A 57,289-nucleotide genomic window follows, 5' to 3' on the forward strand; every position below is an offset into this window, starting at 1 on the left:
GATTAGAGGTGTGGCGCCACGGCGTTTCTCCTTGGGCGTGTCCGGCGTGTCGAGCTGTCGACGAGATTCCCCACCCCGCCCCACCGGGTGTCCCCACCGCGCCCCACCGTCGCCGGAAATGGGCGCTATCTGCGGGTTTGCTGGCTGTTGTCGGATCCCGGCCGAGGCGTGCCGCGCGTGTCGGGGGAACAGGGGCGAAAGTTCCCCACCCGCGTGATAGCTGCGATGACCTGCGAAGTTCGCCAAGCGGGGACCGAGATCACCGCCGCTTTCGATTGAAAGTGGGGGAAAGTGGGGTAATGTGGAGCGCGCACTACAGGAGGCCAACAGTCGAGAGGTGATCCGGTAGGAGGTGTCGGGACTTGTTTCTCGGGACCTATACCCCTCGGCTGGACGATAAAGGGCGACTCACGTTGCCTGCGAAGTTCCGTGACGAGCTGGCGGGAGGGTTGATGGTCACGAAGGGACAGGACCACAGCCTTGCCGTTTATCCGAAGGACGAGTTCACCGCGCTGGCGCGGCGAGCCGCGGCGGCGTCGCGGAGCAACCCGCAGGCCCGGGCGTTCGTCCGAAACCTGGCCGCCTCCACCGACGAACAGCGCCCGGACGCTCAGGGCCGGATCGTGCTGTCGGCCGAACACCGTCGCTACGCCGGACTGACCAAGGATTGCGTGGTCATCGGCTCGGTCGACTTTCTCGAGATTTGGGACAAGGCGGCGTGGGAGTCCTACCTCGCCGAACACGAGGAGGATTACTCGCAGGCTGGAGACGAGTCGCTGGGCGGGATCTTCTAGCCCACAGCGAGGCGAGTGCCCTGCGGCCTCTGCCCGACACGGACCCTGACGTACTTCCCCAACGCCAGGTGCCGCGCTTCGGTCAGAGACCACGGGGCATTGGTCACCGACGCTGAAAACGCAGTGCCGGCCGAGGGTTTCGACGAAATCCGGCCGAACAGTGCGGTGAAGTCCGACCGAACAGTTCAGTGAAGTCCGAATCGCGAGCGACCCATACGTGGCCGTGCGACGAATGTGAGGCAGGATCCGGGAGGCCGAAGGTGAACCGAGACAGTGACGGTCCCCGCCATGTTCCGGTTCTCCTCGATCGCGCCGACGAAATCCTCGGTCCCGCACTGGAATCGGGTGGTCCCGGCGCCGTCTACCTGGACTGCACGCTCGGTCTGGGCGGTCACGCGGAACACTTCCTGCGCACGTACCCGAACATCCGGCTGGTCGGTCTCGATCGCGATACCAACGCCCTGAAATTGGCGGGCGAGCGGCTGAGCCCCTTCCAGGACCGAATCACCCTGGTGCACACCAGATACGACGGCATCGCCGACGCGCTGGACGAGGCGGGCCTGCCCGCGCGCGGTTCGGTGCACGCGATCCTCATGGACCTGGGCGTGTCCTCCATGCAGCTGGACGAGGCCGATCGCGGCTTCGCCTATTCCATCGACGCGCCCCTGGACATGCGGATGGACCCGAGTACCGGGCCCACCGCCGCCGACGTGCTCAACACCTACTCGCACGGCGAATTGGCCAGGGTCCTCAAGGTTTACGGTGAGGAGCGCTTCGCGGGCAAGATCGCCTCCGAGGTCGTCCGCCGCCGTGCGCGCACCCCCTTCACCACCAGCGCCGCGCTGGTGGAACTGCTCTACGACACCATTCCCGCCGCCACCCGCCGCACCGGCGGCCACCCCGCCAAGCGCACGTTCCAGGCGTTGCGGGTGGAGGTCAACCGCGAACTCGAATCCCTCGAACTGGCCATGCCCGCCGCGCTGGACGCGCTGGCGCCGGGCGGCCGGATCGTCATCATGAGCTACCAGTCGCTCGAGGACCGGGTGGTGAAGGCGGCGCTGACCAAGCGGTCGGTCTCGCGTACCCCCCTGGACCTGCCCTATGAACTGCCAGGTATGGGACCGGAATTCAAGATTCTGACCCGGGGCGCGGAGAAGGCCACCGAGCAGGAGATCGAGCAGAACCCGCGTGCCACCCCGGTGCGCATGCGGGCCGCGGAACGAATCGCAGGGGAGGCAGGGCAATGAGGCGGGAGCGGAGCGTCACCACGCGGGGGCAGATTCGAATGCGGCGGCGAACCGGGCATTACTGGAGGTGGCACGCCGGCCCGGCGTGGAACGGGGCCGGGCTATGACGATCAGGACGCAGTCCGCGGGCCGGGGGGCACGGCGGGCGCAGGCGGCGGACCGGGTGAAATCGGGTGCGGCACAGCGCGCCTACGCGCGCCGCAGCAGTCGTGCCCGGACCGAGCTGCCGCAACTGCTCCGCCGGTCCGGCGGGCCCGCCCCGCGCGGCCGGATGTCCTTCGTGGCCAGCATCATCGCGCTGCTCGGCTGCGGTCTGGCGCTGACGCTGCTGTTGACCACCCGTGCCACCGAGGGCAGCTATCAGCTCGGTGACGCGCGCCGGTCGAACCAGCAGCTCTCGGACGAGCGGGCCGCGCTGCAGCGTGAGGTGGAGGCCGCCGATTCCGCGCCCGAACTGGCCGCGCGCGCCGCGCAGCTGGGCATGATCCCGGCCAAGGATCCCGCGCGCCTGCTGATCGGCCCGGACGGCGAGGTGACGGTGGTCGGCGATCCGGTTCCCGCACAGGGCAATCCGGCCGCCCCGCTGAACACCACGCCGCCCGCGGCCGTCGCGCAGCCGCCGCGCTCGGTCTCGGCCCCCGGCGCGGGTGAGCGCCTGGTGCCGGTGACCACGACCGCCAAACCGCCGACGACAGCGCCCGCTCCGGCGCAGGCCCCGCAGCTTCCGGGCGCTCAGGTCCCGTCGCTGCAGGCCGCGCCGAACGGTGCCCCTCGGTGAGCCCTTCCCGCGCCGGCCGCGACGGCCGGAGCCGCTCGGATTCCCCGCGTGCGCGTTCGGCGCCCGCCCGGAACCGAACCGGCTCCGGCCGTGCCGGTTCCGGGCCGGGCCGCCGTCCCCGCCCGCGCAACGCCTCGGGTATGGACGCCTCCACCCGGTTCCGTTTCGGGGTCGGCCGCCTGGTCATGCTCATCGCCCTGCTGGTCTCGGCGATCCAATTGCTCTGGGTGCAGAGCTTTTCCGCGCCGGAGCTCTCGGCCGAGGCCGCCAGCCAGCGCACGGTGAAGCTGCCAGATCCGGCGACCCGCGGCCCGATCACCGATCGCTACGGGCATTCGCTGGCCTTCACCATCGCCGCCAAGGCGCTCACCTTCCAGCCGGTGCGGGTGCGCAAGGATCTGGCCGACGCGCACGCCAAGGATTCGACCAAGCCCGATCCGGACGACCGGATGAAGGCGATCGCCAAGTACATTCACGAGAAGCTCGGCATCGCGGCGCCGGAGAAGGACATGCTGGCCCTGCTGCAGAGCGACGAGCCGTGGACCTATCTGGTGCGCAACGTGGATCCCCGCATCGCCGCCGACATCAGCCTGAAGTTCCCCGAGGTCGGCACCGAGCGCCAGGACATGCGCGAATACCCGGGCGGGTCGCTGGCGGCGAACGTGATCGGCGCGACCGGCTGGGACGGGCACGGCCAGATCGGCCTGGAGTCCGCCATGGACGCCATTCTCGCCGGTTCGGACGGTTCCATGACCTACGACCGCGGTTCGGACGGCGCGGTCATCCCGGGGTCCTGGCGTGATCAGCAGCCCGCGGTGAACGGCTACGGCGTGGAGCTGACCCTCGATCAGGATCTGCAGTACTACGTGCAGCAGCAGGTGCAGCAGGCCAAGGAGAACTCGGGCGCGCAGGCCGCCTCGGCGGTGGTGCTGGACGCGCACACCGGCCAGGTGCTGGCGATGGCGAACGACAACACCTTCAATCCCGCACTGGGGCCCAAGTATTGGTCCACCTCGGATCTGGGCAACCCGACCGTGCAGGAGGTGTACGAGCCCGGCTCGGTCAACAAGATCGTCACCGCGGCCGCCGCCATCGAGTACGGCCTGACCACCCCGGACGAGGTGCACCAGGTACCCGGCAGCATCTTCACCGGCGGCGTCACCGTGCACGACGCCTGGGATCACGGCGTCGCGCCGTACACCACGACCGGCATCTTCGGTAAGTCGTCGAACGTGGGCACGCTGATGCTGGCTCAGCGGGTCGGCGAGGACCGCTATTTCGACCTGCTCAAGAAGTTCGGCCTGGGTCAGCGCACCGGGGTCGGCCTGCCCGGCGAGAGCGCGGGCGTGGTGCCCGCGCGCGACCAGTGGTCCGGCTCGACCTTCGCGAACCTGCCCATCGGCCAGGGCCTTTCGATGACGACCCTGCAGATGGCGGCCATGTACCAGGCCATCGCCAACGACGGGGTGCGGATTCCGCCGCGCATCGTCAAGGCGCGGATCGCCCCGAACGGCGAGCGCATCGAAGAGGAACAGCCCGAGAGTGTCAAGGTGGTGAGCCCGGAGACCGCGGCCACGCTGCGCCGCATGTTCCAGTCGGTGGTGCAGCGCGACCCGCGCGGCGTCCAGACCGGCACCGGCGGCCCGGCGGCGATCGAGGGATATCAGGTGGCGGGCAAGACCGGCACCGCGCAGCAGATCGATCAGAAGTGCCGCTGCTACTCCACCGATCGCTACTGGATCACGTTCGCCGGTATGGCTCCGGCCGACAATCCGCGCTACGTGATCGGCATGATGCTGGACGCGCCGGTGCGCAGTTCGGACGGCAGCGGTGGCGGTTCGGTCGCGCCGCTGTTCCACAGCATCGCGTCCTGGGCACTGCAGCGCGATCGCGTGCCGCCGTCGCCACCGGTCGAGCCGCTGGTTCTGCAGGCGAGTTAGCGCGGAAAACGGTGGGCGGCACGTTCGGCGCGGTCGGTGTGCGCGGTGGTGGGTGAGCGAACTGCGCCGTGCCGGTGGCCCGGCGATCCAACACAGGTAACCTGACACGTCGATCCGGGTGAATGCGGAGGCTCGCCTTCGAGTCCCGAGGCCGGATTTCTACCCCATGACAAGAGTCCCGGAGAGGAGCTTCGTGCCCGCGCAATCGGATCCGCGTCGCGGAGATTCGATGGAGCCGCGCAGCGGAAGTTCGATTCCGCCGCAGGTACTTCGGCCGACCGCCCCACCTGCGACGTCCTTGCGGGCGGTGGCGGAACTGACGGGCGCGCGCCCGGCGGGTGCGGCCGAGGTGCCGGCGCAGGTGCAGGTCACCGGTATCGAGCAGCGATCGAACGCGGTACTGCCCGGTGATCTGTTCGCCGGTCTGGCCGGTGCGCACGCGCACGGCGCCCGCTTCGCCCGGGCGGCGGTGGAACGGGGCGCGGTGGCGATCCTCACCGATCCGGCCGGGGCCGAGCTGATCGGCGACATCGACGTGCCGGTGCTGGTGCACGACGCGCCGCGCGCGATTCTCGGCGCGCTGTCCTCGGCCGTGTACGGCGATCCGTCCCGCACTCTGCGCATCATCGGCATCACCGGTACCTCCGGCAAGACCACGACCTCGTACCTGGTGGAAGCGGGGCTGGCGGCCGCGGGGCTGCGCACCGCGCTCATCGGCACCATCGAGACCCGCATCGGCGGGGATCGGGTGCCCTCGGCGCTGACCACCCCCGAGGCGCCGCAGCTGCACGCCATGTTCGCGGTGATGGTCGAGCGCGGGGTGCAGGCGGTGGTCATGGAGGTCTCGAGCCACGCGCTGGCGCTGGGCCGGGTGGACGGGGTGGAGTTCGCGGTCGGCGCGTTCACCAACCTGTCCCAGGACCACCTGGATTTCCACGCCGACTTCGAGGACTACTTCGCCGCCAAGCGCCGGCTGTTCGTGCCGGACGGCTCGGCGGTGGTGCCCGCGGCGCGGTCGGTGGTCTGTATCGATGACGAGTGGGGTGTGCGGCTGGCGGGCGACATCGCCGTGGCCGCCGCCGCGACCGGTGATCGGGAGCTGATCACCGTGGCCACCCGTCCCGGCGTCGCCGCCGACTGGGTCGCGAGCGCGGCCCGGGCCGGCGCGGCCGGGACCCAGGAGTTCACCGCGTCCGGACCGGGCGCGAACATGGATGTGCGCCTGCGGCTTCCGGGCGCGTACAACATCGCCAACGGCCTGCTCGCGCTGGCCGTGTGCACCGCTGCGGGCGCCGATCCGGCGGCCGCGGCGGGTGCGCTGGGTGAGGTGGATGTGCCCGGGCGCATGCAGCGGGTGGATCGCGGTCAGGAGTTCCTGGCCGTGGTCGACTACGCGCACAAGCCCGCGGCCATCGAATCGGTGGTGGCGACGCTGCGCGCGTTGCTCGCCGAGCAGGGCGGTGGACGCCTCGCGGTGGTGGTCGGCGCGGGTGGTGATCGCGATGCCGGCAAGCGCCCGCTCATGGGTGCGGCCGGGGCGCGCGGCGCCGATCTGCTCATCATCACCGACGACAATCCCCGCGGTGAGGATCCGGCGGTCATTCGCGCCGCGGTCCGGGACGGAGCCGAGGCGGTTCCGGCGGCCGAACGCGGGCAGGTCCGGGAGGTCGGGGACCGGGCCGACGCGATCACGGCCGTCGTCGACTGGGCGAGTCCGGGCGATGTGGTGCTGATCGCGGGCAAGGGACATGAGACAGGGCAGGAGATTTCGGGAGTGAAGTATCCGTTCGACGACCGTGAGGTGCTCGCGGTGGCCTTGTCGCGAAAGACGAGGGATCTGACGCATTCATGATCGAGATGACTTTGCGGGAGATCGCGGACATCGTGGGCGGCACGCTGCACGATGTTCCCGACCCCGAGGCGAAGGTCACCGGAGCGGTCGAATTCGATTCGCGCGCAATTGGTTCCGGTGATCTGTTTCTGGCGTTGCCGGGTGAGCGCGCCGACGGCCACGATTTCGCGGCCAAGGCGGTGGCCCAGGGCGCGGTAGCGGTGCTGGCCGCGCGGCCGGTGGGCGCGCCTGCGGTGGTGGTCGAGCCGCGACCGCACGCAAGCCGCGCGATCGCGCTGGCGCACGACGCCGACGGCTCGGGCGCCGCGGTGCTCGAGGCACTGGGCAAGCTGGCCCGGGCGAGTGTGGACCGCCTGGTGGCGGCCGGCGGCCTGACCGTGGTCGGGGTGACCGGTTCCTCCGGCAAGACCTCCACCAAGGATCTGCTGGCGGCCGTGCTGGCCCCCCTCGGCGCCGTGGTGGCCCCGCCCGGGTCGTTCAACAACGAACTCGGGCACCCCTGGACGGCCCTGCGCGCCGACGCGAACACCCGCTTCCTGGTGCTCGAGCTGTCCGCGCGCGGCCCCGGGCACATCAGGCACCTGACCGAGATCGCCCCGCCCAACGCCGGCGTGGTGCTGAACATCGGCACCGCGCACCTGGGCGAGTTCGGCAGCCAGGAGGTGATCGCGCAGACCAAAGGTGAACTGGTGGAGGCGCTTCCGGCCTCCGGTCTGGCCGTGCTCAATCTCGACGACCACCTCGTCGCGAAGATGGCGTCGCGGACCGCGGCCCGCGTGGTCACCGTCGGCCTGAACTCGAACGCCGACATCCGCGCCACCGACGTGCGCATGGACGATCAGGCCCGGGCCCGCTTCACCCTGCACGCCGGCGGCGGATCGATCCCGATCGAGCTCGCGGTGCACGGGGAACACCAGGTCGGCAACGCGCTCTCCGCGGCCGCGGTGGCCCTGGATCAGGGCGCGGATCTGGCGACCGTGGCCGCCGCGCTCGCCGGCGCCAACGCCGCCTCGGTGCGGCGCATGGACGTGCGCACCCGCGCGGACGGCGTCACCGTCATCAACGACTCCTACAACGCCAATCCCGATTCGGTGCGGGCCGCGCTCAAGGCGCTGGTCACCATGTCCCGCGCGGGCGGCACCGACGGGCGCGGGCGCGAGATCGGCCGCCGCCGCAGCTGGGCCGTGCTCGGGGAAATGGGTGAGCTGGGCGACGATTCGGTCATCGAGCACGATCGCATCGGCCGCCTGGTGGTGCGCCTGGACGTGGACCGGCTCATCGTGATCGGCACCGGCCGCCCCTCGCACGGCATGCATCAGGGCGCGGTCATGGAAGGGTCGTGGGGCGAGGAGTCGGTGCTGGTGCCCGACCTCGATTCCGCGATAGCGATATTGGACGATGAGCTCGAGGCGGGCGATGTGGTGCTGGTGAAAGCGTCCAAGTCCGTGGGGCTCTGGACGGTGGCCGAACACCTGATGGCCGCCGCCGGTCGGGAGGCCGTGCAGTGACCCAGATTCTGTTGTCGGCGGCGATCGCCCTCGGCGTCTCCATCCTGCTGACCCCGGTGGTCATCCGCTACTTCGCCAAACAGGGCTTCGGCCAGGAGATCCGGGTCGACGGCCCGGAGAGCCACAAGGCCAAGCGCGGCACCCCCACCATGGGCGGCGTCGCGATCATCGTCGGCATGTGGGCGGGCTACCTGGGCTCGCACCTGATCTCCATGAGCTACGGCGAGCCCGGCCCCTCGGCATCGGGTCTGCTGGTGATGGGCCTGGCCACCGCGCTCGGCCTGGTCGGCTTCCTGGACGATCTGATCAAGCTGCGCAAGCAGCGCAACCTCGGTCTGACCGCGGCCGGCAAGTACATCGGCCAGCTGACCTCGGCCGTGGTGTTCGGCGTGCTGGCGCTGCAGTTCAAGGGCGCCAACGGTTTGACCCCGGCCAGCCGGCACCTGTCCTACACCCGGGACATCACCACGGTGTCGATGAGCGTGGTCGTGTTCCTGTTCTTCGTGGCCCTGGTCGTGGTCGCCTGGTCCAACGCGGTCAACCTGACCGACGGCCTGGACGGGCTGGCGGCGGGTTCGATGTCGCTGGTGCTGGGCGCGTACATGATCATCACCTTCTGGCAGTGGCGCAACGCGTGCTCCACGCACCCGGAGGCGGGCTGCTACAACGTGCGCGATCCGCTGGATCTGGCGCTGGTCTGCGCCGCCGGCGGCGCGGCCTGTATCGGCTTCCTGTGGTGGAACGCGGCGCCCGCCAAGATCTTCATGGGCGACACCGGTTCCCTCGCGCTGGGCGGCCTGCTGGCGGGCCTGTCCGTCACCACTCGCACCGAGCTGCTGATGATCGTGATCGGCGCGCTGTTCGTGGCCGAGGCGGCCTCGGTCATCCTGCAGGTGGCGGTGTTCCGCACCACGCGTAACCGATTGTTCAAGATGGCTCCGTTCCATCACCACTTCGAATTGAGCGGCTGGGCCGAAACGACGGTGATCATACGGTTCTGGTTGCTGGCCGGCATCGCGTCGGCCGTCGGCCTTGGCCTGTTCTACAGCGATTATCTTTCTGCGGTCGGGTGAACTGATGGTTGAGCATTCACAGCATTCCCAGCACAATCCCCGGGTCCTGCGGTCGCCCGGGCCCATGCTCGAATTCCTGCGCGGCCGTGACGTTCTCGTCGCCGGGTGGGGGGTGTCCGGGCGCTCGCTGGTCGAGCCGCTGCAGGACATCGGCGCCCGCCCGGTGGTGACCGACGGCGGCGGCAAGGCCCTGGCCGAAGCGGCCGAACTCGGACTGGAGACCGCCACCCCGGCGGATCTGCTCGAACCCGATGCGCTGCAACGCTTCGCGCTGGTGATCACCAGCCCGGGCTGGCGCCCCGATTCCCCGGTGCTGGTTTCCGCTGTCACCGAGGGCATTCCGGTGTGGGGTGACGTCGAGTTCGCGTGGTGGGTCGATCAGGCCCGCATCTACGGGCCGGTGCGCAAGTGGCTCGTGGTGACGGGCACCAACGGCAAGACCACCACCACCCAGATGACGCATTCGATCCTGCGTTCGGCGGGCATTCCCAGTGTGGCGTGCGGCAATATCGGCCTGCCCATCCTGGACGCGCTGCGGCGCAGCCCGGGCCCGCAGGTGCTCGCGGTGGAACTGTCCTCGTTCCAACTGCATTGGGCGCCCTCGGTCCGGCCCGAGGCCGGCGTGGTGCTGAATGTGGCCGAGGATCACCTGGATTGGCACGGCGGCCTGGACGCGTACGCCGCGGCCAAGGCGCGCGCGCTGACCGGACGCGTCGGCGTGGTCGGTCTCGACGATCAGGTCGCCGCGGCGCTGGCCCGAAAGTCCAAGGCGCGCCGCACCGTCGGCTTCCGCATCGGCGTCCCGGCCGACGGTGAACTCGGCGTGGTGGACGGCAAGCTGCTCGATCGCGCCTTCACCAAGGCCGCGATCCTGGCCGAGACCGCGGACATCAGCCCGCAGGGCCCGGCTGGCATCGCCGACGCGCTCGCCGCGGCCGCGCTCACCCGCAGCATCGACGTGGCCCCGCAGTTCGTGAAAGAGGGCCTGCAGGAACACAAGGTCGGCCCGCACCGCGCCGCCTTCGTGCGCGAGCTGTGCGGGGTGGAGTTCGTCGACGATTCCAAGGCGACCAACCCGCACGCCGCGCGCTCGTCGATCCTGGCGCACCAGTCGGTGATCTGGGTCGCGGGCGGTCAGCTCAAGGGCGCGGGCGTGGAGGATCTGGTGGAGGAGGTGCGCGAGCACCTCGTGGCCGCCGTGGTTTTCGGCGTCGACGCACCCGTGATCGCGGCCGCGCTGGCGCGACACGCGCCGGATGTCCCGGTTGTGGAGCTGAATTCGGGGGACGATGCAGGAATGGGTGACGCCTTCACCGAAATCGAGCCCGAAGCGGTGATGGCTCGTGCGGTCCGGGTGGCCGCCGGTTACGCCACCCGCGGCGACGTCGTGCTGCTGGCTCCGGCCGCGGCTTCATTGGATATGTTCGCCGACTACACCCATCGCGGACGGAGTTTCGCCGCCGCGGTGCAGGCCCTGGACGAGAAGGACATCGGGAGAACGGAATGACGGCGTCGCGGCGGGCGGGTGACAAGCCGCTGCCGCGCGCCGACAAGCCGGCCCCGGCCCGGCGGACCAGGACCGCCTGGTTCGCCGCCTGGCTGGCCCGCCCGCTGGCCTCGTTCCACCTGGTCGTCACGATCGCCCTGCTGCTGACCGTGCTCGGTCTGGTCATGGTGCTCTCGGCGTCCAGCGTGGAGTCCTATGCCGTTGGCAAATCCGCGTATTCGCTGTTCATCCAGCAGGCGGTGCTGGCGGCGTTCGGCGCGGTGCTGTTCTACATCGCGCTGCGAATTCCCATGCGGCTCATGCGCCAGCTGTCGTTCCCGGTGTTCGCGCTCTCGGTGGTGCTGCTGGTGCTGGTGCTCATCCCGGGCATCGGCACCGAGGTGCAGGGTTCGCGGCGCTGGTTCGACCTCGGCCTGGTGTCGGTGCAGCCCTCGGAGATCGCCAAGGTGACGCTGGTGGTGTGGGGTTCGCACCTGCTGGCCTCGCGCCAGACCGAAAAGGCCGGGTACAAGGACATTCTCATGCCCCTGGTGCCCGCCGGTCTGCTGGTGTGCTTCCTGGTGGTGCTCGAACCCAACCTGTCCACCACGATCGCACTGGGCATCGTGCTGTCCTCGCTGCTGTGGTTCGGCGGGCTGCCGCTGCGCATGTTCGTGACCATCGCGGTCTCGGGCGCGGTGGCGGCGGGCATCCTGGCGCTCTCGGCGGGATACCGCTCCGATCGCATGCGCGCGTTCTTCAATCCCGGCGACGATCCGCAGGGCATCGGCTACCAGGCCCGCCAGGCGCTGTATTCGCTGGCGGACGGCGGGATCTGGGGCCGCGGGCTCGGGCAGTCGCGGGCCAAGTGGAGCTATCTGCCCAACGCGCACAACGACTTCATCTTCGCGATCATCGGCGAGGAGCTCGGCTTCCTCGGATGTGCGCTGGTGCTCGGGCTTTTCGCGCTCTTCGTCTACACCGGCCTGCGCATCGCGACGCGTTCGCTGGATCCGTTCCTGCGCCTGCTCGCGGCCTCGGCGACCACCTGGATCACCGGGCAGGCGCTGATCAACGTCGGCTACGTGGTCGGCCTGCTGCCGGTGACCGGTCTGCAGCTGCCGCTGGTGTCGGCGGGCGGCTCCTCGCTCGCGATCACGCTGTTCATGTTCGGCATCATCGCCAACGCCGCCCGGCACGAGCCCGAGGCGGTGGCGGCGCTGCACGCCGGGCAGGACGGCCGGGTCAGCCGGATGCTGCGGCTGCCGATTCCCGAGATGTATTCCCCCGCACGGGCGCAGGCCGCCCGGGCCCGCAAGGCCAAGGCGAAGCCGAAGCCCGCACCCCGGTCCGGCGCCAAGCCCAAGGGCGGGATGAAGGCCGCACCGCCGCGCCGCGCCCTGCCGAACGGCGGCCGGGGCCGGGCCGCGGACCCGAGAGCCCGATCGGTGGACTCCGATTCGGCCCGCCGCACCAGCCGCTCCACCGAATCGTGGCGCGGCACCCGGGCCTGGGAGCCCAGCTATCCCATGAAACACGCGAGAGAACGGGGAGATTCGAGGTGAGTGCGCAGCGGGCGCTCTCGGTGGGTGCGGCCGCGGACGGCACCACGCGGCCGATGATCACGGCCGGCGGTGGCACAATCGTCGCGGGAGCGCGGATCGTGGTGGAGGTGGCAGGTCGTGGCTGAGGTAGCGGGCAACGGGCAGGGTGTGGACGCCGAACAGGGCGCGGGCACAGCGGGAATGACGCGGGCGAGTGACCTCCCCGAGCTGTTGCAGCGGGTGCACATGATCGGTATCGGCGGTGCGGGCATGTCCGGCATCGCCCGGATCCTGCTCTCGCGCGGCGGCCTGGTGTCGGGTTCGGACGCCAAGGAGAGCCGGGGTGTGCTGGCACTGCGAGCGCGCGGCGCGCAGGTGCGCATCGGGCACGACGCCGGTGCGCTGGATCTGCTGCCCGGCGGCCCGTCGGCGGTGGTGACCACGTTCGCCGCCATTCCCAAGACCAATCCCGAACTGGTGGAGGCGCATCGGCGCGGGGTCCCGGTGCTGCTGCGCCCGGCCGTGCTGGCCGCGCTCATGCAGGGCCACAAGACCCTGCTGGTCTCGGGCACGCACGGCAAGACCTCGACCACCTCGATGCTGGTCGTGGCGCTGCAGCACTGCGGCGCGGATCCGTCCTTCGCGGTCGGCGGCGAGTTGAACGAATCGGGCACCAACGCCCATCACGGCACCGGCGGCATCTTCGTGGCCGAGGCCGACGAGAGCGACGGCTCGCTGCTGCAGTACGCGCCGGATGTGGCGGTGGTGACCAACATCGAGTCCGACCACCTGGACTACTTCGGCACCGACGAGGCCTACACGCAGGTCTTCGACGACTTCGTCGATCGCCTGCAGCCGGGCGGCCGGCTGGTGGTGTGCCTGGACGATCCGGGGTCGCTGGGCCTGGCGCGACGGTCGCTGGTCCGGCTCGCCGAGGATCCGCGCGGCATCGAGATCATCGGTTACGGCTCGGGCGATCCGGACGACACCGCGGATCCGGCGGTGCCGGTCGGCGCGCGGCTGCTGTCCTTCGAGCCCCGCGATGTCGGCGGGGTCGCGGTCTTCCAGCTCGCCGACGAAGCCACCCCGCGCACGCTGCGCCTGTCGGTGCCGGGCCGCCACATGGCGCTCAACGCGCTGGGCGCGCTGCTGGCCGCGCGGGCCGCGGGCGCCGATCTCGCCGAGATCATCCAGGGCCTGGAGGGTTTCGGCGGGGTGCACCGGCGTTTCCAGCTCACCGGGCGCGAACACGGCGTGCGCGTATTCGACGACTACGCCCACCATCCGACCGAGGTGCGCGCGGTGCTCAGCGCCGCCGCGGAACTGGTGGCACAGGAGGCCCGCGACGGCGCGCGGTCGCGCCCGGGCCGGGTCATCGTGGTCTTCCAGCCGCATTTGTACAGTCGGACCGCGACATTCGCGACGGAGTTCGGCACCGCCCTCTCACTCGCGGACGAGGTGGTCGTGCTCGATGTGTACGGCGCGCGCGAGGAACCGCTGCCCGGGGTGAACGGTGCGCTGGTGGCGAACTCGGTGACCAAACCCGTGCACTATCAACCCGATATGTCACGTGTCGGCAAGCAGGTGGCCGGCCTGGCCCGCCCCGGTGACGTCGTGATCACCATGGGCGCGGGCGATGTGACGATGCTGGGTGGGCAGATCCTCGACGGGCTGCGTGCCCGCCCGGCGCACGGGCGGTGATCGGGCGTGCCATCGGGCGGGGGGACGGGCGGCGACACGGCTGAGGACAGGCTCGACGACGCGCGGGCCGATCCGGACGCCGCGGAAGCGGCCGCGGCCCGGCGGGCCCGGCTGCACCGCGGACGCGTCCGGCGGGCCGGCGCGCCGGGGTCGGCGCTGTCCGGGGCCTGGCGTTCGCGGCCGTTGCGCATCGGTGTCGCAGTCGGTTTCGTGCTGCTGCTCGCGCTGGGGCTGACCGCCTGGTTCACCCCGGTGCTCTCGGTGCGCACGGTGCGGGTGGACGGGCTCTCGGCGGTGTCGGAGGCCGAAGTGCTGGCGGCACTGGAGGTACCGGACGGTCGATCCATGATGCGGATCGACACCACCGTCATGGCCGAGCGGGTCGCGCGCCTGCCCAAGGTCCGATCCGCCCGTGTACAACGGGTTTTCCCGTCCAGCGTGCGGGTCACGGTGGTGGAGCGCGTCGCCGTGCTGTACTTCGACGCCCCGGACGGTACCCACCTGGTCGACGGTGACGGCGTGGAGTTCGCGATCGAGCCGCCCCCGCCCGGCACCCCGAAGCTGGTGACCGCCGGCGCGGGGGGCGCGGACCCGGTGACCCGGGCCGCGGTGGCCGTGGTGGCCGCCGTGCCGGGGGAACTGCGCCTGCAGACGGGAGAGGTTGTGGCCCGTTCGGTTTCGGATATTGCTCTGGAGTTGCGCGATGGGCGTACCGTGCTGTGGGGTGGGACGAGTGACGGACAGCGCAAGGCAGCGGTGGTCGGACCCCTGCTCACCCAGCCCGGCAAGGTGTTCGATATTTCGAGTCCCAATCTGGTCACGGTAAAGTGAGCGATACCCCTTGGGCCGCCCGGTGTTTGACGGCGGACAGGCCCGGTCGCAGCTCGCCCCCGGCGATCTCGGCACCGGAGGGCAACCGTCCACGATACGATGCGAAGTGGGTCGGACGAGGTGGATCAACCAAGATTCTGCTACTCGTTGCGGCGCGCCTGCGCACGTAATGCGGTGGCGGCGAATACCGTTTCGGCCCAGTCGGATACTTGACATAAGGCTCGAGCTATGGTTGAGGGTTTATCGTCCTGAAACTATCGGCCCGGCGTACGGCGAGCATCTGTTAGACGACAAGCTTTTTGGATCTAAGGAAGGCGAGAGCCCATGACGCCCCCGCACAACTACCTTGCGGTGATCAAGGTCGTCGGTATCGGCGGCGGCGGCGTGAATGCCGTCAACCGAATGATCGAACAGGGACTCAAGGGAGTCGAGTTCATCGCGGTCAACACCGACGCGCAGGCGCTGCTCATGAGCGACGCCGACGTCAAGCTCGATGTCGGTCGCGAGCTGACCCGCGGTCTGGGGGCCGGAGCCGATCCCGAGGTCGGCCGCAAGGCCGCCGAGGACCACAAGGACGAGATCGAAGAGGTGCTCAAGGGCGCCGACATGGTCTTCGTGACCGCGGGCGAGGGCGGCGGCACCGGCACCGGTGGCGCACCCGTCGTGGCCCAGATCGCCCGCAAGCTCGGCGCGCTCACCATCGGTGTGGTCACCCGCCCCTTCTCCTTCGAGGGCAAGCGCCGCAGCAACCAGGCCGAAGCCGGCATCCAGGCGCTGCGCGAATCCTGCGACACCCTCATCGTCATCCCCAACGACCGGCTGCTGCAGCTCGGCGACGCCGCGGTGAGCCTCATGGACGCCTTCCGCTCCGCGGACGAGGTACTGCTCAACGGTGTTCAGGGCATCACCGACCTGATCACCACCCCGGGTCTGATCAACGTCGACTTCGCGGACGTCAAGTCCGTCATGTCCGGTGCGGGCAGCGCCCTCATGGGCATCGGCTCGGCGCGCGGCGAGGGCCGCTCGGTCAAAGCCGCCGAGGCCGCGATCAATTCACCCCTGCTCGAGGCGTCCATGGACGGCGCGCACGGCGTGCTGCTCTCGATCGCCGGTGGCTCGGACCTCGGCCTGTTCGAGATCAACGAGGCGGCCTCGCTGGTGCAGGAGGCCGCGCACATCGAAGCGAACATCATCTTCGGAACGGTCATCGACGACTCACTCGGTGACGAGGTCCGGGTCACGGTGATCGCGGCGGGCTTCGACGGCAGCGGCCCGGCGCGGCGCATCGAACCCGCGGTCGGCCGCACCGGAACCACCACGTCCTCCTTCGGACGCGCCAGCGCCGGGGAGGTTGCCGCGCCCCGGGCGAGCGAATACACCGCGCGCACACCCGAACCGCCCGCGCCGCGGCCCGAACCCGTGGTGGCTCCGGTCGCCCCGGCGCCCGCCCCGATCTCCTCGCGCGGCCCCGCGCCGTCCTACGACGCGCCGCGGCCGGCGATCGATCCGACGATCAACGCCAACACCCGCGATCACATCCTGCCGTCGGACGACGACGAGGTCGACGTCCCGTCCTTCATGCGCCGGGGGCAGTGATCACCCGGCCCGGATGACCGTCCGGGCCGTCGCAAGCTTCACGCCGACATCCGCGGCCCGCACCGGACATCCGGTGCGGGCCGCCGGTTTTCCGGTGGACGCGCCCGCGCCGGGCCGATAACGCGTGGTCGAACTCCGGCCTTCTCGCTAACCTGGCGCCTGTGCGAGATGACGAGATCGAATTCCGGGGCCGCCGAGTCGAACTGGAACGCGGATCGGACACCGCGGAGTTCCGGGTCCTGGTGGACGGGCAGCCGATCCCCATGACGTACACCGAGACCGAGAGCTGGAACAGCAACACCACGCGCGGCACCCGCGCGGTACGCGAGCCCGCCCCGGCGCGGTGGGCGCGCGCGAGCGTCCCGCTGCCGGTGCCGCTGCGCCTGGACAGCTCGATTCACGACGACAGCCTGCGCGTGTCCATGCGGCTCGAGCACCACGCCGCCGAAGGACTCGGCACCGTCGTGCACAGCTCGGACACGGTGTACCTGCGATTCGGCCCGGACTGCGCGGCCGTCGAGGTGGACCTGAACCACTACACCGACACGTCGAGCTAGGGGTGGCGATGGACACCCGGTCACGAGATGGGTTGCGGGGAATTGGCCACTAGGCTCGACGACATGACTTCGGCAGCACCGCTCTTTCGGACCAGACGAGTGACGACCACCCGGACCGGCGGTGTCTCCGTCGCGCCGTACGACTCGTTCAACCTCGGCGATCACGTCGGGGACGATCCGGACGCGGTGCGGCGCAATCGAGTTCGCCTCGCCGAGAGCATCGGCCTGACGCCGGGGCAGCTCGTCTGGATGGAACAGATCCACGGCCGGAACGTGGAGATCGTGGACGGGCCGCGGGCCGAGCCCGTGCCTGCCACCGATGCGCTGGTGACCACCCGCCGCGATCTGGCCCTGGTGGTGCTGACCGCGGACTGCGTGCCCGTCCTGCTCTCGGACGACGAGGCGGGGGTCATCGCCGCCGTGCACGCCGGCCGGATCGGCGCACGCATCGGCATCGTGCCGCTCGTGCTCGAGGCCATGGTGTCCCTGGGCGCCGAGCCCGCGCGGATCGGCGCGTTCCTGGGACCGGCGGCCAGCGGCAGGCAGTACGAGGTGCCCGCGGCCATGCGCACGGACGTGGAGTCGCGCCTGCCCGGCAGCGCCACCACCACCGTGCGCGGCACCCCGGGCCTGGATCTGCGCGCGGGCATCCGGCGACAGCTGGAAGCGGCCGGCGTCGGCGGGGTAGCGGTCGACCCGCGCTGCACCATCGAGGACAAGACCCTGTTCAGCCACCGCCGCGGCGCGCCGACCGGCAGACTTGCCGGTGTGATTTGGATGTCATCGGAGGGGATCGCGGAATGATCGAAAACTCCGCCGCCGCAATCGGTTCCGACGAGGCGCAGATCACCTCCGCCGGTGATCGCGCCGCGGCCCTGGCGACCGCGCTGGCCGCGCTGACCGAGCGCATCGACGCAGCCTGCGCCGCCGCCGGGCGGGATCGGGACGCGGTGCGTCTGCTCCCGGTGACCAAGTTCCACCCGGCCTCGGATATCGAGATCCTCTATGGATTGGGCCTGCGCGAGTTCGGTGAATCGCGGGAGCAGGAGGCCGCGGCGAAGGTCGACGCCCTGCGCGCGTTGACCGGGGTGCGGTGGGAGTTCATCGGCCGGCTGCAGCGGAACAAGGCGAAATCGGTCGCACGCTGGGCGAATACGGTCTATTCGGTCGACAGTGACCGGCTGGCGAGCGCCCTGGACGCGGGTGCGGGCGCCGCCCTCGAGACGGGGGAGCGGACCGCGCCGCTGCGGGTGCTGCTCCAGGTGAGTCTGGACGAAGACCCCAAGCGGGGCGGTGTTTCCGACACGCGCATGCTGACCCTCGCCGATCAGGTCGAAAAGTCGGCATATCTGCAGCTCGCGGGCCTGATGGCGATCCCGCCGCTGGATCTGGAGCCGGATCGCGCGTTCGAGCGACTCGCCCAACTGCACAGTTCACTTTTGAGCACACATCCCGAGGCCAGAGACCTGTCCGCGGGTATGTCGGGCGACTTGGAGGCTGCGATCCGTCACGGTTCTACGTGCGTGCGTGTCGGTACCGCTTTGATGGGCGCTCGACCGATAACCTCGCCGTAGCAAAGAAACCTCATCAGTCACATATGAAACATATGCTTGGTGACAGACGAGGACTGAGCAGGACAACACCCCAGGCCAACCGGGGCCGAAGGAAGGTCGACCAGATGAGCGAGCGCAGCGAGCGGGACATGTACGCAGCCACGAGCGTGCTCGTGCTGGAGTCGAGCGCAGGCGAGGTGGAAGAATGAGCACGCTGCACAAGTTCAAGGCGTACTTCGGGATGGTCCCCCTCGAGGACTACGAAGACGACTATGTCGACGACCGCGCTCCCCGTGGCGCCGTCGACGAGCGTGCACCGCGCCGGTCCCGGCCCTACCCCGAGCGCGACTACGACCGCTACGAGCACGAGCGGTACGACGACGAGCCGGCGTATGTCGAGGCCGACCAGTACAAGCAGCCGTACAAGCCTCCGTACAAGCCCGCCTACGGTGTGTCGCGTCGTGACGAATACGCCGACGACTACTCCGACGACCGTGACCGCTACGACGCGCCGCGCCGGCCCACCCGCATCGACACCGCTCCGTCCAGCCGTACCCGGACCATGGCCGGGGGCGCGGGTGGCGCGGGGATGGTGCGCGGCACCACGCGTGGTGCGCTGGCGGTGGACCCGGAAGCCGAGCGCCGCATGGAAGAGCTGCGGATGGAGGAGCGCAGGCTGGAACAGCAGCCGCCGCGCCGTTCGCCGATCTTCGAGGACGGAGGCACCATGTCCAAGATCACGACGCTGCGCCCGCGTACCTACGCCGAGGCCGCCATCATCGGAGAGCGCTTCCGCGACGGCACCCCGGTCATCATGGATCTGGTCGAGATGAGCAACTCCGACGCCCGCCGCCTGGTGGACTTCGCCGCCGGTCTGGCGTTCGCGCTGCGTGGTTCGTTCGACAAGGTCGCGACCAAGGTGTTCCTGCTCTCGCCCGCGGACGTGGACGTCTCGGCCGAGGAGCGCCGGCGGATCGCGGAGAACGGTTTCTACAACCAGAAGTAAGCTGCCGCAACGGAAGTAACGGTTGTGGCAGCTCCGGGACGGGCGGCGACGACCAAAAGTAAACGGCTGCAACATTATGCGGTCGTGTAAACGGGGGTTTGCGAAGTAGTCGCTGCTGCCCGCCCGGAGAAAACTCGTTCCGATCCGCCGCGGACGATCACGGGTGTAGAGCGCGCGAAGATCACGCGAAGATCAAGGACGGTCTCTTATGGCCGACTTGTCGGATCCGGAGAATCCGGTCGATTCAGAGCCCAGAGATCCTAGCTGTGACATGGACGATGGCGGGTCTTATTTTGCAGGGCAGGGTTTCTGAGGCAGAGTGAACGTCGTGGCCCTGTTCCAGGTGTTGAACCTACTGCTGTTCCTCTTCTGGCTGCTGCTGATCAGCCGAGTCATCGTCGAGTTCATTCGCAGCTTCGCGCGCGACTGGCGGCCCACCGGGTTCGTCGTGATCGTGCTGGAGGTCATCTTCACGATCACGGATCCCCCGGTGAAACTTCTGAGGCGTTTGATACCTCCAGTGAATCTTGGGGGAATTCGACTCGATCTGTCGATTATGGTCCTGCTTTTCATCGTCTTCATCTTGATGTCGATCACGGGCTCGCTCGGGCAGTCGGTAGCTCAGGTGTGACAGAATGTCTTCCAGAAGAATGCTTGCCCAGATCTACCGCTAGATCTCCAACGAAGCGTGAAGGGATCGTTCCATGCCGCTGACCCCTGCCGATGTGCACAACGTCGCGTTCAGCAAACCACCGATCGGGAAGCGCGGCTACAACGAGGACGAAGTCGACGCCTTCCTCGATCTGGTCGAGCAGGAGCTCTCACGCCTCATCGAAGAAAACGCCGATCTGCGCCAGCGTGTTGCCGAGCTGGACGCGGAGCTGGCGGACGCCAAGAAGAACCGGGGCCCGGTCAACGCCGTGAAACAGGCGCCCGTGCCGGAGCCGCCCAAGGCCGCCCCCGTGGCGCCGCCGGCCCCGATGCCCGCGCCCGCCCCGATGCCGGTCAAGGCCGAGGCCCCCAGCGCGGACGCCAATCTACAGGCCGCCAAGGTCCTTTCGCTGGCCCAGGAGATGGCCGACCGTCTCACCTCCGACGCCAAGACCGAGGCCGAGCAGTTGCTCGCCAACGCTAGAGCGAACTCGGAGCGACTGGTCAGCGACGCGCGCACCCGTTCCGAGGCGATGATCGCGGACTCCCGCCAGAAGGCCGAGGCCATGCTGTCGGACGCGCAGACCCGCTCGGACAACCAGCTGCGCCAGGCCAAGGAGAAGGCCGACGCCCTGCAGGCCGACGCCGAGCGCAAGCACACCGAGATCATGGCGACCATCACCCAGCAGCGCAGCGTGCTGGAGAGCCGGATCGAGCAGCTCAAGACCTTCGAGCGCGAGTACCGGGTGCGTCTCAAGTCCTACCTCGAGTCGCAGCTGGAAGAACTGGAGAACCGTGGGTCCGCGGTGCCGGTCGACGGCGGCGAGTTCGGTGAAGGGGCTTCCGGGAACGGCGCACTCCTCAAGGGCGGCAAGTAGAGTCGTAACCACGGCCTTCGGTGCCGCGCTGACACTCCGCCGCGGGGCGGGCAGCGTGGCGCCGCCACCGTTTCGACTCGGACGCGAGGTGGTGTGAATGCTCGTGGTGACGCTCGTCCTCGCAGCCGTGGGTTTCGGCCTGCTGGTGACGGCCCTGACCACCGGTTCGGTGATCTGGGCGTGGGGGTGCATCGTGGTCTGCGTCCTGGGCGCGGTGCTGCTGCTGGTGAGCGCGCTCTCGCTCCGCGAGGACGATTCGGACTCCCAGTCCAATCCCGGCGGGCGCCATGCCAGGCACTAGCCCGGCAGGTGCGGCGAATAAACGCTGGACCCGGCCGGTTAGAATCTGAAGTAGTCATACGGCGTCGATCCGGCTATCACCGGGGAGCCTTCGGAAGAACGGCGTGACCTGCGGTCGCGCTCACTAGACCCGAACGGGTGAGCCCGTCACAGCTCGCAACGAGTGGTTCGGCCGCGTGCGGCCGGACAAGCGGGGTGGTACCGCGGTACGACGCACCAGGCGTCGCCATCGTCCCCGTGCCCACCGGGTCCCCGGACCCACTGGCACGAGGAGCTGACGCCGAGATGTCCGGCGAGAACCCGACCCAAGCCACCACCGCCTACCCGCGCGCCGATCTCGGCGTCGTGACGGGCCCGGTGTCCTTCCCCGAGCTCGAACAGCGCGTGCTCGCCTACTGGGCCGCCGACGACACCTTCCGCGCCAGCATCGAGAACCGTTCCGATGCAGCGGAATTCGTCTTCTACGACGGTCCCCCCTTCGCCAACGGGTTGCCGCATTACGGCCATCTCCTGACCGGTTATGTCAAGGATTTGATCCCACGATTCCAGACCATGCGCGGTAAGAAGGTCGAACGCCGCTTCGGCTGGGACACACACGGATTGCCCGCGGAAATCGAAGCCGAGAAGCAGCTCGGTATCACGGACAAATCACAGATCGATGCCATGGGCCTCGCGGAATTCAATGCCGCGTGCAAATCCTCGGTGCTGCGCTACACCGGCGAGTGGCGCAACTACGTCACCCGCCAGGCCCGCTGGGTCGACTTCGACAACGACTACAAGACCCTCGACCTCGACTTCATGGAGTCGGTGCTGTGGGCCTTCAAGTCCCTGTACGACAAGGGCCTGATCTACCAGGGCTTCCGGGTGCTGCCCTACAGCTGGTACGAGCAGACGCCGCTGTCGAATCAGGAGGCGCGCCTGGATGATTCGTACCGGATGCGCCAGGACCCGGCCGTCACCGTCGACATGGCGCTGCACGTGCCCGCCGAGCATCCCCTCGCGGCCCTGGACGGCGCGAACGCGCTGATCTGGACCACCACGCCGTGGACGCTGCCCTCCAACCTCGCGATCGCGGTGCACCCGGACGTCACCTACGTGCACCTGCGCGCGAAGGACGGCAAGCGCTACGTGCTTGCCGCCGAACGGGTCTTGCACTACGCGCGCGAGTTCGGCGAGGAGGCCGACGGTTTCGAGGTGCTGTCCGAGCACGCGGGCGCGGCCCTGGCCGGGCTGACCTACCGCCCGCCGTTCGACTTCTTCCTGGGGCACCCGAACGCGCACCGCGTCCTCGAGGCCGACTACGTCACCACCGACTCCGGTACCGGCATCGTGCATCTCGCGCCCGCCTTCGGTGAGGAGGACATGGACGTCGCCACCGCCAACGGCATCGAGATCGTGCAGCCGCTGGACGCCGGCGGCAAGTTCACCTCCATGGTGCCGCCGTACCAGGGCCTGATGGTGTTCGACGCCAACCCGGTCATCATCAAGGACCTCAAGGCCGCCGGAAAGCTGTTGCGGCACGAGACGATCGAGCACTCCTACCCGCACAGCTGGCGATCGGGCCAGCCGCTGATCTACATGGCGGTGCCGTCCTGGTTCGTGGCGGTCACCAAGTTCCGCGACCGGGCGCTCGAGCTCAACAAAGAGATCACCTGGGTGCCCGAGCACCTGCGCGACGGCCAGTTCGGCAAGTGGCTGGAGAACGCGCGCGACTGGAACATCAGCCGTAATCGCTTCTGGGGCGCGCCGATCCCGGTGTGGATCTCCGATGATCCGGCCTACCCGCGGGTCGACGTGTACGGCTCGCTGGACGCGCTCGAACGTGACTTCGGGGTGCGCCCGCAGGATCTGCACCGGCCCGGCATCGACGAACTGGTGCGCCCGAATCCCGATGACCCGACCGGGAAGTCGATGATGCGGCGCGTGCCCGAGGTCCTGGACTGCTGGTTCGAGTCCGGCTCCATGCCGTACGCGCAGGTGCACTACCCGTTCGAGAACAAGGAATGGTTCGAGGGCAACGGCGACGACAAGGCCGCGCACAGCCCCGGCGACTTCATCGTCGAGTACAACGGCCAGACCAAGGGCTGGTTCTACAACCTGCACGTGCTCTCGACCGCGCTGTTCGATCGCCCGGCGTTCAAATCGGTGGTGGCGCACGGCATCGTGCTGGGCGACGACGGCCTCAAGATGTCCAAGTCCAAGGGCAACTACCCGGACGTGAACGAGGTCTTCGACCGCGACGGCGCCGATGCCATGCGCTGGTTCCTGATGGCCTCCCCGATCCTGCGCGGCGGCAACCTCATCGTCACCGAGCGCGGTATCCGCGAGGGTGTCAGTCACGCGCTGCGCCCGCTGTGGAACGCCTGGACCTTCCTGGGGCTCTACGCCTCCGAGCCCGGGACCTGGCGTACCGACTCGGCCCATGTGCTCGATCGCTACATCCTGGCCAAGCTGGCCGCGACCCGCGACATCATGACCGACGCGCTCGAGGTCTTCGACATCGCCACCGCCGCCGAGGAATTGCGGTCGTTCGCCGACGCCCTCACCAATTGGTATGTGCGCCGGTCGCGTTCGCGCTTCTGGGAGGAGGACCGCGACGCGATCGACACCCTGCACACGGTGCTGGAGGTCGTGACCCGGCTGGCCGCGCCGCTGCTGCCGCTCATCACCGAGGTGATCTGGCGCGGGCTGACCGGCGGCCGGTCGGTACACCTGACCGATTGGCCGAGCGCGAGCGAGCTGCCGGCCGATCCGGAACTGGTCGCGGCCATGGACGAGGTGCGCGTGGTCTGCTCCACGGTGCTCGGCCAGCGCAAGGCGCAGAACCTGCGGGTGCGCCTGCCGCTGTCGGAGGTCACCGTGGCCGCCGAGGACGCCGAGCGGCTGCGGCCCTTCGCCGAGCTCATCGCGGACGAGGTCAACGTCAAGAAGGTCGACCTGACCACCGATGTGGCCTCGCACGGCCGCTTCGAGCTGGTCGTGAACGCGCGTGCGGCGGGTCCGCGCCTGGGCAAGCAGGTGCAGACGGTCATCAAGGCGGTCAAGGCGGGGGAGTGGAGCGAGTCGGCGGACGGTGTGGTCACCGCCGCGGGGATCGCCCTGCTGCCCGAGGAGTACACCCAACGCCTGGTGGCGGCCGAGCCCGATTCCACCGCCGCCCTGCCGGGCAATGCCGGTCTGGTGGTGCTGAATTCGGTGGTCACCGAGGAACTCGAGGCCGAGGGCTGGGCCCGCGACCTCATCCGCGATCTGCAGGAGACCCGCAAGTCGCAGGGCCTGGACGTCTCGGACCGGATCTCGGTGGTGCTCGAGGTGCCCGCCGAGCGGCTGGCCTGGGCGCAAACCCATCGCGATCTGATCGCGGGTGAAATCCTGGCCACCGCACTGACTTTCGGTGCGGCGGGCGCGGACGCGGCCGACATCGCCGGCGGCGTGCGGGCGGCGGTCAGCAAGAACTGACGCGTGTCACCGGGCGGGGCGGGGCCTTCGGGCTCCGCCCCGCCCGGCGTTCACGCCTCTCGCGGCGGTGTCGCTACGCAAAGGCAAGCGTGTAGCAATCTCCCCGTTATCAGTCGACTACTACCGCATTCGCGCGGATTTTGCAAGGTGAAATTCATCTCCGGGACACGCCGGAAATGGTCTTCTTGTGAAGCGTGTGACGTATGGGATAAACAGCTAACCGATAGCTATTTATTGATTCCGTGCAGTTGCGAGTTGTACCGCTGAAGGGCGAGTCCAATGACACGAAGACTGCTCCGCCGGATCGGATCCCTGACCGTCGCCGCCTCGGCACTGCTGTCCATGGGCGCCCTGTGCGCCGGTGTCGCGCATCCGGACACCGGCTCCGCCTCGGGGTCGTCCTCGGGTAGCGGCAGCGGGTCGGCCTCCGGAAGTGCCAGTGGCTCGGCACAATTGCCGATCACCAGCCCGCGCGCCATGGCGGCGCTGGCCCTGGCCAACACCCAGACCGGCAAGCCCTATCTCTGGGGCGGGGTCGGCCCCGACGCCTGGGACTGCTCCGGCCTGGTGCAGTGGGCTTTCCGCAGCGTCGGCATCGACATGCCGCGCACCACCTGGCAGCAGGCCGAAGTGGGCCTCTCGGTCCCGTTCGGCGCGCTGCAGACCGGTGACGTCGTCATTCTCAACGGCGATGCCTCGCACGTGGGCATCTACGCCGGCGGCGGGCACATCTTCAACGCCCACAGTCCCGGTGTGCCGGTGGGGCTGACCCCGCTGTCGGAGTTCGACATCTACGACATCCGCCGGTTCTACTGAGTCCGGCTGCCCGGCAACGGTTCCGGGCTACTCGACCACCAGTTCCACCGGGATGTTGCCCCGGGTGGCGTTGGAGTACGGGCACACCTGGTGGGTCGCCTCGATCAGCGCCCGCCCCTGCTCGTTGTGCAGGTGCTCGGGCAGTTCCACGCGCAGCACCACCGACAGTCCGAAACGCCCGCCCTCGAGGGCGTTCAGTCCCACCTCGGCGGTGACCGAGGCGTCGTCGGCCTCGAGCTTCATGCGCTTGGCGACCAGCTGCAGCGCGCTGGCGAAACAGGCCGAGTAGCCCGCGGCGAAGAGCTGCTCGGGGTTGGTGCCCGCGCCGTCGCCGCCGAGTTCCTTCTGCCGGGCCAGGGTCAGGTCCAGGATGCCGTCGTCGGTGAACGAGCGGCCGTCACGGCCGATCGAGGTGGCGACGGCGGTGTAGATGGGGGCCATGATTCCTCCAAGTAGACAGACTTGTCTGTTCAGGTGCTTCCCCAGGGTAGACAGATCTGTCTGCTATCGTCAAGACCATGAGCGCAGCCCGCGAACGCCTCCTGGATACGGCCACCCGGCTCTTCTACGCCGAGGGCATCCACACCGTGGGCATCGACCGCATCATCGCCGAGGCCGGCATCGCCAAGGCCACGTTCTATCGGCATTTCAAGACCAAGGACGACCTGGTCGTCGCCTACCTGACCCGCGAATACGACCGCCAGCGCGGCGCTCTGGCGAACCTGCCGGGCGAGGGCCTGGCCAACATCGACGCCGTGTTCGAGCAGTTGGGCGCGATCAGCTGCGGGCCCGGATTCCGGGGCTGCCCGTTCCTCAACGCGGCGGTGGAGTTCGCCGATCCCGGGCATCCGGTGCGCGCGGTGGTCGACGACTACCGGGACTGGTTCCGCGAACTCATGGCCGAACAGCTGCGCGCCGCCGGTCACGCGGATCCGGACCGGGCGGCGCGCGTGCTGTTGCTGGCCAGGGACGGTGTCGCGGTCAGCGGTGGACTGGCGGACGAGGAGACCGTGCGGGCGGGCATCCGCGCCGCGCTCGCGCAGCTCGCCGCCCGCTGACACCCGCCGCGGTCAGACCGCGACCGTCTCCTCCATCTCGTCCTCGGCCGCGTCGTGCGCCCGCGCCGGCGTCGAATCCGGCTGTGCCACGGCCCGATTCGCGCCCGCGCGCCGCTCGGCCGCCGCCGCCGCGATCATGAGCACCACGCCCGCGCCGAACCACGCGACCAGGCTCCCCAGTCGCCCGGCGAAGCCGACGCCGTCGAAGTAGAGCAGGCTGCGCGCGCCCTCCACGAAACCCGCGCCGTTCCAGAAGCCGTGCAGCGCACCGAAGAAGTCGTTCTGGAGCGAGGGACCGTACACGCCACCGGAACTGGTGAAGTTCAGCATGACGAACAGCACCATCATGACCAGCGTGGTCCAGCGCTTCAGGAAGGTGTGCAGGCCGATGCCCACGGCCAGGATGCCCGCCGAGTACAGCCACGACATGGCCCAGATCGCGCCGAAGTCGTGATCGACGATGTGGAAGACCGGTCCGGCGATGGCCAGCCCGATCAGGCTCACCGCGAGCGAGGCGGCCAGGCCGAACGCCGCGCGCACCCGCATCGACAGGCCCGCCCCGGCCGCGCCGATCGCGGCCACGCTGCCGTAGGAGCCGATGCTGAGGGCGACGAGCAGGAAGAAGATGCCCTGCGCGGTCGGGTCGCCCGGCGCGGGCACGGCCACGTCGGTGATGGTGAGCGGGGTGCCCTGCCGGTCGGTGACCCGGTGGAAGGCGGTTTCCACGGCCATGGCGGTGGTGTCCGACCCGGCGGTGGCGACCAGTAGTTCGGGCCGCTGGGCGTCGGGCACGTAGGCGCCCGCGATCTCGCGATCGCGCAGCTGCGTGACGGCCTCGTCGCGGCCCGGCACAGTGATGACGTCCAACGCGTGGCCGCCGGTGTCCTTCAGGGTCTGGGCCAGCACCTTGACCTGCGGGGAGTCGCCGACCACGGCGACCGCCAGCTGGTTGGGCGCGGGCTGGTGGAACGCGCCCAGGTAGGCCAGGCCCATGCCCAGGCACATGAGCAGCGGGGTCAGCAGGTGCAGGGCGACGTGCCGGATCTGCGGCGAGGCCATGTGTCACTCCAATGGTTGGTAAATACAACTATTCTTGGTTGTAGTCTACAACCATGGATTCCGAGGCGATATTTCCGCGGTCCGGCGACCGGGCCGGCGCGATCGAGGCGATCGGGCGCGAACTCACCGCGTTCGCCCGCCGGGCCCGGGGCCGGGCGGCCGAACTGCATCCGGAGTTGTCGCTGGTGGCGTCGAGCATCCTCGACCTGGTCATCGAACGCGACGGCTGCCTGTCCACCGAACTCGCCGGGCACTTCCACCTCGACAAATCCACCATGAGCCGCCAGGTCGCGGCCCTCGAGCGCCTGGGCTATCTGACCCGCGAGGTCGATCCCGGCAATCGCCGCAACCACGTGCTGCACGCGACCGCCGAGGGCCGCCGGGTCGCGCGCGCGGCGGCGCGTAGCCGGACCGCGGCGTTCACCGAGCGCTTCCACGACTGGGACGACGCGGACATCGCCCGCATGGCGGACTACCTGGCCCGCTACAACCGCGCCGATGAATGAGAGTGGGCCCCGGTATCGTTCGCCGGTCCGGGCGGATCGTCGGACCCGGTCCGCGTCCGGCCGCACGGTGACCGGCGCCCACGCACGGGGGCCGGCAGCGGCCACGCCCGAGTCGCGGCCCGCTCGCACCTACGCCGAGCCGGTGCGGCGGACCGGCGAATCAGGCCGTGGCGCTGGGGAATTGCGGACCGGCGGCGGGAAAATACCGCTCAGGCGGGCAGATCCAGGCCCTTGGCGAGCACCGGCCAGGAGTCGCGCAGCGCGTCCTCCCAGTACCCCCACGAATGGGTTCCGGGCTGGCTGATCTCGAAAGTCGCCGGAATGTCCAGCTCCTCCAGCTTGGTCTCCAGATTGCGGGCGCACCAGTCGCTGGCCGCCTCCAGGATCCCGCCGACCAGCAGCTGGCGCGCCAGGCCGCCGTCGAACGGGCCGAGGCTGCGGACATCGGCGATGTTGTCGTGCTTGCCGGGCAGCCCGCTGCCGTTGGAGACGTAGATCTCCAGCCCGCGCAACGCCTCCGCGTGCAGATACGGATCGTTGGCGGCCCACAGCGGATCGCCTTCGGGGCCATACATGTTCACCGGATTGCCGCCGCCGATGGTGACCACCAGCTCGGCGAACCGCCGCCCGATGGGATCGCTGATCTGCGCGCAGCCGCTGTACGCGGCCACGGCTTTGTACAGCCCCGGCTTGGCGATGGGCAACTGCAGCACCGAGGTTCCCGACATGGACATGCCGATGATGCCGCGTACGCCGTTGGTGCCCAGCGCCCCGTCGATGAGCGGCGGCAACTCCTCGGTCAGGAAGGTCTTCCACTTGTTGACCCCGAGGTAGGGATCCTCGGCCCGCCAGTCGGTGTAGTAGCTGAACGCGCCGCCGATGGGCATGACGACGTTGACGTTCTTGTCCGCGAAGAACTCCGGGGAATCGGTGTTGCGCTTCCAGGTCGCGGTGTCCTGGCCGCCGCCGGCGCCGTTGAGCATGTACAGCGCCGGGCGGGGGACCGAGGCGTCGGCGGGCCGCTGCACCTCGACGGTGAACACCTCGTCCATGGCCGCCGAGCGCACGTGCAGCACCAGGTTGCGCGCGTCGCGGATCTCGAAAGCGGTGATGGACGAGCCGTTTTCCGACACCGGCGTGGCCAGCAGTTGCGCGGTGCTCGTGATCGGGTCGCTCGTGCGGGGGGTCGCCACGGCCGGTGCCGCGCCGCCGGTGAGTGCGCCGACGAGACATCCGACCGTTACCGCGACCGCCATGACTCGCCTGCCCGCTGGGCGCACGACACCACTCCCTCTGATCGGCGAACGTTTCCGCCCGGTTACATCGCTGTAGCCGCCCCGATGTTTCGGGTTTCGACGGATTTCGCTTCGGCGTGTATGCGCACCGCTGACGCACTTGCGCCGAAAGGCTTGCCGATCAGGGGTTTTCTACTCCTCGACGAGCTGACGCAGCAGCGGGCCGTAGTCGGGATGGGCCAGCGCGGAGGCGAACTGGGCGACCAGGTAGTCGGCCGGGTTGCCGGTGTCGTACCACTTGCCGCGAATCACCTGGCCGTACACCGGGTTCTCGGCGGCGAAGATGTTGATGGCGTCGGTGAGATAGACCTCACCGGTGCCGTGGGTGTACCAATTGTCAACCTGGCGGCGCAGTTCCGCGATGATGCCGGGGGTGACCACGTAGCCGCCGATGGCCGCGTAGCTCGAGGGCGCGTCGGCGGGCTTGGGCTTCTCCTTCAGGCCGCTGATGCGCATCAGTCCGGCCTCGCCGTTCTCCTCCACCACCGGCACGCCGTAGCGCTGGGACTCGGAAGGGTCCATGGGCATGAGCGCCAGCACCGGCGCGCCGGTCTTCTCGTAGGCGTCGATGAGCTGCTGGGCGCGCGGCACCTCGGCGACGAAGACGTCGTCGGGCCACAGCACCAGCATCGGTTCGTCGCCCAGGGTGCGCGCGGCGTTGAGCACGGGGGTGCCGTTGCCGTAGGGGCCGTGCTGATCCAGGTAGGTGATGTGACCCAGCCTGCTCAGGTTGCCGACCTCCTCGACGGCGTCGGCGTAGGCGGCCTTGCCGTCGGCGCGCAGCTGGGCGACCAATTGCGGGTTGGGGCGGAAGTGATCCTGGATCAATGACTTTCCGCTGCTCACCACAATCGTGATGTCGGTGATGCCGGAGGCCACCAGCTCGCGCACGGTGTGCTCGATGACCGGCTTGTCGCCGACCGGGAGCATCTCCTTGGGAATCGCCTTGGTCAGCGGCAGCAGGCGGGAGCCGATGCCCGCTGCGGGAATCACGGCCTTGCGAATCGTCATGGTCCGATCATCACACACCGGCGCGTTCGTACCTGTCGGTAGCCGGGCGTAGATTGCGGGCTGTGACTGCCGCCGCCGATCCGATCGATACTGGTCACGGTGTTGTTTCGGGGTCCGCCGGCGCCGCGGCGGAACCGCCGCCCGCACGCGCGATTTCCCAGCGGACTCCCGGCGATCTCCCAGCCGCCCCGGTGCACCGCCCGGCCCGGCGCTGGGTCCTGCACATGGATATGGACGCGTTCTTCGCCTCGGTCGAACAGCTCACCCGCCCGACCCTGCGCGGGCGCCCGGTCCTGGTCGGCGGGATGGGCGGGCGCGGGGTGGTGGCGGGGGCGAGCTACGAGGCGCGGGTGTTCGGTGCGCGCTCGGCCATGCCCATGCATCAGGCCCGGCGCCTGGTGGGGGTGAACGGGGTGGTGGTGCCGCCGCGCGGTGCGGTGTACGCCGAACTCAGCTCGCAGGTGTTCGAGACCATGCGCACGCGGATCCCGGTGCTGGAACAGCTCTCCTTCGACGAGGCGTTCGGCGAGCCCGCGGAGTTGTCCGGCGCGACACCGGCCGAGGTGCTCGACTTCTGCGAGAGTCTGCGCGCGCTGGTGCTCGCTCGCACGGGGCTGGTGGCCTCGGTGGGCGCGGGCAGCAGCAAACAGCTCGCCAAGATCGCCTCCGACATGGCCAAACCCGATGGGGTGCGGGTCATCTCGCCCGCCGAACAGCAGGGATTCCTGGCCGCGCTGCCGGTGCGCAGGCTGTGGGGGATCGGCCCGGTGGCCGAAAGTCGTTTGCGCACGCTGGGAATCGAGACCGTGGGGGCGCTGGCCGCCCTGCCCGAATCCGAGGTGGCCTCGATCCTGGGCACGGGTATCGGGCCGACGCTGCACCGGCTGGCCCGCGGCATCGACGAACGCCCGGTGGCCGAGCGCGCGGAGGCCAAACAGATCAGCGCCGAGACGACCTACGAGACCGACATCGTCAGCCTCGCCCAATTGCGCCCGGCCATCGAGGCGATGGCGGCGTCGGCGCATCGGCGGCTCGGCGCGGACGGGCGGGCCGCGCGCACGGTGGTGCTCAAACTCAAACGCGCCGATATGAGCATCGTGACGCGGTCCTCGACCCTGCCCTACGCGACCGAGGATCTTGCGACGCTCACCGCGGCCGCCCAGCGCGCAGCCGTGGATCCGGTGCAGTTGGGCCCGATTCGCCTGGTGGGCGTGGGTTTCGCGGGGCTGTCCGAGATTCGGCAGGAGTCGCTGTTCCCTGAGCTCGATCAGCGGGTGATCGTCGACGAGCCCGGGTCGGACGAGCCCGCGGTTGTGCCGAGCGCGGTGGAACCGGTGGCCGCGCCGGTGGCGCGTTCCTATCTGACGCAGTCCTTCTATCCGGGGCTGGATGTCGAACATCCCGAGTTCGGGCACGGGTGGGTGCAGGGCGCCGGGCACGGGGTGGTGACGGTGCGTTTCGAGACCCGTTCCAGCGGCCCGGGCCCGGCGCGGACGTTCGCCGCCGCCGATCCCCTGCTCACCAAGGCGGACCCGCTCGGCAGCCTGCGCTAAACTCGGACAATGGGTGACTTTCGGACCAATAAGCGATTCGTGAGGATTCGGACTGAAAGTGTCGCGGCACCCGCCGCGGAGGCGGTTGTTCACCCGCCGCGTGTGTAGCCTGGCCGTCGGGCAGCGTCGCCGGTCGATGCGCTGTCGTAGTCCAACGGACCTACTCGAACGCAAAGGACGAGCAGTTGAAGCTTCAGAAGACTGGACGTATCGCGATCGCCACCCTGGCCGTGGTGACCACCCTCGGGCTCTCCGCCTGCGGCAGTGGTGACAAGGAAACCAAGCCCGTCAAGACCACCACCGCCGCGACCACCGCCGCGTCTCAGAACTTCCCGCCGGCCCCGAGCGTGGCGGACCTCAACGCGCAGCTGCAGAAGGCCCTGGACCCGAGCGTTCCGAACGAAGAGAAGCTCGACATGATGCAGGGCGTCGAGGCCGATCCGACCCTGCCGCAGCGCCTGTCCGACGCGTACCAGCAGAACAACGCCAAGGTCGAGGTGACCGGCGTGACCGATCTGGGCAACGGCACCCTCACCGCGGACGGCCAGTTCTCGATCAACGGCGGCGCGCCGAACCCGGCGGTCGTGCCCTTCGTCGCCGAGGACGGCAAGTGGAAGGTCCAGAAGGAATGGATCTGCAACGCGTTGTCCCTGGTCAACCAGACTTCCCCGGCCTGCGCCTGATCCACGCGCGGCCGGACACGGGCCCGTCACTCGCTGGAGTGACGGGCCCGTTCGCATCCGGGTGACGCCGGCCATGTTCGGCGCCCGGACCGGGCCGCGTCACCTCTGCCGATCATTCGACCAGGTCAGCGCGACCCGATCGTGACCGGGGCGCGGGTTCCCAGGATTCCCCCTTACTATCGGCGATCGTGACGGACGTGATGGAGAAGGCGGGGCGTGATTCCGCCGGGCGAGCCGGGCCCGAGAACGGGGCCGGGGCACGCACTGGATGGGAACGACCGCTGGCTCTGATCGCGGGTTTGATCGCGGTACTGGCCGCGGTGGCGGTGCCGTTGCTGCCGATCACCGTCGACTCCGCGACGCTGTCCTGGCCGCAGGACGACTCGGCGCGGAGTGTGGAGGCGCCGCTGGTCTCCTACGCCCCGCTGACCTTCGACGTCACCGTGCCGTGCGCGGCGGTGAACCAGCTCGCCGCGACCGGCGGCACACTCGTGGCTACCGCTCCCGACGGCGCGCCGGACCTCGAGCGGTACGGCTTCGTGGCGCGGGTGACAGCGCCCGGGGTTGCCGGTGACGGGACGAGCGCCCCCGGCAAACTCGAAGCGGTACTGCAGAATCAGACGCTGCTGAGCGTGCCGCTCACCGAACTGCCCGCCGACTGCGCGCTCACCGTGCGGTCGGGCATGACGAGTTCGGTGGCCACCCTCACCGGATCCACCCTGACCCCGGTCACCCTGAACGGTGACTACCGGCCGCAGGTGGTCGGCATCTACAGCGATCTGACCGCGCCCGCGGGGACCGTGGTGAATTCGCAGCTGGACAGCCGCTTCTCCTCGCACCCGGGGCTGCTCAAGCGCATCGCCATCTGGACCGCGATCCTGGGCACCATGGTCGCGCTGTTCGCGCTGTACCGGCTCGATCGCCGGGACGGCCGCGTCCGGCGGCGCTTTCTGCCCCGGCACTGGTGGACGATCACGCCGGTCGACGGCGCGGTCATCGGCGTGCTGGTGCTGTGGCACTTCATCGGCGCGACGACCTCCGACGACGGCTACCAGTTCGGCATGGGCCGCACCTCCATCGCGGCCGGCTACATGGCCAACTACTTCCGCTACTTCGGCGTCCCCGAAAACCCGGTCGGCACACCGTATTACGACCTGCTGGGGCAGATGGCGCAGCTCTCCACAGCAAGCCCGTGGATGCGCCTGCCCGCCCTGCTCGCGGGCATCGTGACGTGGCTGGTGATCAGTCGCGAGGTGATTCCGCGCCTCGGCGCGCGCGTTCGCCTCGACCGGGTGGCGGTGTGGACCGGCGCGCTGGGCTTCCTGGCGGTCTGGCTGCCCTACAACAACGGCCTGCGGCCCGAGCCGATCGAGGCGCTGGGCGTCCTGCTGACCTGGGTGTCGGTCGAACGCGCGATCGCCACCCGCCGGGTGCTGCCGTACGCGATCGCCGGGCTCATCGGCGCGTTCACCGTCACCGCCGGACCCTCGGGCATCATCTGTCTCGCGCCGCTGCTGGCCGGAATTCGGCCGCTGTGGCGGGCGGTGAACGCGCGCGCCACGGCCATGAGCGCGCCGGTCGCCCCGGGCGCGGGCGTGTTCGCCGTCCTGCGGGCGCGCGGGTTCAGCTATCTCGCGCTGCTCGCGCCGGTGGGCGCGGCGGGCGTGGTGGTGCTGGCGGTGGCGTTCGCCGATCAGCCGCTCGCCGCCATGTTCGAGATGCAGCGGGTGCACGAGCTCGCCGAGCCGTATGTCAAGTGGTACAACGAATATCTGCGCTACCAGTACCTTTTCATGCCGACCATCGACGGTTCGGTGGCGCGTAAGTTCGGCATGTTCATGCTGTGGGCGGGCCTGATCGCGTGCGCGGTGGTGCTGCTGCGCAAGGGCGGGCGGATTCCGTTCACCGCGGCCGGGCCGGCCCGGCGACTGCTCGGCACCAGCGTCGGGGTCATGCTGCTGATGGCCACCACCCCGACCAAGTGGACCCATCACAACGGCGTCTACGCCGGATTGGCCGGTGCGGTGGCGGTTCTCGCCGCCGTGGCGGTCGGGCCGCGGGTCATGCGCTCGCCGCGCAACCGGGCGCTGTTCGCGGCCGTGCTCGCCTTCGTCATGGCCATCGCCTTCTCCAGCATCAACGGCTACTGGTACGTGTCGAACCACGGGATTCCCTGGAACGACAAGCCGGTGGTGCTGGCCGGGATCGGGCTGAACAATCTCTTCCTGCTCGCCGCGCTCGCGTTGCTGGCGCTGGCGGGCTGGTTCCACGTCCGCGCACCGGAACCGGTGGGCCCGCACCGCATCTCGCGGCGCGCCTGGCGGGTGGTGGCGCTGCCGCCGCTGACGATCATCGCCGCGTTCATGGTGCTGTTCGAGATCGCGTCGATGGCCAAGGGCGCGGTGGCGCAGTATCCGGCCTTCTCGCTGGCCAAGTCGAATGTCAACGCGCTGATAGGTAATGCCTGCGGGCTCGGGCACGAGGTGCTGGTGGAGTCCGATCCGAACCAGGGCATGCTGGTCCCGGTGACCGGGGATGCCTTCGCCGCCTTCGGCGCCGAGGCCGTGGGCTTCGTACCCGGTGGTGTGGCAACGGATCTGACCGCGGACGACGAGGTGGATTCCAGCGCGATCACGACCGCGGTCACCGAGGAGGCCGACGAGGTCGCCGGAACGACAACGGCCGCACTGCCGTTCGGCCTGAACCCGGCCACCACGCCGGTGCTCGGCACCTTCGGCACCCAGGAGGCGTCCGCCTCGCTCACCACGGGCTGGTACCACCTGCCCGCAGTCGCCGATCGCTCCGGGCTGATCGCGCTGTCCGCGGCCGGTCGCATTCGCTCGTTCGACAAGGACGGGATCGCCTCGGGCGGGCAGACCGTCGAGATCGAGTACGGCACGGCCGATTCCGGCGGCGCGCTGCGTCCGCTGGGCCGGGTGACGCCGATCGACATCGGCCCGGTGCCGACGTGGCGCAATCTGCGGGTGCCGTTCACCGATATCCCCGCCGAGGCCACGGTGATCCGGGTGCTCGCCACCGACACCAGCCGCGACGGCAAACAGTGGGTGGCGCTCACCCCGCCGCGCATGCCGCGGACCCGCACGCTGCAAGACGCCGTCGGTTCCACCGCGCCGGTGCTGCTGGATTGGGCGGTGGGACTGCAGTTCCCGTGCCAGCGGCCCTTCGACCACCGGTACGGCATCGCCGAGACCCCGGAGTACCGGATCCTGCCCGATCGCGGCGGGGCCAAGGACACCAACAGCTGGCAGGGTCACGCCGGCGGCGGCCCGCTGGGCTGGAGCCACATGCTGCTGCTGGCCCAGACCCAGTCCACCTACCTGAACAACGCGTGGCGCAGCGACTGGGGCGAGCTCCAGCGCTTCATCCGGATCGACGACACCGCGATCCCGGCCCGCCCCGAGGTGACCCCCGAAACCCGTTCGGGCACCTGGAGTCCGGGGCCGATCAACGTGACGGGCTGGCAGTAGGACCGGAACCGCCGCTACGGCCCGGCTTCGCCGCGGAGTTTGCGGACCTGGGCGACCGTGAGGGCGGTCAGCTGCTGGGGGTCCGGCTCCGTCGCGCCGGACATGGCGATCTGGACCACGGTGGGGCCGACCAGGGCCAGGCTCACGGCCGAGTGGAGGGTGAAGCCCTGGCTCGTGGTGACCACGCGGTAGGCGGTCGCGGCGTCGCCGGCGGTGGGCTGGTCGAGGCCGCCGACCCGGAACTCGATCGTGGCCGACGGGTCGGCGGCATCGGTGCCGGAGAAGCTCGCGCACTCGCGCAGCAGCGTCTGCACGGCGGTGAAGGCGCGGCCCGCGCCGTCCCCGGCGTAGGCGGCGGCGTCGATGTCGATACTGGCGAAATCCAGTCCGCCGAACGTGGCGGTCGCCCGCGAGGCCGCGTCGGGGGCCTGCTCGGCGACGGGCGCGAGCACCTTCGCGCAGCGCGCCGGATCGGTGTTCGAGCCCGACCCGCTGCTGCTGCCCACGGCCGGATCGGGCAGGGCCGCATATCCGTTCGGCAGCGCCTTCGCGTCGAGGATCGCCGCGCGCAGCGCGGGGGAATCGGGAACCGGACCCCCGGCCGCCGCCGTGGGCGGCGTCACCGCCGGGCCCAGCGGCGGGACCGCGGGCGCGGCGTCGTCCTCGCCGCAGGCGGCCAGGGTCAGCGCCAGCACGCCGGTGAGCGCCGCGACGGTGGTGCGGGCGCGTGGGATCGCGCGCGTCGTGCCCGGTGTGGTGTTCACGCGCCCCACTGCACCTGCGTCCGAAGCGTCTGGCGCAACGTCACATTGCTGTGCGGGTCCCGGTAGGTCTGGTTGCCGCCCACTTCGACCGAGCCCGAAACCGGCAGCGGCAGGCCGAGATCGACGGTGATCACGCCGTTGCCGTGCATGAGGTAGTCCATGATCTCGAGCTGCCCGGCCTCGTTGGGCAGGTGCCACACCGTCGATTTCGGGGTCTGGGTCACGTCGAGGGAGATGGTGAGCAGGTTGCCGTCGCGGTGGGTGAGCGTGGCGGTGGTGACCTGTTCGAGCGGCACGCTGCCCGAGACCTGCTGGCGCACGGTCCACACCGCGCCCTCGCCGACCGGCTCGTCCGGGAAGGCGATGGACTGGTACACCGCCTGATAGAACGCCTGCTCCAGGGCGGCGCGCGCGGCGTCGGAGGTGGCGGGCTTGGGTGCCATGCGCAGCGCGGTGATCGCGCCCATCTCGCTGATGTCGAATCCGGCCCGCGAGCCGTCGGCGGTGAGCAGCGCCTGGGCGAGGGCGGGATCGGGGGAGGTGACGCTGCCCAGGGTCAGCTCGACGCCGTCGGTGCCGGCCTCGGCGGTGAAGGGAATGGTCACCCCGGGCGGTGAGAAGTCGCGTACCGCCTGGGAATTGATCTGCTGTTCGATGTGGTGATCGGTGCGCAGGGTGACCTGCTGGGTGGTGCCGGTCTCGACCAGGGGCCGCAGCCGGGCCCGGGGTTCGGCGCCGGCGTCGATGACGGTGGTGGTCACCGCCGCGATGGGCATGGTCACCTCGTTGCCGATGCCGACGATCGGTTCGGCGCCCTCGCCGTCGGTCGTGGTCTCCGACCCGGCGCTACACCCGGCGCTGAGCGCCGAGAAGGCGACGGCGAGCACCATGAGCAGCACACTCGATCGAGGATTCCGATGACCCGGGCGCGTTCGGCCGGTATGGCCGGAACAGCGTGCGGTGGCAGGCGCCGAGCTGGGGGATGAAGACAACACCGTCACGTCGAACAGGTTACGGCCACTTCCTGAAAATCAGCTGGGATGCCGGTGCGCCCGGGCGCCGCGGCCTTCGCACCCCTCGCAGCGCGTACCGAACGGCCCGTTCGCACGCCGAGCGCGGGGGCGGCAATTGCCATAGGGAATGATGTCAAGGGTGAGTACCGACCGGCCGCGCGAATCCGGCGCAGACGAACCAGACGAGTCGCCCGGCGACAGCGCGCCCCGGAGCGGCGCCGCGGACCCGGCCCCGGCGGCCGGCGTGACCGGCTCCGAGCCCGCGTCGCTCGCGAAGGATTCCGGTGTGGACGCCGCGACGGCGAGCGCCGATGACCCGGAGACGGCCGATCGGGATGCGGCTGTTGACGCCGCCGCGGCCGACGACGCGCCCGCGCGGCCCAAGCGACTGCGTACCGTGCTGGCCCTCGCCGCGGTCCTGCTCGGCCTGGACCTGCTGACCAAGATCATCATGGTGGCCCAGCTGACGCCCGGCGAACCGGTGTACCTGATCGGCAAGACCGTTCGCTTCACCCTGGTCCGCAATCCCGGGGCGGCCTTCTCCATGGGCGGCACCGGCATGACCTGGCTGCTGACCCTGATCGCCACCGCCGTGGTGATCGGCGTGATCCGCATCGGCAGCACCCTGCGTTCGCTGCCGTGGGCCATCGGCCTGGGCATGGTGCTCGGCGGCGCGCTGGGCAACCTGGTGGACCGGCTGTTCCGCTCGCCCGGCCCGCTGCAGGGCCACGTGGTGGATTTCGTGGCCGTGGGCTGGTGGCCGGTGTTCAACGTTGCCGATTCGGCCATCGTCTGCGGCGCGATCCTGCTGGTGACCCTGACGCTGTTCGGCTTCGAACCCGACGGAACCCGCATGCAGCACGCCGAGGGCGAGAAGGAGGAGAAGACCGCATGAGAGAGACCCGCAGTATGCCGGTGCCCGACGGCCTGGACGGCATGCGCGTCGACGCCGGCCTGTCCCGGCTGCTCGGCCTGTCGCGCACGGCCGTCGCCGCCATGGCCGAGGACGGTTCGGTCCAGCTGGACGGGGTGGCGGCGGGCAAGTCCGACCGGCTCAGCGCGGGCTCCTGGCTCGAGGTCGAATTCCCCGAGCCCAAGCGCGAACTCGTGGTCGAGGCCACCCCGGTCGACGGGATGAAGATCCTCTACGCCGACGACGACATCGTGGCCGTGGACAAGCCGGTGGGCGTGGCCGCGCACACCGGCGTCGGCTGGAGCGGGCCGACCGTGGTCGGCGGACTCGCCGCCATGGGATACCGCATCTCCACCTCCGGCGCGCACGAGCGCCAGGGCATCGTGCACCGCCTGGACGTCGGCACGTCCGGGGTCATGGTGGTGGCGCAGTCCGAGCACGCCTACACCGTGCTCAAGCGCGCGTTCAAGCAGCGCACCGTGGACAAGCGCTATCACGCTCTGGTGCAGGGGCATCCGGATCCCAGCAGCGGCACCATCGACGCGCCGATCGGCCGCGCGCGCGGCAACGACTGGAAGTTCGCGGTCACCGCGGACGGCCGCCCGAGCGTCACCCACTACGACACCGTCGAGGCGTTCCAGGCGGCGAGCCTGCTGGACATTCACCTGGAAACCGGTCGCACACACCAGATTCGGGTGCACTTCTCCGCGGTGCGGCATCCCTGCTGCGGTGATCTCACCTACGGGGCGGACCCGCGCCTGGCCGAACGGCTCGGGCTGGAGCGGCAGTGGCTGCACGCGCGCCAGCTCGGGTTCAACCATCCGGCCGACGGCCGCTGGGTCGAGATCACCAGCGAGTACCCCGCCGACCTCGAGCACGCCCTGGACGTGCTCCGCGCGCACTAGTGCGGACCGGCGATCGGCGGCGGGTCGTGATCGCCGCCGCCACAGCGGCTTTCGCCGCCTTCGTCTACGGGCTCGGGGTGGCGGTGCCGCCCCGGGCCGCGGTGATCGCCACCGATCGGCTCGGCCCGGAGAACGGGGAGCCGGTCGCGGAGTATCTGGCCCGGGCGAGCGCGTCGCTCGCGGGCGCCGGTACCGACCGGCACTGGGCGCTGCTGTCCTTCACCGCGGGCATCACCGCCGACCGGATTCCGGAATACGCCGGGGGACTGCGTATTTCGGAGGTCACCTACCACGTTCCACTGGACCGGGTGCGCACGTCGATCGTGACCGTCGCGGTCCCCGCCGGTGACGAGGCCGCCCGCGCCTCGGTGAGAGCCGCCGCGTACCAGGTGGAGTACCTGTCCCCGCTGGACGCGCGCGCCGTGCGCGTGAACGCGATCACCGCGTCCCGGCTGCGCGCGAACTGCGCCTGCGTGGTGGGCCTGGTGGTGCACGGGACTCTGCCCGAACTGCGCGCGCTGGCCACCCGGCCCGGGATCCGCGCCGTCGAAGCGCTGCCCGCCGACGCGCCCGCGGGCGTGTTCGCCCTGGTGCCCCTGCTGCCGGAATCGGATCTGCTGGCCGAGCCCGGTCCCGACGACGGCGTACTACCGCCGGACTGATCCCGCCGCCGTCCCGCCCGGCTCGCGTCCGGGCGGTAGCCGGTGCGGCGCACCCGGACGGGTGTCGAAAGCCTGTCGGGCGCTGTCTTTCTCGATCGATACCGGTTCGCTGCCGTGGGCAGGGCCCCGATTGCCGTTTTGCCCGATATGCATGATTCGCGGCGATGCCATTCGATCGAATCGTGTATTCGGTAGTCCGCATTATCGACCTATCACGAGCAGATGTCGACGCCCGGAAAAGTTTGCTGGCGGCAAAATTTGGTTTGCTGAAACCCCTTGGCGCGCGCCCGTATTCGATACCGGAAGGTATTCTTTTCCCGTCACCGGGGGAAATGAGAAGTGGCGCCGTAAATCTCGGGCAAATGCCGTGTGTCGGTACCGGCACATGTGTAGCGTCCTGAAATCGTAAAGTCTTACAGCGCGAGTGGTGATCAGTGATCGGTATTGACAGCTGTCTCAAACGCATCATGGATATCCCCGGTGCGCGGAGTGTGACGCTGGTCGACGCGGCGAGTGGTCTGTCCGTGGCCGCCGCCGGTAGTCACGACCTTATCGACCAGCACGAGGACGCGGCCAGCACCACCGAGGTGGTCCGGGCGGTGCTGCAGTGCCCGGCCCTGATCAACAGCGCCTACGGCGACGACATCACCGAGATCATTGTCTGCGGCAGCGGCGGATATCACCTGCTGAATCTGGTGAACGGCGACTACGAGGGCCGGCTATTCGTGCACGTGCTCTTCGACGACGCCACCGGCAACCTCGGCATGGCCAGATTCCGGATCCGCGGCCTCCTGTCCGAATTGGTCGATGGTGATCATGAGCGGTGAACTCGCCGTGGAATTGCGGCGGCTGGAGCAGCAGGGCAGCACGGGCGTGCTGCGCACCGGCGACGGCGCCTTCCATCTGGCCGACGGCGCGATCACGCGCGCCGACTGCCGCCGCACCACCGGCCTGGATCGCCTCGTCATCGAGGCGGGGGTGGCCACGGCCGAGGACTGGCGGGCCGCCGAGGGCGGCGACAGCGGATCGCTGCTGACCCGGCCGCAACTGGAGACCCTCGCGGTGCTGTCGGTCTTCGACGCCGCCTACTTCCTGCTGTCGAATCCCGCGGTCCCCGAGTTCCGCCCGACCCCGCCGAACTGGCTGGCCCCGGTCTGCCATCTCACCCCGCGCGCCATCGTGGACGAATGCGCGCGGCGCGGTGATCCCGAGGCCGGGCTCTGGCCCGCGGCCCTGGTCGATCGAACGCCGGTGGTCCCGGTGCGCCGGATGCGCACCCAGCGGGTGGTCCTGACCGGCGGTCAGGCCGAGGTGCTCGCGGCCGCCGACTCCCGGCGCAGCATCACCGGGATCGCACATGAATTGGGCCGCACCACCTTCGGCTGCCTGGTGGCGGTGCGCGATCTGACCGCCGCGGGTCTGATCGTGCCGCCCGTGCAGTCCGGGGCGCGGCCCGCCCCGCTCGTCATGACCGATTCGGTGGTGGTCACCCCCGTCACCGCACCGGCGGGTCTACCCCGGCGCCGGTCCCGCCAGTCCGCGGCGGTGACCGCCGCGGAGCGCTGGCAGCCGGTCGATCGTGACGTCCTCGTGCGCGTGCGCGCGGCCCTGGAAGAGCTTGCGTGACACCGCGCAGGAGATCGTTCGGAGAATTGATGGGAAGGTTGACCAAGGTGGCGATGTCCGGACCCGAACCGAACACGGTGTTACCGGCACAGCTCAAAGCATTACGCACGCGGGTCCCGCAATTGACCGGGGCGCTGGTGGCATCCACCGACGGCCTGCTCATCGCACACGATCTGCCCACCCACATCGAGCCGACGGGTATGGCCGCGCTCAGCGCCTCCCAGCTCGCGCTCTCACATCGACTGGCCACCACCGCGCACGGCGGCAACTTCCGCGAAGTGGTCGTGCGCGGCGAAGGCGGCTACGTGGTGATCTACGCGGCGGGCTGGACGGCCGCGCTCATGGTTCTCGCGGGCCCCGAGGTGAACGTGGGCCGGCTCCACCTGGAGTCGCGTCCCGTTGCCCGCACCATCGCCGACCACCTGTCGGCGGCGAACGACCTCGGAAAGCACCAGAAGAAGAACACCGATTGAAAGGAACGCCATGTCCAACATGGATATCGCGCTGAAGGACATGATGGTGATCGACGGGGCCGTCGGCGCCGCCGTGGTCGACTACAACAGCGGTATGGCCCTGGGCCTGCTCGGCAGCTCCAAGGCGCTGGACCTGCAGGTCGCCGCCGCGGGCAACACCGAGGTGGTGCGCGCCAAGATGCGCACCATCGAACAGCTCGCCCTGAACGAGGAGATCGAGGACATCCTCATCACCCTCGGCAGCCAGTACCACATCATCCGTCCCATGACGGGCCGCAAGTCCAAGGGCCTGTTCCTGTACCTGGCCCTGGACAAGGTGCGCGCGAATCTGGCCCTGGCCCGGCACCGGCTCAAGGGCATCGAAGAGGATCTGGAGGTCTAGCGAACCACCACCACGCGGTTACCACCCGGAACCCGGGCGGTCACCGCGGTGGGGGCCCCGTTCGTCGTATCGCCGTCGCTCCCCGCCGGCGGGCGTGAGAGATTGGTGCGCGAGCACTGATCGCGAAAGGGGATGGGGTCCGATGGATTTGACGACCGAACAGGCCGATCGGGCGGCGGGGGTATTGCTGGGCACGGCGGCCGGGGACGCGCTCGGCGCGGGCTACGAGTTCACCCATCCCGGCCCGGATCGCGTCATCGACATGATCGGCGGCGGCGCGTTCAAGTGGGCGCCGGGGGAGTGGACCGACGACACCTCGATGGCCATCGCGGTGGCACGCGCCCTGGTGGCGGCCGGAAACCTGCACGAGCCCAGCGGATTGGACGCCGCGGCGGCGGAATTCGTGGCGTGGTGGGATTCCAAACCCGTCGACATCGGGCATCAGACCGCGCAGGTGTTGCAGTGGCGCAGCACATCCGGGCGCGACATGCAGATTCGCGCCCACGAGCTCGGCGGCCTCACCGCGGGCAACGGCTCGCTCATGCGCACCGCGCCGGTGGCCCTGGGCTACCTCGGTGACGAGACCAATTGCGGGCGGGCCGCGGCCCTGATCAGCTCGCTCACCCACTACGACCCGCAGGCCATGCAGGCGTGCACGCTGTGGTCGCTGGCGATTCGGCACGCGGTGCTGCACGGGGATTACGCCGGTGTGCGGCAGTCATTGTGGGCGGTGGACGCGGACTTCTGGGAGCCGCTGCTCGACGCCGCCGAACACGGCACGCCCGCCGACTTCCCCAAGAACGGCTGGGTGGTGCACGCGCTGCAGACCGCCTGGTGGGCCATCACGCACGCCGATTCCCTGCCCGCCGCACTGGAACTGGCGGTGCGGGCGGGCGGCGACACCGACACCACCGCGGCCATCGCGGGCGGACTGCTCGGCGCGCGCTGGGGCGCGTCGGCCATTCCCGAGCGGTGGATCGCTCTGCTGCACGGGTATCCGGGGCATCGCGCCGAGGATCTGCGCAATCTGACGGATCTGATCCTCGTCCGCTGAGCGGGCCCGTGCTCACGGGCGTCAGTCCGCCAGGCGGACCACGCCGTCCAGGTACCGGCGGCAGCGCCCGGACAGCCGCACCCGGTCCGCCGCCAGCGAACAGCGCAGTGCCCCACCGCGTTTGGACAGCTGCCGGGCGGTCAGCGTGGTGCGGCCCAGCTCGCGGGACCACAGCGGCGCGAGCTGCGCGTGCGCGGAACCGGTGACGGGATCCTCGGGTACGCCCACCCCGGGCGCGAACACCCGGGACACGAAATCCGTCTCCTCGCCCAGGGCGGTGAGAATGGCCGCCCGGCCGAGCGCGGGAAAGGCCGTGAAGTCCGGACGGGCGTCGCGCACCTCGTGTTCGGCGGTGAGCACCAGCACCACGTCGGTGCCGTCGTAGGCGCGCAGCGGCCGCACGCCCAGCGCGCTCGCCAGCATGCGCGGAATGTCTTCCCGCACATCGATTTCCACCGAGTCCACCGCGGGCAGGTCCAGCACCAGGTCGTCGCGATCGCGATCGACGCGCAACCAGCCGCTACGGGTGTAGAAGTGCACGCGATCCGCGCCCGGATGCATGTCGTCCAGGATCTGGGCGGCCGCGGCGAGGGTGGCGTGCCCGCACAGGTCCACCTCGACCGCAGGGGTGAACCAGCGTAGGTGGAAGGCGGGTGAGTTGTCCGGCGCCGCACCGGCCTCGGACGGCAGGCCGGAGGTGTAGAAGGCGGTCTCGGCCAGGTTGTTCTCCTCGGCGAGCTGCTGTAGCAGGTCGTCCGGGAGCCAGGACAGCAGTGGCATGACCGCCGCCGGGTTGCCCGAGAACGGTGCGTCGGCGAACGCGTCGATCTGGTGCAGCAGGACCTCCATGCGCCCCAAAGTACCCCGCGCGTCAATGACAGCCCCGGACAAGACAGTTCACGGCGAGCCGGAACATGCGACCAGTACGCGTTTAACGCGGAACGGCGGTGCACCGGTAGGGTGCACCGCCGTCCGGTCCCGGGGGACCGTTCCGTAATCAGCCGGGCGTCAGGGCTTTTCGCCGGGAGACGTCGGCAGCAGGTGCGGATCCTCGCCCTGCAGCTTGGCGCTGACGTACCACGCCACCTCCACCAGCACGATGCCGATCGCGCCCAGGATGCACGCCCACGTGGTGAAGGCGGCGTTGGTCGGATCGAGCTTGAAGAACTCGCGGGTGAACGGCAGCGCGAACAGAATCAGGTAGCCCACAACCGATCCCGCGACGAGCAGCACCTTCCACCACACCCACGGCCGCGCCACGATCGCCAGCACCCACACCGCGATGATCAGCAGCGTGATGAGCGCGGTGGTGCCCGCCTGCACCTTCTGGGTCTCGGTCGCGTCGGGACCCTGGTACGACATCAGGTACGAGATGAAGGTCATGACGCCGATGACCAGACCGGACGGAATCGCCAGTCGCATGACGCGCCCGACGAATCCGGTGCGCGCGCGTTCGTTGTTCGGCGCGAGCGAGAGGATGAAGGCCGGGATGCCGATGGTGAACCAGGCCGCGATCGTCACGTGGCGCGGCAGGAACGGATAGCCGATGGCCTCGTAGTGGAAGATCTGCGAACCCACGCCGGCGATGCCGACGAGGAAGGCCAGCACCACCGAGTACACGGTCTTGGTGAGGAACAGGTTCGAGACCCGCTCGATGTTGCCGATCACCCGGCGGCCCTCGCCGACCACGTACGGCAGGGTCGCGAACTTGTTGTCCAGCAGCACGATCTGGGCCACCGAGCGGGTGGCCGGGCTGCCCGAGCCCATCGCGACGCCGATGTCGGCGTCCTTGAGCGCCAGGACGTCGTTGACGCCGTCGCCGGTCATCGCGACGGTGTGCCCGCGTGACTGGAGGGCGCCGACCATGGCCCGCTTCTGGTCCGGGCGCACCCGGCCGAAGACGGTCTCGTGCTCGAGGACATCGGCGAGTTCGTCACGATCGCTGGGCAGTTCGCGCGCGTCGACCGCGTGCGCGCCGCCGGTGAGCCCGAGCGAGGAGGCCACCGCGCCGACCGATACGGCGTTGTCGCCGGAGATGACCTTGGTGGCCACGTGCTGGGACGCGAAGTACTCCAGGGTGTCCTGGGCATCGGGGCGAATTCGCTGCTCCAGCACCACCAGTGCGGCCGGGGTCACCGTGCCGGGCGCGTCGGCGGCGTCCACCGGACGGTCGCTGCTCGCCAGCAGCAGCACGCGCAGCCCCTGCGCGCCGATCTCCTCCGCGGTGGCCGCGATGTCGGTTCCGGGCTCGAGCAGCACGTCGGGCGCGCCGAGCAGCCAGTTGCCGTGCTCGCCGAAGGAGAAGCCGCTCCACTTCTTGGCCGAACTGAACGGCGCGACGCCGCTGGGCCGCCAGCCCGGGTTGTCCGGCAGCGCCTCGGCGATGGCCAGCACACTGGCGTTGGGCCGCGGGTCATTGGCCGCCAGCGCCGCGAGCACCTGCCGCAGATCCGCCGAATCGTCGGGGGCGCTGCCGGATTCGCGTTTCTGCAACAGCGCCTCGCCGACCCCGTTCCCGGTCACCGGCCGAATCTCGCCCAGCCGCATACCGTTCTCGGTCAGGGTGCCGGTCTTGTCCGCGCACACCACGTCCACGCGCGCCAGGCCCTCGATGGCGGGCAGCTCCTGCACCAGGCACTGCCGGCGGCCGAGCCGGACCACGCCCACCGCGAAGGCGATGGAGGTCATCAGCACCAGGCCCTCGGGCACCATGGGCACCAGCGCCGCGACCATGCCGTTGACCGCGGGCCGCCACGACTCCCCGCTCGAGACGAGCTGGTTGTAGATCGACAGGATGCCCGCCGGAATCAGCAGGTAGGTAATGACTTTCAGGATGGTGTTGATGCCGTTGCGCAGTTCGGAGTTGACCAGGGTGAACTTGCTGGCCTCGTCGGCGAGCTTGGCCGCGTAGGCGTCCTTGCCGACCTTGGTCGCCCGGTACGCGCCGCTGCCGGAGACCACGAAGCTGCCCGACATGACCGGCGCCCCAACGCTTTTGTCGATCGGATCGGCCTCGCCGGTGAGCAGCGACTCGTCCACCTCGAGCAGTTCGGCCTCGATGACCTCGCCGTCGACCACGATCTGATCACCGGGGCCGAGTTCGATGACGTCGTCGAGCACCACCTCCTGCGGCGCCACGGCCTGCGCCCTGCCCTCGCGCCGGACCATCGGCTGGGCCTGCCCGACGATGGCGAGCTGGTCGAGGGTCTTCTTGGCGCGCACCTCCTGGAAGATGCCGATGGCGCTGTTGGCCACGATGAGCAGGCCGAACATGCCGTCGATGATCGATCCGGTGGCCAGCACGAGAATGAAGAGCACGCCGAGAATGGCGTTGATTCGCGTGAAGATGTTGGCCCGGACGATTTCCCGGACCGAGCGGCTGGCCCGCTCGGGAACGTCGTTGGTGAGCCCGTCGCGGCGGCGTTGTTCGACCTCGGCCGAGGTCAATCCGGTCGCCGGTGGGCTCGCGGCCTGCGCAGTGATCGACATGCCGACAGCCTAGAACGTCGGCGCGGCCGAAACCGGTTCGGCCGGGTGGCGGGCGCGCGCGTCGTGCGGGGCGAATTGGACGTCCGATAACCGATATCCCGGGGTCGTTGCGCAGGCTAACGTAGTGGGAGTGGACGATCCGCGCTCGACACCGGGAGAGGCCGCCGGAGACGGCGGCGGCGCGATCGGCACCCGTGTCGGCCAGGCTCCGGCCGGTCGTGATCTGGGGATCACCTTCGGGGTCGGGGCGTACTTCATCTGGGGCCTGTTCCCGGCGTTCTTCGGACTGCTGGCCTTCGCGAGCCCGGTCGAGGTGCTCGCCGAACGCATTCTCTGGACCCTGGTGGTCGCGCTCGCGCTGCTGCTGGTGGCCGGGCGCATGCGGGAACTGCGGCGGATCGACGCGCGCACCTGGCGGCTGGCCGCGGCGGCGTCGCTGGCGCTGTCGGTCAACTGGGGTGTGTACGTCTACGGCGTGATCTCCGAGCAGGTGGTGCAGTGCGCGCTCGGGTACTTCATCAATCCGCTGGTGACGGTGGCGTTCGGCGTGCTGATCTTCCGTGAGCGGCTGCGCCGGCCGCAGTGGATCGCGCTGACCCTGGGTGCGATCGCGGTCGTGGTGCTGACCGTCGACTACGGCCGCCCGCCCTGGATCGCGCTCGTACTGGCCTGCTCCTTCGCGGTGTACGGGCTGGTCAAGAAGGTGATCAGGCTCGACGCGCTGCCCGGGCTGGCCGCCGAGGGGCTCGCCGCCGCGCCGTTCGCGCTGATCGCGGTGGTCGTGCTCGCGCTGACCGGGAGCGCCACCTTCGGCTCCTCGGGGGCGCATACCGCGCTGCTCATGGTCACCGGTCCGGTCACGCTGATCCCGCTGCTGCTGTTCGCGTTGGCCGCGCCCCGGGTTCCCTTGTCCACCATGGGAATTCTGCAGTATCTGACGCCCGCGCTGCAGTTGAGCTGGGGCGTGTTCGTCGGGCACGAGCCGATGCCGGCCTCGCGCTGGGCGGGGTTCGCGCTGATCTGGGTCGCGCTGGGCATCTTCACCGTGGACGCGCTGCGGCGGGCGCGGCGGCCCGCGGTCGTCGCGGCCTGAGGGATTCGCCCGGTCGGCGCCGCCGGTATTTTCCGGGGCTTGTCTGAAATAGGGTCGACTCAGTATGTTCCCGGCGAGACGGCAGGCCCCGCCGTCCGGAAAGGAAACTCCCCATGCGCACTCGCTATCGTGCCGGAATCCTCGCCAGCGCCATCCTGTTCGCCCCGCTCGCCGCCGCGGCCACCGCCGCCGCCGTGCCCCTGACCCCGGCGCCCGCCCCCGCCGACCAGGTCGCCCAGGTCTGCACCATGCAGTACCCGGCCAGCCTGTGGTGCCAGCTGGGCAGCCTGTCCGCCGACGCGGGCTCGGGCCAGAAGTAGCGCGTTCCCGCCGCCCGGCCCGCCCGCCCCGCTATGACCGCTGTCACCGGGGGCTGGCGGGCCGGTGCTTTTCTGGATAGCTTCGAAGGCGTGGCGATGCTCCTGTCGGCCGACTTGTACCGGTCCAGGGTCGGGATCGCCACGAGCACAGGAGTTTTCCCATCACCATCCAGTTCAACCACACCATTGTCGCCAGTGAGAACAATCGTGAATCGGCCGAATTCTGGGCCGATATCCTCGGTCTGACGGTGGGCGCGGAGTGGGGTCCGTTCATCGCCCTCGAAGTCGAGAACGGCGTCACCTTCGATTTCGCCACCGTGCCGCCGGATCTGCCGGGCGGCGTTCACCCCACGCACTACGCCTTCCTCGTCTCCGAGGAGGAATTCGACGCGGCCTACGCGAAGATTCGTGAGCGCGAGCTCACCTATTGGGCGGATCCGCGGCAGCAGGGCGTGAACGAGATCAATCACAACGACGGCGGCCGGGGGATCTACTTCACCGATCCCAGCGGCCACTACCTGGAGCTGATCACCGTTCCGTACGGTGGCTGGCCCGCGCGGTAGTTCGCCGGCCTCGTGCCCGCCGGCCCCGGCGGGTACGAGGCGCCCGCGCTAGGACGCGACGGCCGTGCCCAGCGATTGCGCGCCCAGGAACTTCGGCGCGTACTTCTCGTAGAAGCGATCCAGCTCCCGAATCTCGAAACCGGCGTCCTCCAGCATGATTCGCACGTCGCGATTCAGATTGCAGCCGCCGAACAGCGTCTTCTGCACCGGATTCAGCCGCTGCTGCCACCGCTGCACACCGGGATCCGGGGCCAGGCCGTGCTCGGCGAAATGCAGGGTGCCGCCCGGGGCCAGCACCCGCCGGACCTCGGCCAGCGCCGCTGCCACATCGGGGATCGTGCACAGCGTCCAGGTGGTCAGCGCGGAGTCGAAACTGTTGTCCGCGAACGGAAGTGACTGCCCGTCCAACCCGGAACGTTCGACCGGCACGCTCGAGCGCGCCACCCGCCCGGCCGCCATCGCCCAGCCCCGGTCGGCGGGCTCGACCGCGCTCACCGACTGCACCGCAGCCGGATAGAACGGCACGTTGCGGCCCGAACCGAACCCGATCTCGACCACGCGGCCGTGCAGCCCCGCGCACGCCTTCTCCCGCACCGGGTCCAGCATCGACGATCCGCAGGTCTTGTCGATGATGTGCGGCAGCACGCGTTCCTCGTAGATTCCCACCCCACCACTGTCCTGCCGAATCGGCGTACGCGCCAGCCACCGAACCCGGCGGCGAACATGGTCGGGGCGGGACCTGGTACGCGCGTGGGTCAGCGCGTGACCGGGAAGCGGGTCGCGAGCCACTCGGTCAGGTAGGTGAGTACCCGCGGATCCACGGTGGTCTCGGTGGTGGCGTACTCGCTCGGCAGGCCGGTCTCGGTGGGTTGCATCAGATGATTGAGGCCGGGGAACGTGTGCACGGTGGCATCGGGGTTCGCCGTGAGCAGCGCGCGCATGGGCGGTTCGCTCTGGGCGGGTGGAACCTGCAGGTCCCGGCCGCCGAACAGGGCGAGCACGGGGGTGCGCAGGGCGGCCAGCGCCGGGGCGGGATCGTAGGCCACCAGGGCCGCGAAGTAGGGGCTGAGTTGGGCGTCGATGTCCTGCGGGGTGGCGCGCTGATCGGCGGGCAGGGCGTCGTTGCGTTCGCGGGCGTATCGGCGGGCGGCGTCCAGGTCGCCGGAGCGCAGCAGGTCGTTCAGGGTCGTGAGGGTGGCGATCTCGGCGTCGATCCGCTCGGGCGGTGCGCCCTCGGCGGCCATGATGAGCCGGGTCTGCTCCAGGACCACGTCCGCGCCCGGCACCGCGGGCCCGGCGAGGGTGATCGTGAACGCCACGCCGCTGTCCGGGCGCGCCGCGACCAGGGGTGCGAGGTAGCCGCCTTCGCTGTGGCCCAGCAGGCCCAGGCGCGCGCCGTCGATGTCGGCGCGGGTGCGCAGGTAGGTCAGGCCCGCGACGACATCGTCGGCCAGATCCGGGTAGCCGGACTCGTTCAGGTCGCCGCCGGTGCCGCCGACGCCGCGATCGTCGACCCGCAGGACCGCGTATCCGGCGCGGGTGAGGGCATCGGCGATGACCAGAAAAGGCTTGTGCCCCAGCAGTTCCTCGTCGCGGTTCTGCGGGCCGCTGCCGGTGATCAACAGGACGGCGGGATGCGGGCCGCCGTCCCGCGGGAGGGTGAGCGTGCCCGCGACGGTGATGGCGTCGCTGCGATAGGTGACTTCCTCGGATCGGTACGGCCACGGCGGTTTCGGTTCCTGCGAGCGCGCCGGGGTGGTGCCGGGGCCCTGCCCGCTGTCGCCGGTGGCGGGTGTTGCCGCGGGGCCGTCCGAGCCGGAGCAGCCCGAGATCACCAGGCCGGTCGCCAGCAGCAGGGCCGGTAGCAGCGATCGCAGCGCGCGCATGGGTTCAGCGTACGCACGGCGCCCGGCGATAACGGCCGGATAACCGCTCGGGCATGCGAAATAACCTCTGGGGCAACGGCAGTAACGCTCGGGCGCACGTCATTGCCCGGGGTGGGCCGCGGTTCTACCGTGAAACAGGTGAGCACCGCCGCTTCCTCCCCGGTCCCGGCCGAGCCGTCCACCTCGGTGGGCGGGTATTCGGCTCCCGAGTTCGCGCCGCTGGTGCGGGCCTTCGCACGGCGGATGGGTGAGCGCCCGGGTGCGGGGGCGAGCCTGTCGGTGCATCGGCACGGGGTACCGCTGGTCGAGGTGTGGACGGGGGAGGCCGCGCCCGGGGTGGCGTGGACCGCGAACACCGGGTCGGTGGTGTTCTCCGCGACCAAGGGCATCGCGGCCACGGTGATCCATCGGCTGGCCGATCGCGGGCTGCTGGACTACGACGCGCCCGTCGCCGGCTACTGGCCGGAGTTCGGCGCCGCGGGCAAGGATCGAATCACGGTGCGGCAGTTGCTGTCCCACCGGGCCGGGTTGTCGGGGCTGCCCGACATCGCGCGCGGGCTCGACGACGTCATGGACCACCGGTTGATGGAACGGCAGCTCGCCGCCGCGAAACCCGATCACCTGCTGGGGATTCCGACCTATCACGCGCTGACCTTCGGCTGGTTGCTCGCGGGCCTGGCACGGGCGATCACCGGTCGCGGGATGGGGGAGCTGTTCCGGACCGAGATCGCCGAGCCGCTGGGCACCGACGGCATCCACCTAGGCCGGCCGGGGCCGGACAGCGCGACGACTACCGCTGTGCTGCACGGGAATCGGCTCGCGCCGGTGGGCAGCACCTACGCGTCACTGGTGCTCGGGCGGGCCTACGGTTTCCCGGGCGCGGCGGGGGCGGCCGCGCGGGCGTTGTTCCTGCCCGGCCTGGAAGCCTTCGTCGACGGCGATGATCCGCCCATCAATCACACCGAACTGCCCGCGGGCAACGGCATCTGCACGGCCTCGGGTCTGGCCACGCTCTACGGCGCGCTGGCGTGCGGCGGCATGTCGAACGGTCACCGCTTCCTGACCCCGCGCACGATGCAGGCCGTGCGGCGCATCGAGTCCTACCGGCTCGACCACGCGCTGTTCTACATTCCGATGCTCTGGCACATGGGGTATCACTCGCTGCCGGTGCCCGGCGCCCGCACCGGCTTCGGGCACATCGGGCTCGGCGGTTCCTTCGGCTGGGCCGATCCGAGCTCGGGCGTGTCGATCGGTTTCGTCCACAACCGCCTGGCTCTGCCCGCGCTGGCCGCCGATCAGCTGGCCGCGGGCTGGGTGCTGCCCCTGACGATGCGCGGCGCCCGTTCGGCCCGCCGCGCTCCCGCCCGCCCGGCCGACCGCGCGGCCTGACCCCGCCGCCTACTGCGAGTCGACCGCCAGCAGCCCGAACCGGTTGACGCTGGCGTGGTTGTGCCCGTCGGCGCTGGTGATCACGACCTCGGTCGGGTTGGTCAGCCCGATGGCGCAGAAGCTGTCCCCGTCGCGCTCGACGCTGACCGACAACAGCCGCTTGCCCGCCCCCTCCTGCCACTCCTTCATGCTCTCGTACAGCCCACGCATGGAATCACTCTCGAAGAAGACGAGATTCTGCTTGTTCGAATCCGACACGGCCCAGCTCCATCCGATCGCACCTGCGCGGGGCGGACAACCCCCGCGCCCCCGTGATACCCCAGATCGGCGATGCCACGCCACACCCCGGGATCGGGCGGCTGTCACAGTGTGGGCACGAGAGGTCCCCCAACCTGCGGACCAGTGGCCGGAACACACTCGCGGCGAGCGGAGTCCGGGCCGGCCGCGCGGCAGCGATGAATTCGTGTCGTTCGCGGAGTCTGTGGTGGTGGAACCGGTGGGACGAACGAAGGAGAAGCTGTGGCACAGGACGTGTGGGCGCTGGTGCGTGAGGAGCGGGCGGCGCTGGTGCGGGACCTGGCGGCGGTGAGCGACGACCGCTGGGATGTCCCGTCGCTGTGCCCGGGCTGGACCGTGCACGACGTGGCGGCGCATCTGGTCGACACCGCGCGGACCACGCGGCTCGGGTTCGTGTGGGGGCTGGTGCGTGCCCGGTTCGACTTCGACGCCCAGAACGCGCGGGGGATCGAGCGGCAGCGCGGGGCCACGCCCGTGGAAACGCTGGCGGCGATGCGGGCCGTGGTCTCGCGCACCACGACCCCGCCCGCGCCCCTGGACACACGGCTGGTCGAGGAGGTGGTGCACGGGGAGGACATCCGGCGGCCGCTCGGTATCGAGCACGAGTACGCGGGAGAGGCGGTGGCGCGGGCGCTGCGGCTGCAGGCCAAGACATCCCGATCCTTCGGCGGCGCAAAGGAATTGGTGGCGCGGGTGAGCGTCGTCGCCACCGACGCCGACCTGCGTCTGGGCGCGGGGCCGGAGGTGCGCGGCACCGCCGTCGCCCTGCTGCTGGCCCTGTCCGGCCGCCGCGACGCACTCACCGAACTGGACGGCCCGGGGGTCGAGACGCTGGCCGCCGCCCTCTGAACCGCGTTCGGGCCGCCCGCGGTGGGCATCCCGGGCAACGGATTGTCATCATGTGCGCATGAGTCACCGTCTCGAGCTGCGCAGCGCCGACCTCCACGAAGTCCTGTCCTACCTCGGCTCCGAGCCGCGCGGCGAGGGGGCGGCGCGGCTGCTCGGCACGATGCGCGAGACGGCCGCCGGTCGCCAGCGCGGCCTCGAGGAACGCGGAACCGCCTGGGACCTGGCGATTCCCGCCGCGCTCGACCAGCTGGTGGCGGGCCGTCCCGAAGGCACCGGGGAGTCGGCGGCCGCGGCCTACGTGACCGCCCTGCAGATCGTCGTCGCCGGTCTCGGCTCCGAACCCGACACGGTCGGCGAGTACACCGACGCCCGCGCGCACTTCGCGGAGCTGGACGCGGAGCTCGACCGCGTCGGCGTCCCCGCCGAGCTGCGCCCGACCCGGTTCCTGTTCGCCGAATTCCCCTTCCCGCTGCCGGATTCGGCCTCCGGTCCCGCCCTCGGCCACCTCCCGCTGGTCGACGCCGCCGAGGTCATCGACGCCTACCGGGCCGCGCTCGACCACATCCACCCGCCCCACGCCGACACCCTGGCCGCCCTCACCGCCGAGCTCGAGTACCACCACGAGGAATGGGACGCCCTCCGCGAGGAACACGAGGACGCGGACGACCAATACATCTTCTTCTCGATCACCTGACGGAAACTGGAAGGGTGCAACTTCCGGTCGGTGCGGTGATCTGCGCGTTCGTCGCGGCGCTGTTGTTCGCGGTGTCGGCGGTCGCGCAGCAGCGGGCCGCGTCGGCGGTGCCCGAGGGCGCCGGGCTGTTGCGCTCGCTCGCGCGCAATCCGCGCTGGTGGGCCGGAATCATAGGGGACGGTGGGGGATTCGCGTTCCAGGTCGCGGCCCTGGCCCTGGGTTCGGTGCTGGTGGTCCAGCCGATCCTGGTCACCTCCCTGGTGTTCGCGCTGCCGCTGGCCCAGCGGTTCGGGGCGGTGCGGGTCACGCCGCTGATGTGGGCCAACGCCCTCGCCCTGACCGCCGCGCTGGCCGTCTTCCTGATCGTGGGCGACCCGGCGGAAGGCGTCTCCGACGCACCGACCCGGCAGTGGGCGGGACCGCTCGGGGTGATCCTCGGCCTCGTGGTCGCGGCGGTGATCGCGGCGCGCGTGGTGCAGGCAGCCGCATGGCAATCGCTGCTGTACGGCACGGCCGGCGGCACCTTGGTCGGGGTGTCCGCGGCGCTGACCGCCCACGTGACCGACCTGTTCGAGCACAGTCTCGCCTCGGCCGTAACCAGCTGGCAGCTCTACCTCCTGGTTGCCACCGGTCTCGCGGGCGTCTACCTGCAACAGCTCGGCTACCAGGCGGGATCGCTCGCCGCCTGCCTGCCCGCCTTCACGGTCGCCGAACCCATCGTCGCCGCGTTCCTCGGATTCACGGTCCTCGAGGAACGTTTGCGCAGCGGACCCCTGGGCACGGTCTTCGTGATCGCGGCCGTCGCGATCATGTGCGTCGCCGCCGTCGCGCTGTCCCGCGCGCAAGCGGGCGCCGAATCCGCGATGCCCGCGCCGCCCGCGCAGTGACCTCGAGCACGACACGCGAGCGCGAAACGCCGTAGGCCCAAGTCGGCTCCGCGTGGCTTCGAAAGCAGTCGGTGGGGGCGCTTAGTATGTCTGCGTGTCAGCCTCGGGATCATTCGTCCATCTCCACAACCACACCGAGTACTCGATGCTCGACGGCGCGGCGAAGATCACGCCTCTGTTCAAGGAGGCCAAACGGCTGGGCATGACGGCCGTGGGCATGAGCGACCACGGCAACATGTACGGCGCCTCGGAGTTCTACAACTCCGCCAAGAAGCAGGGCATCAAGCCGATCATCGGCATCGAGGCGTACATCGCGCCCGAGTCCCGCTTCAACACCAAGCGCGTGCAGTGGGGCGATCCCTCGCAGAAGAGCGACGACGTCTCGGGCTCGGGCGCCTACACCCACATGACGATGGTCGCGGAGAACGCGCAGGGCCTGAAGAACCTGTTCAAGCTCTCCAGCCTCGCCTCCCTGGAAGGCCAGCTCGGCAAGTGGGCGCGTATGGACGCCGACATCATCGCCGAACACGCCGCCGGCATCATCGCCACCACCGGCTGCCCGTCCGGCGAGGTGCAGACCCGCCTGCGCCTGGGCCAGGAGCGCGAAGCCCTCGAGGCCGCCGCGAAGTGGCAGGAGATCTTCGGCCCGGAGAACTTCTTCCTCGAGGTCATGGACCACGGCCTGTCCATCGAGCGCCGCGTGCGCGAGGGCCTGATCATGGTCGGCAAGCAGCTCGGCATCCCGCCGCTGGCCACCAACGACTGCCACTACGTGCACGAGTCCGACGCGACCAATCACGAAGCGCTGCTGTGCATCCAGACCGGCAAGACCCTGGCCGACCCCACCCGCTTCAAGTTCGACGGCTCGGGCTACTACCTCAAGTCCGCCGAGGAGATGCGCGCGATCTGGGACGAGGAGGTCCCCGGCGCCTGCGACAACACGGTCGCCATCGGTGAGCGCGTGCAGTCCTACGAGGACGTCTGGGCGCACCGCGACCGCATGCCGATCTTCCCGGTCCCCGAGGGCGAGACCCAGGCCAGCTGGCTGCGGCACGAGGTCATGAAGGGCCTGGACCGCCGCTTCCCCAACGGCCCGAAGCAGGAATACCTCTCGCGCGCCGACTTCGAACTCGACGTGATCATCGAGATGGGCTTCCCCGCCTACTTCCTCATCACCGCCGACCTGATCACCTACGCCCGCTCGGTCGGCATCAACGTCGGCCCGGGCCGTGGTTCGGCCGCCGGTTCGCTGGTCGCCTACGCCATGGGCATCACCAATATCGACCCGATCCCGCACGGGCTGCTCTTCGAACGCTTCCTCAACCCCGAGCGCGTGTCGATGCCCGATATCGATATCGACTTCGACGATCGCCGCCGCGGTGAGATGGTCCGCTACGCCACCGAGAAGTGGGGCAGCGACCGCGTCGCCCAGGTCATCACCTTCGGTACCATCAAAACCAAAGCCGCGCTGAAGGATTCGGCGCGCGTGCTGTTCGGCCAGCCCGGTTTCGCCATCGCCGACCAGATCTCCAAGGCGCTGCCGCCGCCGATCATGGCCAAGGACATTCCGGTCGCGGGCATCATGGATCCCGAGCACGAGCGGTACAAAGAGGCCGCCGAGGTCCGCGAGCTGATCAACACCAACCCGGACGTCAACAAGATCTACGAGACCGCGCGCGGGCTCGAGGGCCTGATCCGCAACGCGGGCGTGCACGCCTGCGCGGTCATCATGTCGTCCGAACCGCTCATCGACGCCATCCCGATGTGGAAGCGCGCGCAGGACGGCGCGATCATCACCGGCTGGGAC

Annotated in this window: 54 protein-coding genes (1 of these 54 cut by a window edge); 43 read left to right on the forward strand and 11 right to left on the reverse strand. The window is 69.9% G+C overall.

Annotated elements, in window-relative coordinates; translation table 11 throughout:
* Window positions 1-362: 362 nt before the first annotated feature.
* The 22 genes from mraZ to ACWIGI_RS18870 all read left to right on the forward strand — a co-directional run bounded on the left by mraZ (window position 363) and on the right by ACWIGI_RS18870 (window position 25,570).
* Window positions 363-794 carry a division/cell wall cluster transcriptional repressor MraZ gene (mraZ, locus tag ACWIGI_RS18765; protein WP_454203676.1) on the forward strand — a complete coding sequence of 144 codons (432 nt, stop codon included), beginning with the start codon at window positions 363-365 and terminating at the stop codon, window positions 792-794.
* 260 nt (window positions 795-1,054) lie between these two features.
* Window positions 1,055-2,041 carry a 16S rRNA (cytosine(1402)-N(4))-methyltransferase RsmH gene (gene rsmH, locus ACWIGI_RS18770; protein WP_454203677.1) on the forward strand — a complete coding sequence of 329 codons (987 nt, stop codon included), beginning with the start codon at window positions 1,055-1,057 and terminating at the stop codon, window positions 2,039-2,041.
* 103 nt (window positions 2,042-2,144) lie between these two features.
* Window positions 2,145-2,819, forward strand: coding sequence for a hypothetical protein (locus tag ACWIGI_RS18775; RefSeq protein ID WP_454203678.1), 675 nt, complete (start codon window positions 2,145-2,147; stop codon window positions 2,817-2,819).
* 140 nt (window positions 2,820-2,959) lie between these two features.
* On the forward strand, window positions 2,960-4,759 hold the full coding sequence (locus ACWIGI_RS18780; protein WP_454203679.1) for a peptidoglycan D,D-transpeptidase FtsI family protein: 1,800 nt from the start codon (window positions 2,960-2,962) through the stop codon (window positions 4,757-4,759).
* 229 nt (window positions 4,760-4,988) lie between these two features.
* Entirely contained in the window at window positions 4,989-6,611 is a 1,623-nt protein-coding gene (locus ACWIGI_RS18785; protein ID WP_454203680.1) for a UDP-N-acetylmuramoyl-L-alanyl-D-glutamate--2,6-diaminopimelate ligase, read from the forward strand.
* Window positions 6,608-8,119: a UDP-N-acetylmuramoyl-tripeptide--D-alanyl-D-alanine ligase gene (locus ACWIGI_RS18790; protein ID WP_454203681.1), complete on the forward strand. Its 1,512-nt coding sequence runs from the start codon at window positions 6,608-6,610 to the stop codon at window positions 8,117-8,119. Before ACWIGI_RS18785 ends, ACWIGI_RS18790 begins: the two co-directional genes overlap by 4 nt.
* The gene (mraY, locus tag ACWIGI_RS18795) at window positions 8,116-9,192 is read left to right on the forward strand and encodes a phospho-N-acetylmuramoyl-pentapeptide-transferase (protein ID WP_354987287.1); all 1,077 of its coding nucleotides are present in this window, start codon (window positions 8,116-8,118) and stop codon (window positions 9,190-9,192) included. The genes ACWIGI_RS18790 and mraY overlap by 4 nt, the downstream gene beginning before the upstream one ends.
* A gap of 64 nt (window positions 9,193-9,256) precedes the next feature.
* On the forward strand, window positions 9,257-10,699 hold the full coding sequence (gene murD, locus ACWIGI_RS18800; protein WP_454203899.1) for a UDP-N-acetylmuramoyl-L-alanine--D-glutamate ligase: 1,443 nt from the start codon (window positions 9,257-9,259) through the stop codon (window positions 10,697-10,699).
* Window positions 10,696-12,243 carry a putative lipid II flippase FtsW gene (ftsW, locus tag ACWIGI_RS18805; protein ID WP_454203682.1) on the forward strand — a complete coding sequence of 516 codons (1,548 nt, stop codon included), beginning with the start codon at window positions 10,696-10,698 and terminating at the stop codon, window positions 12,241-12,243. The genes murD and ftsW overlap by 4 nt, the downstream gene beginning before the upstream one ends.
* Window positions 12,240-12,368, forward strand: a complete 129-nt coding sequence (locus ACWIGI_RS18810) for a hypothetical protein (protein ID WP_454203683.1) — start codon at window positions 12,240-12,242, stop codon at window positions 12,366-12,368. The genes ftsW and ACWIGI_RS18810 overlap by 4 nt, the downstream gene beginning before the upstream one ends.
* 55 nt (window positions 12,369-12,423) lie before the next feature.
* Window positions 12,424-13,923, forward strand: a complete 1,500-nt coding sequence (gene murC, locus ACWIGI_RS18815) for a UDP-N-acetylmuramate--L-alanine ligase (protein WP_454203900.1) — start codon at window positions 12,424-12,426, stop codon at window positions 13,921-13,923.
* Between the two features lie 6 nt (window positions 13,924-13,929).
* Window positions 13,930-14,754, forward strand: coding sequence for a cell division protein FtsQ/DivIB (locus ACWIGI_RS18820; RefSeq protein ID WP_454203684.1), 825 nt, complete (start codon window positions 13,930-13,932; stop codon window positions 14,752-14,754).
* A gap of 324 nt (window positions 14,755-15,078) precedes the next feature.
* On the forward strand, window positions 15,079-16,350 hold the full coding sequence (gene ftsZ, locus ACWIGI_RS18825) for a cell division protein FtsZ (protein WP_454203685.1): 1,272 nt from the start codon (window positions 15,079-15,081) through the stop codon (window positions 16,348-16,350).
* 161 nt (window positions 16,351-16,511) lie between these two features.
* Window positions 16,512-16,907 carry a hypothetical protein gene (locus tag ACWIGI_RS18830; RefSeq protein WP_454203686.1) on the forward strand — a complete coding sequence of 132 codons (396 nt, stop codon included), beginning with the start codon at window positions 16,512-16,514 and terminating at the stop codon, window positions 16,905-16,907.
* Between the two features lie 63 nt (window positions 16,908-16,970).
* Window positions 16,971-17,711 carry a peptidoglycan editing factor PgeF gene (gene pgeF / locus ACWIGI_RS18835; protein WP_454203687.1) on the forward strand — a complete coding sequence of 247 codons (741 nt, stop codon included), beginning with the start codon at window positions 16,971-16,973 and terminating at the stop codon, window positions 17,709-17,711.
* Window positions 17,708-18,481: a YggS family pyridoxal phosphate-dependent enzyme gene (locus ACWIGI_RS18840; RefSeq protein WP_454203688.1), complete on the forward strand. Its 774-nt coding sequence runs from the start codon at window positions 17,708-17,710 to the stop codon at window positions 18,479-18,481. Before pgeF ends, ACWIGI_RS18840 begins: the two co-directional genes overlap by 4 nt.
* A 184-nt stretch (window positions 18,482-18,665) precedes the next feature.
* Window positions 18,666-19,466 carry a cell division protein SepF gene (locus tag ACWIGI_RS18845; RefSeq protein ID WP_454203689.1) on the forward strand — a complete coding sequence of 267 codons (801 nt, stop codon included), beginning with the start codon at window positions 18,666-18,668 and terminating at the stop codon, window positions 19,464-19,466.
* 328 nt (window positions 19,467-19,794) lie between these two features.
* A complete protein-coding gene (locus ACWIGI_RS18850) occupies window positions 19,795-20,097 on the forward strand; it encodes a YggT family protein (RefSeq protein ID WP_181585602.1) in 303 nt (100 codons plus the stop codon).
* A 73-nt stretch (window positions 20,098-20,170) separates the two neighbouring features.
* Complete coding sequence (wag31, locus tag ACWIGI_RS18855) at window positions 20,171-20,995, forward strand: DivIVA-like cell division protein Wag31 (protein ID WP_454203690.1); 825 nt, start codon at window positions 20,171-20,173, stop codon at window positions 20,993-20,995.
* A 97-nt stretch (window positions 20,996-21,092) separates the two neighbouring features.
* Window positions 21,093-21,296, forward strand: coding sequence for a hypothetical protein (locus ACWIGI_RS18860; protein WP_454203691.1), 204 nt, complete (start codon window positions 21,093-21,095; stop codon window positions 21,294-21,296).
* Window positions 21,297-21,580: 284 nt separating this feature from the next.
* Window positions 21,581-24,754 carry an isoleucine--tRNA ligase gene (gene ileS, locus ACWIGI_RS18865; protein WP_454203692.1) on the forward strand — a complete coding sequence of 1,058 codons (3,174 nt, stop codon included), beginning with the start codon at window positions 21,581-21,583 and terminating at the stop codon, window positions 24,752-24,754.
* A 279-nt stretch (window positions 24,755-25,033) separates the two neighbouring features.
* A complete protein-coding gene (locus ACWIGI_RS18870; RefSeq protein WP_454203693.1) occupies window positions 25,034-25,570 on the forward strand; it encodes a C40 family peptidase in 537 nt (178 codons plus the stop codon).
* A 27-nt stretch (window positions 25,571-25,597) separates the two neighbouring features.
* On the opposite strand, the gene ACWIGI_RS18875 is transcribed toward ACWIGI_RS18870, so the two are convergent.
* Window positions 25,598-26,011: an organic hydroperoxide resistance protein gene (locus tag ACWIGI_RS18875; protein WP_454203694.1), complete on the reverse strand. Its 414-nt coding sequence runs from the start codon at window positions 26,009-26,011 to the stop codon at window positions 25,598-25,600.
* A gap of 77 nt (window positions 26,012-26,088) precedes the next feature.
* Between ACWIGI_RS18875 and ACWIGI_RS18880 the strand changes: the two genes are divergently transcribed.
* Complete coding sequence (locus tag ACWIGI_RS18880) at window positions 26,089-26,628, forward strand: TetR/AcrR family transcriptional regulator (protein ID WP_454203695.1); 540 nt, start codon at window positions 26,089-26,091, stop codon at window positions 26,626-26,628.
* Window positions 26,629-26,640: 12 nt separating this feature from the next.
* Here the strand turns inward: ACWIGI_RS18880 and ACWIGI_RS18885 are convergent, their stop codons facing one another.
* Entirely contained in the window at window positions 26,641-27,687 is a 1,047-nt protein-coding gene (locus ACWIGI_RS18885; RefSeq protein ID WP_454203696.1) for a hypothetical protein, read from the reverse strand.
* Between the two features lie 53 nt (window positions 27,688-27,740).
* On the opposite strand from ACWIGI_RS18885, the gene ACWIGI_RS18890 reads away from it, so the two are divergent.
* On the forward strand, window positions 27,741-28,193 hold the full coding sequence (locus ACWIGI_RS18890; protein ID WP_454203697.1) for a MarR family winged helix-turn-helix transcriptional regulator: 453 nt from the start codon (window positions 27,741-27,743) through the stop codon (window positions 28,191-28,193).
* A gap of 209 nt (window positions 28,194-28,402) precedes the next feature.
* Here the strand turns inward: ACWIGI_RS18890 and ACWIGI_RS18895 are convergent, their stop codons facing one another.
* Both ACWIGI_RS18895 and ACWIGI_RS18900 read right to left on the reverse strand, forming a co-directional pair.
* Window positions 28,403-29,449: an alpha/beta hydrolase gene (locus tag ACWIGI_RS18895; RefSeq protein ID WP_454203698.1), complete on the reverse strand. Its 1,047-nt coding sequence runs from the start codon at window positions 29,447-29,449 to the stop codon at window positions 28,403-28,405.
* Between the two features lie 171 nt (window positions 29,450-29,620).
* Window positions 29,621-30,499, reverse strand: a complete 879-nt coding sequence (locus tag ACWIGI_RS18900; RefSeq protein ID WP_454203699.1) for a UTP--glucose-1-phosphate uridylyltransferase — start codon at window positions 30,497-30,499, stop codon at window positions 29,621-29,623.
* A gap of 191 nt (window positions 30,500-30,690) precedes the next feature.
* On the opposite strand from ACWIGI_RS18900, the gene ACWIGI_RS18905 reads away from it, so the two are divergent.
* From ACWIGI_RS18905 to ACWIGI_RS18915, 3 genes are all read left to right on the forward strand, one after another.
* On the forward strand, window positions 30,691-32,052 hold the full coding sequence (locus ACWIGI_RS18905) for a DNA polymerase IV (protein WP_454203901.1): 1,362 nt from the start codon (window positions 30,691-30,693) through the stop codon (window positions 32,050-32,052).
* 185 nt (window positions 32,053-32,237) lie between these two features.
* Window positions 32,238-32,735 carry a hypothetical protein gene (locus ACWIGI_RS18910; RefSeq protein ID WP_454203700.1) on the forward strand — a complete coding sequence of 166 codons (498 nt, stop codon included), beginning with the start codon at window positions 32,238-32,240 and terminating at the stop codon, window positions 32,733-32,735.
* Window positions 32,736-32,935: 200 nt separating this feature from the next.
* Complete coding sequence (locus ACWIGI_RS18915; RefSeq protein WP_454203902.1) at window positions 32,936-36,223, forward strand: arabinosyltransferase domain-containing protein; 3,288 nt, start codon at window positions 32,936-32,938, stop codon at window positions 36,221-36,223.
* Window positions 36,224-36,237: 14 nt separating this feature from the next.
* On the opposite strand, the gene ACWIGI_RS18920 is transcribed toward ACWIGI_RS18915, so the two are convergent.
* Both ACWIGI_RS18920 and ACWIGI_RS18925 read right to left on the reverse strand, forming a co-directional pair.
* The gene (locus ACWIGI_RS18920) at window positions 36,238-36,987 is read right to left on the reverse strand and encodes a hypothetical protein (protein ID WP_454203701.1); all 750 of its coding nucleotides are present in this window, start codon (window positions 36,985-36,987) and stop codon (window positions 36,238-36,240) included.
* Window positions 36,984-37,877: a hypothetical protein gene (locus ACWIGI_RS18925; RefSeq protein WP_454203702.1), complete on the reverse strand. Its 894-nt coding sequence runs from the start codon at window positions 37,875-37,877 to the stop codon at window positions 36,984-36,986. The genes ACWIGI_RS18920 and ACWIGI_RS18925 overlap by 4 nt, the downstream gene beginning before the upstream one ends.
* 262 nt (window positions 37,878-38,139) lie before the next feature.
* Between ACWIGI_RS18925 and lspA the strand changes: the two genes are divergently transcribed.
* From lspA to ACWIGI_RS18965, 8 genes are all read left to right on the forward strand, one after another.
* Window positions 38,140-38,895, forward strand: coding sequence for a signal peptidase II (gene lspA / locus ACWIGI_RS18930; protein WP_454203703.1), 756 nt, complete (start codon window positions 38,140-38,142; stop codon window positions 38,893-38,895).
* The gene (locus tag ACWIGI_RS18935) at window positions 38,892-39,818 is read left to right on the forward strand and encodes an RluA family pseudouridine synthase (RefSeq protein WP_454203704.1); all 927 of its coding nucleotides are present in this window, start codon (window positions 38,892-38,894) and stop codon (window positions 39,816-39,818) included. Before lspA ends, ACWIGI_RS18935 begins: the two co-directional genes overlap by 4 nt.
* A 26-nt stretch (window positions 39,819-39,844) precedes the next feature.
* Window positions 39,845-40,480 (forward strand): hypothetical protein, encoded by a 636-nt coding sequence (locus ACWIGI_RS18940; RefSeq protein ID WP_454203705.1) that lies wholly within the window; start codon window positions 39,845-39,847, stop codon window positions 40,478-40,480.
* Window positions 40,481-40,947: 467 nt separating this feature from the next.
* Entirely contained in the window at window positions 40,948-41,307 is a 360-nt protein-coding gene (locus ACWIGI_RS18945) for a hypothetical protein (RefSeq protein ID WP_454203706.1), read from the forward strand.
* The gene (locus tag ACWIGI_RS18950) at window positions 41,297-42,106 is read left to right on the forward strand and encodes a hypothetical protein (RefSeq protein ID WP_454203707.1); all 810 of its coding nucleotides are present in this window, start codon (window positions 41,297-41,299) and stop codon (window positions 42,104-42,106) included. Before ACWIGI_RS18945 ends, ACWIGI_RS18950 begins: the two co-directional genes overlap by 11 nt.
* Window positions 42,107-42,135: 29 nt before the next feature.
* Window positions 42,136-42,579 (forward strand): roadblock/LC7 domain-containing protein, encoded by a 444-nt coding sequence (locus tag ACWIGI_RS18955; RefSeq protein ID WP_454203708.1) that lies wholly within the window; start codon window positions 42,136-42,138, stop codon window positions 42,577-42,579.
* Window positions 42,580-42,589: 10 nt separating this feature from the next.
* Window positions 42,590-42,961 (forward strand): hypothetical protein, encoded by a 372-nt coding sequence (locus tag ACWIGI_RS18960; RefSeq protein WP_354987260.1) that lies wholly within the window; start codon window positions 42,590-42,592, stop codon window positions 42,959-42,961.
* Between the two features lie 142 nt (window positions 42,962-43,103).
* Window positions 43,104-44,015 carry an ADP-ribosylglycohydrolase family protein gene (locus ACWIGI_RS18965; RefSeq protein WP_454203709.1) on the forward strand — a complete coding sequence of 304 codons (912 nt, stop codon included), beginning with the start codon at window positions 43,104-43,106 and terminating at the stop codon, window positions 44,013-44,015.
* Between the two features lie 21 nt (window positions 44,016-44,036).
* On the opposite strand, the gene ACWIGI_RS18970 is transcribed toward ACWIGI_RS18965, so the two are convergent.
* Window positions 44,037-44,864: a PhzF family phenazine biosynthesis protein gene (locus tag ACWIGI_RS18970; protein WP_454203711.1), complete on the reverse strand. Its 828-nt coding sequence runs from the start codon at window positions 44,862-44,864 to the stop codon at window positions 44,037-44,039.
* Between the two features lie 159 nt (window positions 44,865-45,023).
* Window positions 45,024-47,504, reverse strand: a complete 2,481-nt coding sequence (locus ACWIGI_RS18975) for an HAD-IC family P-type ATPase (RefSeq protein ID WP_454203712.1) — start codon at window positions 47,502-47,504, stop codon at window positions 45,024-45,026.
* A gap of 184 nt (window positions 47,505-47,688) precedes the next feature.
* Between ACWIGI_RS18975 and rarD the strand changes: the two genes are divergently transcribed.
* The 3 genes from rarD to ACWIGI_RS18990 all read left to right on the forward strand — a co-directional run bounded on the left by rarD (window position 47,689) and on the right by ACWIGI_RS18990 (window position 49,480).
* Window positions 47,689-48,597 (forward strand): EamA family transporter RarD, encoded by a 909-nt coding sequence (rarD, locus tag ACWIGI_RS18980; RefSeq protein ID WP_454203903.1) that lies wholly within the window; start codon window positions 47,689-47,691, stop codon window positions 48,595-48,597.
* A 113-nt stretch (window positions 48,598-48,710) separates the two neighbouring features.
* On the forward strand, window positions 48,711-48,917 hold the full coding sequence (locus tag ACWIGI_RS18985) for a hypothetical protein (protein WP_454203713.1): 207 nt from the start codon (window positions 48,711-48,713) through the stop codon (window positions 48,915-48,917).
* 161 nt (window positions 48,918-49,078) lie between these two features.
* A complete protein-coding gene (locus tag ACWIGI_RS18990; protein ID WP_454203904.1) occupies window positions 49,079-49,480 on the forward strand; it encodes a VOC family protein in 402 nt (133 codons plus the stop codon).
* 48 nt (window positions 49,481-49,528) lie between these two features.
* On the opposite strand, the gene ACWIGI_RS18995 is transcribed toward ACWIGI_RS18990, so the two are convergent.
* Together ACWIGI_RS18995 and ACWIGI_RS19000 are read right to left on the reverse strand one after the other, a co-directional pair.
* Entirely contained in the window at window positions 49,529-50,146 is a 618-nt protein-coding gene (locus ACWIGI_RS18995) for a class I SAM-dependent methyltransferase (protein WP_454203714.1), read from the reverse strand.
* Window positions 50,147-50,235: 89 nt separating this feature from the next.
* Window positions 50,236-51,366 carry an alpha/beta hydrolase family protein gene (locus tag ACWIGI_RS19000; protein ID WP_454203715.1) on the reverse strand — a complete coding sequence of 377 codons (1,131 nt, stop codon included), beginning with the start codon at window positions 51,364-51,366 and terminating at the stop codon, window positions 50,236-50,238.
* A gap of 138 nt (window positions 51,367-51,504) precedes the next feature.
* Between ACWIGI_RS19000 and ACWIGI_RS19005 the strand changes: the two genes are divergently transcribed.
* The gene (locus ACWIGI_RS19005; protein WP_454203716.1) at window positions 51,505-52,755 is read left to right on the forward strand and encodes a serine hydrolase domain-containing protein; all 1,251 of its coding nucleotides are present in this window, start codon (window positions 51,505-51,507) and stop codon (window positions 52,753-52,755) included.
* A 9-nt stretch (window positions 52,756-52,764) separates the two neighbouring features.
* Here the strand turns inward: ACWIGI_RS19005 and ACWIGI_RS19010 are convergent, their stop codons facing one another.
* Window positions 52,765-53,013, reverse strand: a complete 249-nt coding sequence (locus ACWIGI_RS19010; protein ID WP_454203717.1) for a hypothetical protein — start codon at window positions 53,011-53,013, stop codon at window positions 52,765-52,767.
* Between the two features lie 261 nt (window positions 53,014-53,274).
* On the opposite strand from ACWIGI_RS19010, the gene ACWIGI_RS19015 reads away from it, so the two are divergent.
* From ACWIGI_RS19015 to dnaE, 4 genes are all read left to right on the forward strand, one after another.
* A complete protein-coding gene (locus tag ACWIGI_RS19015; protein WP_454203718.1) occupies window positions 53,275-53,901 on the forward strand; it encodes a maleylpyruvate isomerase family mycothiol-dependent enzyme in 627 nt (208 codons plus the stop codon).
* Between the two features lie 58 nt (window positions 53,902-53,959).
* A complete protein-coding gene (locus tag ACWIGI_RS19020; protein WP_454203719.1) occupies window positions 53,960-54,595 on the forward strand; it encodes a DUF7691 family protein in 636 nt (211 codons plus the stop codon).
* Between the two features lie 14 nt (window positions 54,596-54,609).
* Window positions 54,610-55,482, forward strand: coding sequence for a DMT family transporter (locus tag ACWIGI_RS19025; RefSeq protein WP_454203720.1), 873 nt, complete (start codon window positions 54,610-54,612; stop codon window positions 55,480-55,482).
* 94 nt (window positions 55,483-55,576) lie between these two features.
* Window positions 55,577-57,289 carry the start of a DNA polymerase III subunit alpha gene (dnaE, locus tag ACWIGI_RS19030; RefSeq protein ID WP_454203721.1) on the forward strand. It continues 1,833 nt past the right edge of the window, so the window shows 1,713 of its 3,546 coding nt (coding positions 1-1,713); it begins with the start codon at window positions 55,577-55,579; its stop codon lies beyond the right edge, outside the window.

It is taken from the genome of Nocardia sp. NPDC055321 (assembly GCF_053645575.1).

Coding starts and splice junctions, on each gene's coding strand:
- ACWIGI_RS18785 (WP_454203680.1), top strand. CDS start 4,989: ATGGAGCCGCGCAGCGGAAGTTCGATTCCGCCGCAGGTACTTCGGCCG.
- ACWIGI_RS18875 (WP_454203694.1), bottom strand. CDS start 26,011: ATGGCCCCCATCTACACCGCCGTCGCCACCTCGATCGGCCGTGACGGC.
- ACWIGI_RS18880 (WP_454203695.1), top strand. CDS start 26,089: ATGAGCGCAGCCCGCGAACGCCTCCTGGATACGGCCACCCGGCTCTTC.
- ACWIGI_RS18960 (WP_354987260.1), top strand. CDS start 42,590: ATGTCCAACATGGATATCGCGCTGAAGGACATGATGGTGATCGACGGG.
- murC (WP_454203900.1), top strand. CDS start 12,424: ATGACGCGGGCGAGTGACCTCCCCGAGCTGTTGCAGCGGGTGCACATG.
- ACWIGI_RS18915 (WP_454203902.1), top strand. CDS start 32,936: ATGGAGAAGGCGGGGCGTGATTCCGCCGGGCGAGCCGGGCCCGAGAAC.
- ACWIGI_RS18775 (WP_454203678.1), top strand. CDS start 2,145: ATGACGATCAGGACGCAGTCCGCGGGCCGGGGGGCACGGCGGGCGCAG.
- ACWIGI_RS18965 (WP_454203709.1), top strand. CDS start 43,104: ATGGATTTGACGACCGAACAGGCCGATCGGGCGGCGGGGGTATTGCTG.
- ileS (WP_454203692.1), top strand. CDS start 21,581: ATGTCCGGCGAGAACCCGACCCAAGCCACCACCGCCTACCCGCGCGCC.
- ACWIGI_RS18945 (WP_454203706.1), top strand. CDS start 40,948: ATGGATATCCCCGGTGCGCGGAGTGTGACGCTGGTCGACGCGGCGAGT.
- ACWIGI_RS18900 (WP_454203699.1), bottom strand. CDS start 30,499: ATGACGATTCGCAAGGCCGTGATTCCCGCAGCGGGCATCGGCTCCCGC.
- ACWIGI_RS18950 (WP_454203707.1), top strand. CDS start 41,297: ATGAGCGGTGAACTCGCCGTGGAATTGCGGCGGCTGGAGCAGCAGGGC.
- ACWIGI_RS18860 (WP_454203691.1), top strand. CDS start 21,093: ATGCTCGTGGTGACGCTCGTCCTCGCAGCCGTGGGTTTCGGCCTGCTG.
- ACWIGI_RS18985 (WP_454203713.1), top strand. CDS start 48,711: ATGCGCACTCGCTATCGTGCCGGAATCCTCGCCAGCGCCATCCTGTTC.
- pgeF (WP_454203687.1), top strand. CDS start 16,971: ATGACTTCGGCAGCACCGCTCTTTCGGACCAGACGAGTGACGACCACC.
- ACWIGI_RS18955 (WP_454203708.1), top strand. CDS start 42,136: ATGGGAAGGTTGACCAAGGTGGCGATGTCCGGACCCGAACCGAACACG.
- ACWIGI_RS18970 (WP_454203711.1), bottom strand. CDS start 44,864: ATGGAGGTCCTGCTGCACCAGATCGACGCGTTCGCCGACGCACCGTTC.
- ACWIGI_RS18840 (WP_454203688.1), top strand. CDS start 17,708: ATGATCGAAAACTCCGCCGCCGCAATCGGTTCCGACGAGGCGCAGATC.
- ACWIGI_RS18925 (WP_454203702.1), bottom strand. CDS start 37,877: ATGGTGCTCGCCGTCGCCTTCTCGGCGCTCAGCGCCGGGTGTAGCGCC.
- wag31 (WP_454203690.1), top strand. CDS start 20,171: ATGCCGCTGACCCCTGCCGATGTGCACAACGTCGCGTTCAGCAAACCA.
- ACWIGI_RS18890 (WP_454203697.1), top strand. CDS start 27,741: ATGGATTCCGAGGCGATATTTCCGCGGTCCGGCGACCGGGCCGGCGCG.
- ACWIGI_RS18870 (WP_454203693.1), top strand. CDS start 25,034: ATGACACGAAGACTGCTCCGCCGGATCGGATCCCTGACCGTCGCCGCC.
- ACWIGI_RS18780 (WP_454203679.1), top strand. CDS start 2,960: ATGGACGCCTCCACCCGGTTCCGTTTCGGGGTCGGCCGCCTGGTCATG.
- ftsZ (WP_454203685.1), top strand. CDS start 15,079: ATGACGCCCCCGCACAACTACCTTGCGGTGATCAAGGTCGTCGGTATC.
- ftsW (WP_454203682.1), top strand. CDS start 10,696: ATGACGGCGTCGCGGCGGGCGGGTGACAAGCCGCTGCCGCGCGCCGAC.
- ACWIGI_RS18790 (WP_454203681.1), top strand. CDS start 6,608: ATGATCGAGATGACTTTGCGGGAGATCGCGGACATCGTGGGCGGCACG.
- ACWIGI_RS18845 (WP_454203689.1), top strand. CDS start 18,666: ATGAGCACGCTGCACAAGTTCAAGGCGTACTTCGGGATGGTCCCCCTC.
- ACWIGI_RS18885 (WP_454203696.1), bottom strand. CDS start 27,687: ATGGCCTCGCCGCAGATCCGGCACGTCGCCCTGCACCTGCTGACCCCG.
- murD (WP_454203899.1), top strand. CDS start 9,257: ATGCTCGAATTCCTGCGCGGCCGTGACGTTCTCGTCGCCGGGTGGGGG.
- ACWIGI_RS18975 (WP_454203712.1), bottom strand. CDS start 47,504: ATGTCGATCACTGCGCAGGCCGCGAGCCCACCGGCGACCGGATTGACC.
- ACWIGI_RS18895 (WP_454203698.1), bottom strand. CDS start 29,449: ATGGCGGTCGCGGTAACGGTCGGATGTCTCGTCGGCGCACTCACCGGC.
- ACWIGI_RS19000 (WP_454203715.1), bottom strand. CDS start 51,366: ATGCGCGCGCTGCGATCGCTGCTACCGGCCCTGCTGCTGGCGACCGGC.
- ACWIGI_RS18935 (WP_454203704.1), top strand. CDS start 38,892: ATGAGAGAGACCCGCAGTATGCCGGTGCCCGACGGCCTGGACGGCATG.
- ACWIGI_RS19020 (WP_454203719.1), top strand. CDS start 53,960: ATGAGTCACCGTCTCGAGCTGCGCAGCGCCGACCTCCACGAAGTCCTG.